The organism is Streptomyces sp. NPDC007872 (genome assembly GCF_042868165.1).
Lineage (GTDB): Bacteria > Actinomycetota > Actinomycetes > Streptomycetales > Streptomycetaceae > Streptomyces.
Map to the genome: position 1 here is coordinate 449771 of NZ_JBIAEA010000005.1, position 56392 is coordinate 506162.

54 protein-coding genes and 1 pseudogene (2 of these 55 cut by a window edge) are annotated in these 56392 nt (G+C 71.9%); 35 read left to right on the top strand and 20 right to left on the bottom strand.

All coding sequences use genetic code 11. The features are described from left to right. From ACFYNX_RS20680 to ACFYNX_RS20720, 9 genes are all read left to right on the top strand, one after another. Positions 1–411, top strand: partial view of an MFS transporter gene (locus ACFYNX_RS20680; RefSeq protein ID WP_388663091.1) — the end only. Its footprint begins 1218 nt before the window's first position; only the last 411 of its 1629 coding nucleotides appear in the window; its start codon lies off the left edge, out of view; it ends in the stop codon at positions 409–411. Positions 412–425: 14 nt separating this feature from the next. After that, positions 426–839 (top strand): DUF3151 domain-containing protein, encoded by a 414-nt coding sequence (locus ACFYNX_RS20685; RefSeq protein ID WP_365539464.1) that lies wholly within the window; start codon positions 426–428, stop codon positions 837–839. Positions 840–1093: 254 nt separating this feature from the next. Then, complete coding sequence (locus ACFYNX_RS20690; RefSeq protein WP_388663093.1) at positions 1094–2098, top strand: DUF3152 domain-containing protein; 1005 nt, start codon at positions 1094–1096, stop codon at positions 2096–2098. Positions 2099–2219: 121 nt separating this feature from the next. Continuing rightward, positions 2220–3137 (top strand): tryptophan 2,3-dioxygenase, encoded by a 918-nt coding sequence (locus ACFYNX_RS20695; protein ID WP_388663095.1) that lies wholly within the window; start codon positions 2220–2222, stop codon positions 3135–3137. Further along, on the top strand, positions 3130–4407 hold the full coding sequence (kynU, locus tag ACFYNX_RS20700; protein WP_388663097.1) for a kynureninase: 1278 nt from the start codon (positions 3130–3132) through the stop codon (positions 4405–4407). The genes ACFYNX_RS20695 and kynU overlap by 8 nt, the downstream gene beginning before the upstream one ends. A 121-nt stretch (positions 4408–4528) precedes the next feature. Beyond that, on the top strand, positions 4529–5395 hold the full coding sequence (locus ACFYNX_RS20705; protein WP_388663099.1) for an alpha/beta hydrolase: 867 nt from the start codon (positions 4529–4531) through the stop codon (positions 5393–5395). 96 nt (positions 5396–5491) lie between these two features. Beyond that, the gene (locus ACFYNX_RS20710; protein WP_388663101.1) at positions 5492–6853 is read left to right on the top strand and encodes a sensor histidine kinase; all 1362 of its coding nucleotides are present in this window, start codon (positions 5492–5494) and stop codon (positions 6851–6853) included. Beyond that, positions 6850–7512 carry a response regulator transcription factor gene (locus ACFYNX_RS20715; protein WP_121829805.1) on the top strand — a complete coding sequence of 221 codons (663 nt, stop codon included), beginning with the start codon at positions 6850–6852 and terminating at the stop codon, positions 7510–7512. Before ACFYNX_RS20710 ends, ACFYNX_RS20715 begins: the two co-directional genes overlap by 4 nt. A 9-nt stretch (positions 7513–7521) precedes the next feature. Continuing rightward, positions 7522–8712 carry a cytochrome P450 gene (locus tag ACFYNX_RS20720; protein ID WP_388663103.1) on the top strand — a complete coding sequence of 397 codons (1191 nt, stop codon included), beginning with the start codon at positions 7522–7524 and terminating at the stop codon, positions 8710–8712. Between the two features lie 32 nt (positions 8713–8744). Here the strand turns inward: ACFYNX_RS20720 and ACFYNX_RS20725 are convergent, their stop codons facing one another. Further along, complete coding sequence (locus tag ACFYNX_RS20725; RefSeq protein ID WP_388663105.1) at positions 8745–10553, bottom strand: hypothetical protein; 1809 nt, start codon at positions 10551–10553, stop codon at positions 8745–8747. Positions 10554–10641: 88 nt separating this feature from the next. Beyond that, positions 10642–11439, bottom strand: coding sequence for a diacylglycerol kinase (locus ACFYNX_RS20730; RefSeq protein ID WP_388663107.1), 798 nt, complete (start codon positions 11437–11439; stop codon positions 10642–10644). A 143-nt stretch (positions 11440–11582) separates the two neighbouring features. Here ACFYNX_RS20730 and ACFYNX_RS20735 point away from each other — a divergent pair, with 143 nt between their 5' ends. From ACFYNX_RS20735 to ACFYNX_RS20750, 4 genes are all read left to right on the top strand, one after another. Continuing rightward, positions 11583–12866 carry an adenylosuccinate synthase gene (locus ACFYNX_RS20735; RefSeq protein ID WP_125661442.1) on the top strand — a complete coding sequence of 428 codons (1284 nt, stop codon included), beginning with the start codon at positions 11583–11585 and terminating at the stop codon, positions 12864–12866. A 482-nt stretch (positions 12867–13348) separates the two neighbouring features. After that, on the top strand, positions 13349–14290 hold the full coding sequence (locus ACFYNX_RS20740) for an NADP-dependent oxidoreductase (protein ID WP_388663109.1): 942 nt from the start codon (positions 13349–13351) through the stop codon (positions 14288–14290). Between the two features lie 34 nt (positions 14291–14324). Beyond that, entirely contained in the window at positions 14325–14957 is a 633-nt protein-coding gene (locus ACFYNX_RS20745) for an AAA family ATPase (protein WP_388663111.1), read from the top strand. A gap of 134 nt (positions 14958–15091) precedes the next feature. Then, on the top strand, positions 15092–15982 hold the full coding sequence (locus tag ACFYNX_RS20750) for a glycoside hydrolase family 19 protein (protein ID WP_125661454.1): 891 nt from the start codon (positions 15092–15094) through the stop codon (positions 15980–15982). 3 nt (positions 15983–15985) lie between these two features. Here the strand turns inward: ACFYNX_RS20750 and ACFYNX_RS20755 are convergent, their stop codons facing one another. Both ACFYNX_RS20755 and ACFYNX_RS20760 read right to left on the bottom strand, forming a co-directional pair. After that, positions 15986–16165, bottom strand: a complete 180-nt coding sequence (locus tag ACFYNX_RS20755; RefSeq protein ID WP_388663113.1) for a DUF397 domain-containing protein — start codon at positions 16163–16165, stop codon at positions 15986–15988. Next, a complete protein-coding gene (locus ACFYNX_RS20760; RefSeq protein ID WP_388663115.1) occupies positions 16162–16530 on the bottom strand; it encodes a Scr1 family TA system antitoxin-like transcriptional regulator in 369 nt (122 codons plus the stop codon). Before ACFYNX_RS20760 ends, ACFYNX_RS20755 begins: the two co-directional genes overlap by 4 nt. 105 nt (positions 16531–16635) lie before the next feature. Here ACFYNX_RS20760 and ACFYNX_RS20765 point away from each other — a divergent pair, with 105 nt between their 5' ends. Together ACFYNX_RS20765 and ACFYNX_RS20770 are read left to right on the top strand one after the other, a co-directional pair. Next, positions 16636–16908, top strand: a complete 273-nt coding sequence (locus tag ACFYNX_RS20765) for a hypothetical protein (RefSeq protein ID WP_388663441.1) — start codon at positions 16636–16638, stop codon at positions 16906–16908. Positions 16909–16936: 28 nt separating this feature from the next. Further along, entirely contained in the window at positions 16937–17320 is a 384-nt protein-coding gene (locus tag ACFYNX_RS20770) for a VOC family protein (RefSeq protein ID WP_388663117.1), read from the top strand. On the opposite strand, the gene ACFYNX_RS20775 is transcribed toward ACFYNX_RS20770, so the two are convergent. Together ACFYNX_RS20775 and ACFYNX_RS20780 are read right to left on the bottom strand one after the other, a co-directional pair. Further along, complete coding sequence (locus ACFYNX_RS20775) at positions 17317–17778, bottom strand: MarR family winged helix-turn-helix transcriptional regulator (protein ID WP_388663119.1); 462 nt, start codon at positions 17776–17778, stop codon at positions 17317–17319. The two genes, ACFYNX_RS20770 and ACFYNX_RS20775, sit on opposite strands and share 4 nt — an antisense overlap. Continuing rightward, a complete protein-coding gene (locus ACFYNX_RS20780) occupies positions 17775–18380 on the bottom strand; it encodes a DJ-1/PfpI family protein (protein ID WP_388663121.1) in 606 nt (201 codons plus the stop codon). The genes ACFYNX_RS20775 and ACFYNX_RS20780 overlap by 4 nt, the downstream gene beginning before the upstream one ends. 133 nt (positions 18381–18513) lie before the next feature. Here ACFYNX_RS20780 and ACFYNX_RS20785 point away from each other — a divergent pair, with 133 nt between their 5' ends. The 3 genes from ACFYNX_RS20785 to ACFYNX_RS20795 all read left to right on the top strand — a co-directional run bounded on the left by ACFYNX_RS20785 (position 18514) and on the right by ACFYNX_RS20795 (position 21502). Then, positions 18514–19875: an aspartate aminotransferase family protein gene (locus tag ACFYNX_RS20785; protein WP_388663123.1), complete on the top strand. Its 1362-nt coding sequence runs from the start codon at positions 18514–18516 to the stop codon at positions 19873–19875. Positions 19876–19955: 80 nt separating this feature from the next. Further along, entirely contained in the window at positions 19956–20669 is a 714-nt protein-coding gene (locus ACFYNX_RS20790; protein WP_365539411.1) for a GntR family transcriptional regulator, read from the top strand. Between the two features lie 179 nt (positions 20670–20848). Beyond that, on the top strand, positions 20849–21502 hold the full coding sequence (locus tag ACFYNX_RS20795; RefSeq protein ID WP_365539408.1) for a hypothetical protein: 654 nt from the start codon (positions 20849–20851) through the stop codon (positions 21500–21502). Between the two features lie 31 nt (positions 21503–21533). Here the strand turns inward: ACFYNX_RS20795 and ACFYNX_RS20800 are convergent, their stop codons facing one another. Next, positions 21534–22307, bottom strand: a complete 774-nt coding sequence (locus ACFYNX_RS20800; RefSeq protein ID WP_388663126.1) for an SLATT domain-containing protein — start codon at positions 22305–22307, stop codon at positions 21534–21536. Between the two features lie 300 nt (positions 22308–22607). Here ACFYNX_RS20800 and ACFYNX_RS20805 point away from each other — a divergent pair, with 300 nt between their 5' ends. From ACFYNX_RS20805 to ACFYNX_RS20830, 6 genes are all read left to right on the top strand, one after another. Continuing rightward, positions 22608–22943, top strand: a complete 336-nt coding sequence (locus ACFYNX_RS20805) for a YbaB/EbfC family nucleoid-associated protein (RefSeq protein ID WP_365539404.1) — start codon at positions 22608–22610, stop codon at positions 22941–22943. A 92-nt stretch (positions 22944–23035) separates the two neighbouring features. Continuing rightward, positions 23036–23635 (top strand): recombination mediator RecR, encoded by a 600-nt coding sequence (gene recR / locus ACFYNX_RS20810; protein ID WP_365539402.1) that lies wholly within the window; start codon positions 23036–23038, stop codon positions 23633–23635. Positions 23636–23676: 41 nt separating this feature from the next. Then, positions 23677–24339 carry a DUF5063 domain-containing protein gene (locus ACFYNX_RS20815; RefSeq protein WP_125667959.1) on the top strand — a complete coding sequence of 221 codons (663 nt, stop codon included), beginning with the start codon at positions 23677–23679 and terminating at the stop codon, positions 24337–24339. A 193-nt stretch (positions 24340–24532) separates the two neighbouring features. After that, entirely contained in the window at positions 24533–25804 is a 1272-nt protein-coding gene (locus ACFYNX_RS20820; RefSeq protein ID WP_388663128.1) for an aspartate kinase, read from the top strand. Between the two features lie 361 nt (positions 25805–26165). Continuing rightward, a complete protein-coding gene (locus ACFYNX_RS20825; RefSeq protein WP_388663130.1) occupies positions 26166–26894 on the top strand; it encodes a SigE family RNA polymerase sigma factor in 729 nt (242 codons plus the stop codon). Next, complete coding sequence (locus ACFYNX_RS20830) at positions 26891–28483, top strand: hypothetical protein (RefSeq protein ID WP_388663132.1); 1593 nt, start codon at positions 26891–26893, stop codon at positions 28481–28483. Before ACFYNX_RS20825 ends, ACFYNX_RS20830 begins: the two co-directional genes overlap by 4 nt. Positions 28484–28518: 35 nt before the next feature. Here ACFYNX_RS20830 and ACFYNX_RS20835 read toward each other — a convergent pair whose 3' ends face one another. Together ACFYNX_RS20835 and ACFYNX_RS20840 are read right to left on the bottom strand one after the other, a co-directional pair. After that, positions 28519–29259, bottom strand: a complete 741-nt coding sequence (locus tag ACFYNX_RS20835; protein ID WP_388663134.1) for an SURF1 family protein — start codon at positions 29257–29259, stop codon at positions 28519–28521. A 112-nt stretch (positions 29260–29371) separates the two neighbouring features. Further along, positions 29372–31204, bottom strand: coding sequence for a prolyl oligopeptidase family serine peptidase (locus ACFYNX_RS20840; protein WP_388663136.1), 1833 nt, complete (start codon positions 31202–31204; stop codon positions 29372–29374). Between the two features lie 121 nt (positions 31205–31325). Here ACFYNX_RS20840 and ACFYNX_RS20845 point away from each other — a divergent pair, with 121 nt between their 5' ends. The 3 genes from ACFYNX_RS20845 to ACFYNX_RS20855 all read left to right on the top strand — a co-directional run bounded on the left by ACFYNX_RS20845 (position 31326) and on the right by ACFYNX_RS20855 (position 35491). Next, on the top strand, positions 31326–33068 hold the full coding sequence (locus tag ACFYNX_RS20845; protein ID WP_388663138.1) for a recombinase family protein: 1743 nt from the start codon (positions 31326–31328) through the stop codon (positions 33066–33068). 301 nt (positions 33069–33369) lie between these two features. Beyond that, entirely contained in the window at positions 33370–33732 is a 363-nt protein-coding gene (locus ACFYNX_RS20850) for a hypothetical protein (protein ID WP_388663140.1), read from the top strand. Positions 33733–34657: 925 nt separating this feature from the next. Continuing rightward, the gene (locus ACFYNX_RS20855; protein ID WP_388663142.1) at positions 34658–35491 is read left to right on the top strand and encodes a recombinase family protein; all 834 of its coding nucleotides are present in this window, start codon (positions 34658–34660) and stop codon (positions 35489–35491) included. A gap of 130 nt (positions 35492–35621) precedes the next feature. On the opposite strand, the gene ACFYNX_RS20860 is transcribed toward ACFYNX_RS20855, so the two are convergent. The 5 genes and pseudogenes from ACFYNX_RS20860 to ACFYNX_RS20880 all read right to left on the bottom strand — a co-directional run. Next, positions 35622–35843, bottom strand: coding sequence for a hypothetical protein (locus ACFYNX_RS20860; RefSeq protein ID WP_388663144.1), 222 nt, complete (start codon positions 35841–35843; stop codon positions 35622–35624). Between the two features lie 493 nt (positions 35844–36336). Next, on the bottom strand, positions 36337–37185 hold the full coding sequence (locus tag ACFYNX_RS20865) for a Scr1 family TA system antitoxin-like transcriptional regulator (RefSeq protein WP_388663146.1): 849 nt from the start codon (positions 37183–37185) through the stop codon (positions 36337–36339). After that, a complete protein-coding gene (locus tag ACFYNX_RS20870) occupies positions 37175–37696 on the bottom strand; it encodes a DUF6879 family protein (protein WP_388663147.1) in 522 nt (173 codons plus the stop codon). Before ACFYNX_RS20870 ends, ACFYNX_RS20865 begins: the two co-directional genes overlap by 11 nt. Beyond that, positions 37680–37886 carry a hypothetical protein gene (locus tag ACFYNX_RS20875; RefSeq protein WP_388663149.1) on the bottom strand — a complete coding sequence of 69 codons (207 nt, stop codon included), beginning with the start codon at positions 37884–37886 and terminating at the stop codon, positions 37680–37682. Before ACFYNX_RS20875 ends, ACFYNX_RS20870 begins: the two co-directional genes overlap by 17 nt. Before the next feature lie 183 nt (positions 37887–38069). Beyond that, positions 38070–38375, bottom strand: a pseudogene (locus ACFYNX_RS20880) (TolB family protein); the annotation flags it as partial. A 71-nt stretch (positions 38376–38446) separates the two neighbouring features. On the opposite strand from ACFYNX_RS20880, the gene ACFYNX_RS20885 reads away from it, so the two are divergent. Beyond that, positions 38447–39277, top strand: coding sequence for a class I SAM-dependent methyltransferase (locus ACFYNX_RS20885; protein WP_388663151.1), 831 nt, complete (start codon positions 38447–38449; stop codon positions 39275–39277). 25 nt (positions 39278–39302) lie between these two features. Here ACFYNX_RS20885 and ACFYNX_RS20890 read toward each other — a convergent pair whose 3' ends face one another. Beyond that, positions 39303–40337, bottom strand: coding sequence for an Lrp/AsnC family transcriptional regulator (locus tag ACFYNX_RS20890; RefSeq protein ID WP_365539378.1), 1035 nt, complete (start codon positions 40335–40337; stop codon positions 39303–39305). Positions 40338–40741: 404 nt separating this feature from the next. Here ACFYNX_RS20890 and ACFYNX_RS20895 point away from each other — a divergent pair, with 404 nt between their 5' ends. Next, complete coding sequence (locus ACFYNX_RS20895) at positions 40742–42085, top strand: tetratricopeptide repeat protein (RefSeq protein WP_388663153.1); 1344 nt, start codon at positions 40742–40744, stop codon at positions 42083–42085. A gap of 127 nt (positions 42086–42212) precedes the next feature. Here ACFYNX_RS20895 and ACFYNX_RS20900 read toward each other — a convergent pair whose 3' ends face one another. Further along, positions 42213–44084 (bottom strand): alkyl/aryl-sulfatase, encoded by a 1872-nt coding sequence (locus ACFYNX_RS20900; RefSeq protein ID WP_388663155.1) that lies wholly within the window; start codon positions 44082–44084, stop codon positions 42213–42215. Positions 44085–44247: 163 nt separating this feature from the next. On the opposite strand from ACFYNX_RS20900, the gene ACFYNX_RS20905 reads away from it, so the two are divergent. Then, positions 44248–44529: a hypothetical protein gene (locus tag ACFYNX_RS20905; RefSeq protein ID WP_365539369.1), complete on the top strand. Its 282-nt coding sequence runs from the start codon at positions 44248–44250 to the stop codon at positions 44527–44529. 20 nt (positions 44530–44549) lie between these two features. On the opposite strand, the gene ACFYNX_RS20910 is transcribed toward ACFYNX_RS20905, so the two are convergent. After that, entirely contained in the window at positions 44550–45575 is a 1026-nt protein-coding gene (locus tag ACFYNX_RS20910; protein WP_388663157.1) for a serine/threonine-protein kinase, read from the bottom strand. A 250-nt stretch (positions 45576–45825) separates the two neighbouring features. On the opposite strand from ACFYNX_RS20910, the gene ACFYNX_RS20915 reads away from it, so the two are divergent. Both ACFYNX_RS20915 and ACFYNX_RS20920 read left to right on the top strand, forming a co-directional pair. Continuing rightward, on the top strand, positions 45826–46704 hold the full coding sequence (locus ACFYNX_RS20915) for a glycosyltransferase family 2 protein (RefSeq protein WP_388663159.1): 879 nt from the start codon (positions 45826–45828) through the stop codon (positions 46702–46704). Between the two features lie 980 nt (positions 46705–47684). Next, entirely contained in the window at positions 47685–48326 is a 642-nt protein-coding gene (locus tag ACFYNX_RS20920) for a hypothetical protein (protein ID WP_388663161.1), read from the top strand. 2077 nt (positions 48327–50403) lie between these two features. Here the strand turns inward: ACFYNX_RS20920 and ACFYNX_RS20925 are convergent. The 3 genes from ACFYNX_RS20925 to ACFYNX_RS20935 form a co-directional block, all read right to left on the bottom strand. Then, positions 50404–51435 (bottom strand): helix-turn-helix domain-containing protein, encoded by a 1032-nt coding sequence (locus ACFYNX_RS20925; protein WP_388663163.1) that lies wholly within the window; start codon positions 51433–51435, stop codon positions 50404–50406. Positions 51436–51441: 6 nt separating this feature from the next. After that, complete coding sequence (locus tag ACFYNX_RS20930; protein ID WP_388663165.1) at positions 51442–52053, bottom strand: hypothetical protein; 612 nt, start codon at positions 52051–52053, stop codon at positions 51442–51444. A gap of 96 nt (positions 52054–52149) precedes the next feature. Continuing rightward, positions 52150–53490, bottom strand: a complete 1341-nt coding sequence (locus tag ACFYNX_RS20935; RefSeq protein ID WP_388663167.1) for a transcriptional regulator — start codon at positions 53488–53490, stop codon at positions 52150–52152. A gap of 178 nt (positions 53491–53668) precedes the next feature. Here ACFYNX_RS20935 and ACFYNX_RS20940 point away from each other — a divergent pair, with 178 nt between their 5' ends. The 3 genes in view from ACFYNX_RS20940 to ACFYNX_RS20950 are tightly spaced (each overlapping or abutting the next) and all read left to right on the top strand, a layout consistent with a single transcriptional unit that may run on beyond the window. After that, on the top strand, positions 53669–54880 hold the full coding sequence (locus ACFYNX_RS20940) for a hypothetical protein (protein WP_388663169.1): 1212 nt from the start codon (positions 53669–53671) through the stop codon (positions 54878–54880). Next, on the top strand, positions 54877–55785 hold the full coding sequence (locus tag ACFYNX_RS20945) for an NAD(P)-binding domain-containing protein (protein ID WP_388663171.1): 909 nt from the start codon (positions 54877–54879) through the stop codon (positions 55783–55785). The genes ACFYNX_RS20940 and ACFYNX_RS20945 overlap by 4 nt, the downstream gene beginning before the upstream one ends. Further along, on the top strand, positions 55782–56392 hold the 5' portion of the coding sequence (locus ACFYNX_RS20950; protein ID WP_388663173.1) for a hypothetical protein. It continues 523 nt past the right edge of the window; the window shows 611 of its 1134 coding nt (coding positions 1–611); it begins with the start codon at positions 55782–55784; its stop codon lies beyond the right edge, outside the window. The genes ACFYNX_RS20945 and ACFYNX_RS20950 overlap by 4 nt, the downstream gene beginning before the upstream one ends.

The following is a 56392-nucleotide window of genomic DNA, read 5'->3' on the forward strand; positions in this document are numbered from 1 at the left end:
GCCGCGCTGCCGATGCTGGCCGGGATGGGCCCGGAGGCGTACCGCTCGGCGGCCGAGTTCGGGGAGACCTTCCGGCGCGCGATGCCGATGTGCGCGGGGGTGCTGGTGGCGGGCGCGGTCCTGGCCTGGACGACGATGCGGGGGGCGGGAGCGGGGGCGGGGGCCGAGGCCGGTGGGGGCGCGGGTGCGGGTTCCGGGACCGGGGCGGAGGGCGGTGCGGAGGCCGGTGTGGAGGGCGAGGCCGGGGCCGGGGCCGACGGGTCCACCGGAGCGGGTGCGGGCTCCGGTGCGGAGGCCCGTTGCCATCCGGAGTGCCGGGTGCACTGCGGGGTGCAGGCCCCGCCCCTCGACCCGGGCGGCCGGGGCGCCACCCGGCACCGGCCCGGGGGCGGTCCGGGGGCCCCGCACTGAGGCAGACTGGGCCCATGGCCATCCACGAGAACCTGCTTGGGGGACCCGCCCCCACCCACCTGCCCGACGAACCGGGGCCGCGCGAGCTGCTCGCGAGCGGCACGGATCCGGCGGAGGTCGCCGCGAAGTACCCGACCTCCTCGCTCGCCTGGGCGCGCCTCGCCGACGACGCCTTCGAGGGCGGCCGGGTCGTCGAGTCGTACGCCTACGCCCGCACCGGCTACCACCGGGGCCTGGACGCCCTGCGCCGCAGCGGCTGGAAGGGCCACGGCCCGGTCCCGTGGGAGCACGAGCCGAACCGCGGCTTCCTGCGCGCGCTGCACGCCCTGGCCCGGGCGGCCGGCGAGATCGGCGAGAAGGAGGAGTACGAGCGCTGCACGGCCTTCCTGCGCGACTCCTCGGAGACGGCGGCGGAGACGCTCGGCTGACACCGGCACCGGCGGATCCCCGGGGCGGCGACCGACGAACGGCCGCCGCCCCACCGCTTCTTCGGAACTCCACGCCTTTCCGGAACCGCACGCTTCTTCGAAATCCCACGCCTTTCCGGAACCGCCCCCGCGCTTTTCGGGTCTGTTCGAACGAGCCCGGTACGATCCCCGGGACCACAGCACCGACGAGCGCCGGTACCGAGGCCCCACTTCCTCTTCCCCCCACACCGGCCGGAGCAGGGGAGAAGTCTCTCGTGGGCAAACGTGCCGCACCCGCAGGACGGCGACGGGCGCAGAGCCCCCGACGGGGCGGGGGCGGGCGCGGTCCCGTACGCCGGCTCGCCCTCCCCGCCCTGCTCCTGGCGTCCCTCGCGCTCGGCGGCGGCGCGGCCCTCGCCCACTTCAACGGCGGCGTGACCGACGGCCGGGCCGCCCCGGCCCTGCCCGTGCCCGGCCCCGGGGCCGTGGGCACGGACCCGGCGACCGCCCCGCCCGCCCCCCGGTCCGCCACGGCGGAACCGGCCGCGCCGCCGACGCGGGCGTCGACGCCGGACCGGACGCCCGCGCCCGCGCCGACCCCCACGCCGACCCCCGCACCGACGCCGACGCCGACGCCGACGGCGAGGCCGGAAGCGTCGGCGAAGCCGGGACCGGAGCCCGGGGCCGGTCCGGACGCGCCCGTCGTGCCGAAGTCCGGCCCCGGGACCTTCACCACCGCGCGGGCCTCCGGCGCCCCCACCGGCGAGAGCGGCGACCTGCGCCGCTACCGGGTCCAGGTCGAGGACGGCATCGACCTCCGGGCGGACGGGACGGCCGCCGAGATCCAGCGGATCCTGGCCCATCCGCGCGGTTGGGCCGCCCACGGCCGGGGCCGCTTCCAGTTGGTCTCCGAGGACGAGTCCGCCGACTTCGTCATCCGGATCGCCACCCCCGACACGGCGGACGCGCTCTGCCTGCGCGAGGGCCTGGACACCGGCGGCGAGCTGAACTGCGAGACCACCGAGGGCGTCGTCGTGAACCTCCGGCGGTGGATGCTCGGCTCGCCGACCTTCACGGGGGAGCCCGCCGAGTACCGCCACCTGATCATCAACCACGAGGTCGGGCACGAGATCGGCATCAGGGAACACATGGCCTGCCCGGGGCCCGGGAAGCCCGCGCCCGCGATGATGCAGCAGATCAAGGGTCTGGACGGCTGCGTTTCGAACGCTTATCCGTACGGCGAAGACGGGAGCTACATCACGGGGCCGATCGTGCCATGATGCCGTTGGGACGGCGTGCGACGGAGCGCGCCTCCCGAGGGGACCGGAGCTCCCGTGCCGCACGAGGTGCCGCACGGTGCGAGCGGACCGCTACCCGGTAGAACGTACCGAGGAGACAGAGATGTCCACCTTCCCGGGTTCTCCCGATGCCTCCGGGGTCTCTCCCGACCCCGACACCTCCGGAGCCCCTTCCGCGGCTTCCGGCGGCTCCGGCGCCGACGCGGCCGCCGACGCCCCGAACCTCGACTTCGCGGGTACGACGCCGTACGAGGACTACGTCCAGGCGGACGTCCTCACCCACCTCCAGCACCTCCGCTCGGACGACCCCGGCGAGATGGTCTTCCTGGTCACCACCCAGGTCATGGAGCTGTGGTTCACGGTGATCGTCCACGAGTGGGAGACCGCCAGCCGCGCCCTGCGCGAGGACCGGATCCCCGTCGCCATGGACGCGCTCAAGCGCTCCGTGCGCGAGCTGGAGGCCCTGAACCACTCCTGGCACCCGCTCGCCCAGCTCACCCCCGCCCAGTTCAACTCCTACCGGGGCTCGCTCGGCGAGGGCTCCGGCTTCCAGTCCGCGATGTACCGGCGGATGGAGTTCCTGCTCGGCGAGAAGTCCGCGTCCATGCTCGTCCCGCACCGGGGCGCGCCCCGCGTCCACGCCGAGCTGGAGAAGGCGCTCCACGAGCCGAGCCTGTACGACGAGGTCCTCGGCCTGCTCGCCCGGCGCGGCCTGCCCGTCCCGGCCGCCGTCCTGGGCCGCGACCTCGCGAAGCGGTACGAGCCCTCGCCCGAGGTCGAGGCGGTCTGGGCCGGGATCTACGCGGACCCCGACCAGAACGGCGAGCTGGTCCGGCTCGGCGAGGCCCTGAGCGACGTGGCCGAGCTGGTCTGGCGCTGGCGCAACGACCACCTGGTGGCGACCCGGCGCGCGATGGGCGCCAAGACCGGCACCGGCGGTTCGGCCGGCGTGGCCTGGCTGGAGAAGCGGGCCCAGAAGAACGTGTTCCCCGAGCTCTGGACGGCCCGCAGCCATGTCTGATCTCCTCAAGGGCCGTCTCAAGGACCAGCTCAAGGACCGCCTCAAGAGCCGTCGCGAGGACCACCTCGAAACCCGGGCCCGGGACCTCGACGCGGCCGACGGACTGGCCGGGCACCGCGAGAGGTTCGCCCTCGACGCGGACACCGTCTACCTCGACGGCAACTCGCTCGGCGCGCTGCCCGCCCACGTCCCCGCCCGCATGGCCGACGTCATCACCCGCGAGTGGGGCGAGCTGCGCATCCGCTCCTGGGACGAGTCCGGCTGGTGGACCGCGCCCGAGCGGATCGGCGAGCGCATCGCGCCGATCGTCGGCGCCGGTCCCGGGCAGGTCGTGGTCGGCGACTCGACCAGCGTGAACGTCTTCAAGGCGGTCGTCGCCGCCGCCCGTCTGGCGGGCGACGGACGCGACGAGATCCTGGTGGACGCCACGACCTTTCCCACGGACGGGTACATCGCGCAGTCGGCCGCACGGATGACGGGTCACCGGATCGTGCCCCTCGACCCGGCCGCGATGGCGGAGGCGGCGGGCCCGCGCACGGCCGCCGCGCTCGTCAACCACGTGGACTACCGCAGCGGCCGGCTCCACGACCTGCCGGGCCTCACGGCCGCCCTGCACGCGGCGGGCGCGCTCGCCGTCTGGGACCTGTGCCACAGCGCGGGCGCCCTGCCCGTCGGCCTGGACGCGCACGGGGTCGACCTGGCCGTCGGCTGCACGTACAAGTACCTGAACGGCGGCCCCGGTTCGCCCGCCTACCTGTACGTCGCCGAACGCCACCAGGCCGCCTTCGACTCGCCGCTGCCCGGCTGGAACTCGCACGCCGACCCGTTCGCCATGACCCCCGGGTACGAGGCGGCCGCGGGCGCCGTGCGGGGCCGGGTCGGCACCCCCGACATCCTCTCCCTGCTGGCGCTCGAAGCGGCGCTCGACGTGTGGGACGGGGTCGCGATCGAGGACGTGCGGGCCAAGTCCCTCGCCCTGACGGACTTCTTCCTGGAGTGCGTGGCGGCGTACGCCCCCGGGGGCCGGGTCGCGTCGGTCACGCCGGAGGCGCACGGCGAGCGCGGCAGCCAGGTCGCGCTGCGCTGCGCCGAGGCCCCGGCGGTGATGGCCGAGCTGATCCGGCGCGGGGTCGTGGGCGACCTGCGCCGCCCGGACGTGCTGCGCTTCGGCTTCACGCCGCTGTACGTCGGGTTCGCGGACGCGGAGCGCGCGGCACGGGTCCTGGCGGAGGTCCTCGCGGACGTACCGGCCGGCGCTCCCGCCGCGTAGGGGGCGCGGCTTCCGGCCGGTCGCACGGTCCGATGATCACCTGATCCGCGGGGCTCCGGTCCTGGTACCGTCCCCGCAGGTCAGGCCAATTCGGCCCCGTACCCGAGAGGTTGGAACAGCCATGGATCCCGCCGCGCGCGACGCCGCCGAAGAGGCGTCGGCCTTCTCGCACCCGGCCGTCGCCCCGGACGCCACCGCGGCGTACGGCGACCACCCCGACCAGGTGGTCGACTTCTACGCCCCGCGCGACGGGCGCGACCGGGCCCCGCTGGTCGTCGCCCTGCACGGCGGCGCCTGGCGGGCCCCGTACGACCGGGCGCACCTGTCGCCGTTCGCGGACTTCCTGGCCCGGCGCGGCTTCGCCGTCGCCAGCGTCGAGTACCGGCGCGGCGGCGGCCCGCCCCGCCAAGGCGGCGCGGCCCCGGTCGCCGGGCGCTGGCCCGAGACCTTCGACGACGTGGCCGCCGCCCTGGACGTCCTGCCGGAGCTGGCCGCCGTACACCTGCCGCAGGCGGACACGGGCCGGACCGTGCTCACCGGGCACTCGGCCGGCGGGCACCTGGCCCTGTGGGCCGCCGCCCGGCACGTCCTGCCCGCGGGATCCCCCTGGCGGCTGCCCGAGCCGCCGCCGCTGCGCGGGGTCGTCGCCCTCGCCCCGATCGCCCACTTCGCGCGGGCGGTCGAGCTGGGGGTGTGCGGCGGCGCGGTCACCGAGCTGCTCGGCGGGCCGGAGGCGTACGGGGAGCGGGCGGCCTGCGCCGACCCGGCCGTCCTCCTCCCGACCGGGATCGCGACCACCGTCGTGCAGGGCCGCGAGGACGTGGTCGTGCCGTACGCGGTGGCCGACGCGTACGCGGAGGCGGCGGCGAAGGCGGGCGAGACGGTCGGCCTGACCCTCCTGGAGGAGACCGGCCACTTCCCGCCGGTCGACCCGGCGACGGACGCGTGCGCGGTGGTGGCGGAGGAGATCGCCCAGCTCGCCTGGTGACGGAGCCCGGGGCCCTTCGTAGTACTCAGGACGGACGGGGAAGGATCCGTACGGAGCGGGACGACCCGCCCCGGCGGCCCCCGTACCGTAATCGGCGTGACTCAGACACAGACCCCCGGGACGAGCCGGGCCCCCGAGTTCCACCTGGTGCAGGCCGTCCTCGGCGGGCTGCGCCGGGAGCTCTTCGACGACGCCCTGGCCTACCGGCCGCTGGCGCCCGTGGAGGTGACCAGCCGGCTGGCGCGCTTCCTGCCGGAGCGGATACGGGCGCGCGCGGGGTTCTTCCCGCACGCGGTCGTGGTCTTCATGGCCTTCGTCGTCTTCGCCATGGGGTACGAGCGCGTCGACACCGGCTTCGGCCCGCTGGCGTTCCTGTTCGCCTGCGCGCCGGCCGCGATCGTGCTGCTCACCCTGGTCCGGCCGGTCCTGGCCTTCTGGGCCTCGCTGGCCGCGGCCCCCTTCATCGGGTACCTCGTCGGCTACGAGGTCGGCTGGCCCTGGTCGAACACGACCTTCTTCGCCCATCTGGCGGTCCTCGCCGTGGCCGCCGCCCGCACCCGGCCCCGCGCCGCGATGTGGATGTGGCTGGTGACGGCGGGCTACTCCCTCTTCCTGCCCGCCCTCTTCCGCATGGGCGGCGACTCCGAGTACGTCGCCATGCCCTTCGTCTCGGCGCTCGTCCTGCTCACCGTCACCGTCTTCCAGATCCGCCGCCAGGCCGACCGCGCGGTCACCGCCCAGCAGACGGTCACCGCGCAGGAGCGGTCGAAGCGGACGCTCCTCGAAGAGCGCACGACCATCGCCCGCGAGCTGCACGACGTCGTCGCCCACCACATGTCGGTGGTCGCCATCCAGGCGGAGGCCGCCCCGTACCGGGTCGAGAACCCGCCGCCGGAGCTGGAGCAGGCCTTCCTCACCATCCGGGAGAACGCGGTCGCGGCCCTGACCGAGCTGCGCCGGATCCTCGGGGTCGTCCGGGCCGAGGACTACGAGGCGCCCGACGCCCCGCAGCCGACCCTGGCCGACCTGGACGTGCTGGTCGCCAACGTGCGCGAGGCCGGTCTCGACGTGGAGAAGACGGTGACCGGCGCGGTGCGCGAGCTGCCGCAGGGCGTGGAGCTGTCCGCGTACCGGATCGTCCAGGAGGCCCTGTCGAACGTGCTGCGGCACGCGCCGGGCGCCGCGGCGAAGGTCGAGGTGTCGTACGTCCTCGGCGGCCTGGGCCTGCGCATCGCCAACGGCCCGGCGCGCGGCTTGGTGAAGCCCGCCCGCCACCCGGCCACCACCCCTCAAGGAGGGCTTCGCCCGCCCCCGACGATGGGCGCGGGGCACGGGATCACGGGCATGCGGGAGCGTGTGACGATGCTGGGGGGCGAGATGACGGCCGGGGCGACCGAGGACGGTGGCTACGAGGTGGCGGCCTTCGTCCCCGTGAGCCGTGAGGAGGCCGTGTCGTGATCCGGGTGCTGATCGTCGACGACCAGATGATGGTCCGGGAGGGCTTCTCGGTGCTGCTCGGCGCGATGCCGGACATCGAGGTCGTCGGGGAGGCGGTCAACGGCCGGGAGGCGATCGCCCAGGTCGCGGCCCTGCGCCCGGACGTGGTCCTGATGGACATCCGGATGCCGGAGCTGAACGGCATCGAGGCCACACGGGAGATCGTGGCGGCCGACGCGGACGCGAAGGTGCTGGTCCTGACCACGTTCGACCTGGACGAGTACGTGTACCAGGCGCTGCGGGCCGGGGCCTCCGGCTTCCTGCTCAAGGACGCCTCGGCCCGGCAGCTCGCGGACGGGGTCCGGGTCGTCGCGGCGGGCGAGGCGCTGCTCGCGCCGACGGTCACCAAGCGGCTGATCACCGAGTTCGCGAAGGCGCCGGGGGCCTCCCCGCGCCCGCCGGCGATGGCGCAGATCGGGGAGCTGACCGAGCGCGAGACGGAGGTCCTGGTGCTGATCGCGCAGGGCCTGTCGAATGCGGAGATCGCGGACCACCTGGTCGTCGCCGAGTCCACGATCAAGACGCACGTGAGCCGGATCCTGGTGAAGCTGGGGCTGCGGGACCGGACGCAGGCGGCGGTGTTCGCGTACGAGGCGGGGCTGGTGCGGGTCGGCGGCTAGCGTCGGCCCATGGACACCACCACGTACGCCCCCTGGTCCCCGGAGTTCGTGGCGGACCCCCACCCCGCCTACGCCGCACTGCGGGCGGCGGGCCGGGTCCACTGGCACGAGCCGACCCGCCAGTGGCTGGTCCCGCACCACGAGGACGTCTCGGCCCTCCTCCGGGACCGGCGCCTGGGGCGCACGTACACGCACCGCTTCACGCACGAGGAGTTCGGCCGGGAGGCCCCGGACCCGGCGCACGAGCCCTTCCACACCCTGAACGACCACGGGCTCCTGGACCTGGAGGGCGCGGACCACGCCCGCATCCGCCGCCTGGTGTCGAAGGCGTTCACGCCGAGGACGGTGGAGAACCTGGCCCCGACGGTACGGCGCCTGGCCGCCGGCCTGGTCGGGGACCTGCTGGCGGCGGGCGGCGGCGACCTCCAGGCGCTGGTGGCGGAGCCGCTGCCGGTCGCGGTGATCGCGGAGATGCTGGGGATCCCGGAGGAGGACGAGGGGCGGGACCGGCTGCGGCCGTGGTCGGCGGCGATCTGCGGGATGTTCGAGCTGAACCCGTCGGAGGAGACGGCGGGGCGGGCGGTGAAGGCGTCGGTCGAGTTCTCGGACTACCTGCGCGAACTGATCGCCAGGCGCCGCAAGGCTCCGGGGGCGGACCTGATCTCGGCCCTCCTCGCCGTCCCGGAGCTGACGGAACAGGAGATGATCTCGACCTGCGTCCTGCTCCTGAACGCGGGCCACGAGGCGACGGTGAACACCACGGTCAACGGCTGGCGGATCCTCCTCCAGGAGGGCGTCCGCCCGCGCCCCGAGAACCTGTCCACAACTGTGGAAGAACTCCTGCGCTACGACACCCCGCTCCAGATGTTCGAGCGCTGGGTCCTCGACGACGTCGAGATCGACGGCCTGACCGTCCCCCGCGGCTCGGAGGTGGCCCTCCTCCTCGGCTCGGCCAACCGGGACCCCTCCCGCTTCGGCCCCACGGCCGACACCCTCGACCTCACCCGCGCCGACAACCCCCACGTCACCTTCGGCGCGGGCATCCACTACTGCCTGGGCGCCCCCCTGGCCCGCCTGGAACTGACGACCCTCTTCGCCGAACTCCTGCACCGGGCCCCGGGCCTGCGCCTGGTCTCGGAGCCGGTGCGGAAGCCGGGGTACGTGATCAGGGGGTTCGAGGAGTTGGTGGTGGAGGTGTGAGGGCCGGCCCGTCCGGCGAGGCCTTCCGGCCGTTACGGGAGCGTCTGCGGGTCGGGCAGCGGCGGCGGCGCGAGCCGGGTCAGGAGGGACGTGGCCTCCGTCGTGCCCGTCTCCCGGTACGGGCCCGCCGGCCACAGGGGGCGGTCGTCGATCCACGCCACGACGACGGGCTGTCCGTCGTCCGTGCGGTCCAGCCAGCCGCGCAGTTCGGCCGTTCCGGTGGGGGACGGCGGGAGGCCGAGGCGGGGCTTCTTCTGCGGGCCGGGCGGCACCAGGGGCAGGACCGCCTCCGGCAGGTCCTCCGGGCCGCCGTGGGCCGGGAAGAGCACGAGCACGGGGGCGTCGTCGCGCGGGTCGTGCAGCAGCGCGTACCGGCGGACGACGGGTACGGGGGCGGTCGCCGCCCTGGCCAGGAGCCGGGCGGCCCCGGCCCCGCCCGTCAGGAACCGGAAGGTCCAGAGGGCCAGGAGGAGCAGGGAGACGCCGCCCAGTCCGAGGAGGGAGACGCGCTCGAACCCCTCCAGGGGCAGCAGCAGGAGTCCGCCCGCGAACGCGCAGCAACCGGTCGTGACCAGCACCTCGCTCAGACCGGAGATCCGCCGCAGGCCCCGCACCCGCCACCACGGCACCGACCGCACGTCCGCCTCCGGGCCGCGGACGCCCGGCGCGGGCTGCCGTCCGGCCAGGGCGGCCAGTCGTTCGTACGTCGGGGCGGGCGCGGTCCCGACGGGCGTCGCGGCGGCCGGGACCCGGACCGGGCCGCCCCGTCCCCGCCGCCGCAGGCTCACGCCGCCGCCGACCAGCCCCACGAGGAGACCGAGGGCGCCGCCCGTCGCGAGGGCGGCGGTCACGTCCTGGGCCGGGGAGCCGTGCGGTTCGTCGTCGACCCAGCCGTAGAGCTCGCCCTTCCAGGGGCCGTACGACACGACGAAGGCCGTCTCCCACTTCGCGAGCAGCGGGTCGCGGTCGGGGTCGCACCGGAACGGGCCGGTGTGCTCCCGCCCGTCCCACGGGTCCTTCCAGCGGACCACGCACTCGCCGCCGGGCTCCTCGCTCAGCACGGTCAGGTCGATCTGCGGGTCGTCGACCGACGCGAGGCCCCAGGGGACGGCGGGGGCGAGGACCAGGACCGAGGCCAGGACCAGCCAGCGCCAGCGGCCCGGGCGGCGGGGCTTCGCCGGGGGAGCGGTCCCCGCCGAGTCCGACTGCGGACCGGTGGCCGGCTGCGGACCGGCGGCCGGCTCTGGACCGGCGGTCGACTGCGGATCCGCGGCCGGTCGCGGACCGGACGGGGCCACGGCGGTGGGCAGACCCCGCTCCTCCGCCCGCCCCACGACCCGGCGCCGCGCGCCCCCGCCCCGTACCGGCTTCGCCCAGAACAGCTCCCCGCCGTGGGGGCGGGTGAGCACCCCGCCCGTGCGCGGGTCGCCGCACCACCACAGCACGCCGTCCGGACCCGGCCGGGCCGCGTCCTGGCGCCACCGCACGGCCACGACGGTGAGCGGCCACAGCGCGCCGGTCGCCGGGGAGGAGAGGACGACCGCCGGGGAGTGCAGACGGCGGGCGACCGGCACGGCGGCGTGCGCCGACCACTCCCCGGCGGCCAGGACGACCCGCATCCTGCGGGCGGTCACCAGGGCCCCGGCGCCGACGCAGGCGAACACGACGCCGAGGCAGACGGCCCAGGCGACCACGTCACCGGTCCACGCGGGCCCCGGCAGGATCCCGACGACCACGCCCCCGACGAGCGCGACGACGCTCCCGGCCAGTGTCCGCCCGGCCCGCTCCCGGTACCGGTCCAGCGCCTCGGCGGTCCCCGCCGTGTCCAGCGCGCGCACCATCACAACCCCCGTCGTGTCCCTGTCCCCCGTCCCCGCACGGAGGTTAACCGTCCGCCCGTACGGGACTCCCTCCGCGTCCCCGGAACCGTCACGCCCTCGGCAGCCTCAGCCCCCACGCCCCCTCCCGCACCGTCCACGTCCGCCGCCGCACCGGCCCCGTCAGGCGGCCGTCCGCGCGGTAGCGGAAGTCCGGGCCCGAGACGGTGAGGGTGTGGGCGGTCGCGCGGCGCGGCGGGGACGACGGGGGGTGGACGGTCACCTCGGCCGCGCCGGCGACCGAGCGGGCCGTCAGGGCCTCCAGGGGGACGTCCACGTCCGCGAGCAGCACGCCGTCCGCCTCCACCCGCAGGGGGTGCGTGCGGACCGCGAGGGCCGTCGGGGCCGGGCGGACCAGGGTCCGGACCAGGGAACGACAGGTGCCCCAGACCGACGGGGCCGCCGACGCCGGGGCGGGGACGGCCGGGACCAGGAGCTCCCCGAGGACGACGCCGTCGCTGTCGTCCACCAGGAGGTCCAGGCGGCGCACCGCCCCGTCCAGGGCCGCCCGCGCCGCCGCCGGCGTGGAACGCGGCACGCCGAGCGCGTGGGCCACCTCCACCGCCTCCGGGACCCCGATCGGCACCAGGGAGAGGGCCCCCTCCGCCAGCTCCCGCTCGCGGTGCAGCAGGGTCACCGCGCGCAGCAGGGCGTGGTCGTCCCCGAGCAGCACGGGGCGCCGGGAGCCGCGCCTGGCCAGGGCCCGGGAGAATTCCTCCGGCCCGTCCGGCAGGCAGATCTTCGCCTCCGCGCCGGCGGACAGGACATCCTTCGCGATCCGTACGGACTCGCCGTCGCTTCGGCGGGCGACCGGGTCGACGATGACCAGGAGCTGGTCGTGATCCGACACCTCGGTCCTTCCTCGGGTAGCATCTTTGTGCAAGAGCCCCTTGCGCTATTGCGCCAGGGGCTTCGTCTATTCCGGGGCACACCGGTGAGGCGGCGTACGCCCCCTGACCTTGGACATGCCCCACCCGGAAGGGGTGTACGCCTGTGCCCGCACTTGTGCTGCTCGGTGCTCAGTGGGGTGACGAGGGCAAGGGAAAGGCCACCGACCTGCTCGGTGGATCCGTTGACTATGTGGTGCGCTACCAGGGCGGCAACAACGCCGGCCACACGGTCGTCGTCGGCGACCAGAAGTACGCGCTGCATCTTCTCCCTTCCGGAATCCTCTCGCCGGGGTGCACCCCGGTGATCGGAAACGGTGTCGTCGTCGACCCGGCGGTCCTGCTCTCCGAGCTGAGCGGACTGAACGAGCGAGGCGTCGACACGTCGAAGCTCCTGATCAGCGGCAACGCCCACCTGATCACCCCGTACAACGTCACCCTCGACAAGGTGACGGAACGGTTCCTCGGCAAGCGCAAGATCGGCACCACGGGCCGGGGCATCGGCCCGACCTACGCCGACAAGATCAACCGCGTCGGCATCCGGGTCCAGGACCTGTACGACGAGTCGATCCTCACCCAGAAGGTCGAAGCGGCCCTGGAGGGGAAGAACCAGCTCCTCGCCAAGCTGTACAACCGGCGGGCCATCGAGGCCGAGCAGATCGTCGAGGAGATGCTCCAGTACGCGGAGCAGATCAAGCCGTTCGTCGCCGACACCACCCTGATCCTCAACAACGCGCTGGACGAGGACAAGGTCGTGCTCTTCGAGGGCGGCCAGGGCACCCTGCTCGACGTCGACCACGGCACGTACCCCTTCGTCACCTCCTCGAACCCGACCGCCGGCGGCGCCTGCACCGGCACCGGCGTGGGCCCGACGAAGATCTCCCGGGTCATCGGCATCCTCAAGGCGTACACGACCCGCGTCGGCGCCGGCCCGTTCCCGACCGAGCTCTTCGACCAGGACGGCGAGGACCTGCGCCGCATCGGCGGCGAGCGCGGCGTCACCACCGGCCGCGACCGCCGCTGCGGCTGGTTCGACGCGGTCATCGCCCGCTACGCCACCCGCGTCAACGGCCTGACCGACTTCTTCCTCACCAAGCTCGACGTGCTCACCGGCTGGGAGCAGATCCCGGTCTGCGTCGCGTACGAGATCGACGGCAAGCGCGTCGAGGAGCTGCCCTACTCGCAGACCGACTTCCACCACGCGAAGCCGGTCTACGAGATGCTGCCGGGCTGGTCCGAGGACATCACCAAGGCCAAGACCTTCGATGACCTGCCGAAGAACGCGCAGGCGTACGTGAAGGCCCTGGAGGAGATGTCGGGCGCCCCGATCTCCGCGATCGGCGTCGGCCCCGGCCGCACCGAGACGATCGAGATCAACTCGTTCCTGTAACCACAGGGGTACGTGAGAGGGCCCGCCCTCCCCGGTTCGCCGGGGCGGCGGGCCCTTTCCGTCTGCGCTCGCGCGCGGTTCGCCGTAGCCGATGGCCCCGGGGAGGCGGGCGACGGTCTCCAGGGCCTGTTCGGCGGAGTCGGGTTCGCGGCGGGTGACCCTCGCCCGGGGGGCGTCGCGGTGCTGGCAGTCGAGGGAGGAGGTGCCCGGCTCGTTCTCGCCGGGGACCCGGCGCCGGAAGACCTCCCTGGTGCCGGAGCCGGCGTTCCGGCTCACCAGCCGGATCGGCCCTTCACCAGGAGTTCTCCCTTCCGCAAGCCGGGCCACGAACCGGGCCGCAAGCCGGACCGCCAGCCGCGCCCCGGCCGGGCCATCAGCGGTTGCCGGGGGTGGGGAGCCTCTGTGTAATGGCCACGAGGGGGCTTCCGTACGAGGAGTACACGAGCAGTGCCGAGTGGTACCGAGCAGTGCAGGAGCACCCCATGCGCGTCGTCGAAGTGATCTCCTACGGCGGACCCGAGGTCCTCAGGATCGCCAACCGTCCCGAGCCGGAGGCCGGTGACGTCCCGGGCCGGGTGCGCGTGCGGCTCAAGGCCGCCGCCGTGCACCAGGCGGACCTGAGGATCCGCTCCGGGCGGTGGGCCGCCTTCCTGGGCGAGCTGGCCCCGCCCTTCGTCCTCGGCTTCGACTTCGCGGGCGTGCTCCTGGACGCCGCGCCCGGCCTCCCCGAGGGGACCCGGGTGGCCGGCTTCATCCCCTGGGTGACGGAGGGGACGGGCGAGGGCTCGTACGCCGAGGTGATCCGGGCCGACCCCGAGTGGCTGGCGCCGATCCCCGAGGACATGGAGTTCACCACGGCCGCCTCGGTGCCGCTCTCCGCCCTCGCGGCCTACCAGGCCGTCGACCTCCTGGACCTTCCCGAGGGCTCCCCGGTCCTGGTCAGCGGAGCCGGCGGGGTGGTGGGCCGCTTCGCCGTCCAGCACGCGGCGGCCGCGGGGTACCGGGTGGTCGTCCTCGCCGAGGAGGACGACCGGCACGAGCTGCTCCGGCTCGGGGCCGAGGAGCTGGTTCCGCGCGGTGACCCGGCGGACGTCGTCGCCAAGGTGCGCGCCCACGTCCCCGAGGGGGTCGCGGCGGTCCTGGACGCGGCGCTCATCGGCGCCCCGCTGCTGCCCGCCCTCAGGGACGGCGGGACCTTCGTCTCGGCCTCTGGGGAGCAACTGCCGGACCGGGTCCGGGACATCGACGTCACCGCGATCCGGCCCCGCCCGGACGCCGCCCGCCTGAAGGCGATCCTGGACGGCGTCGCCGCCCGCGAACTGACCACCCGGACGGCGGACATCGTCCCCCTGGCCTCCGCCGCCGAGGCCCACCGCCGCGCGGAGGCGGGGCACCGGCCGGGGCGGATCGTGCTGCTGATCTGACGCCCGGCTCCCCTGCGGCTCCTGGACTCCGGGAATGCTGATCTGGATCAACGGGCCGTTCGGCGGGGGCAAGACGCAGACCGCGTACGAGCTGCGCAGGCGGCTGCCGGGGAGCGTCGTCTGCGACCCCGAGCACGTCGGCTTCGGCCTGCACCGCATGACGCCCCCGGGGCTCCGGGGCGACTTCCAGGACCTCCCGGCCTGGCGGCAGGGGGTGTACGAGGTCCTGGACCTGGCCCTGCGCCGACACCCGGGCGTGGTGATCGCGCCGATGACGGTCGTGGAGCCCCGGTACTTCGACGAGACGGTCGGACGCCTGCGCGCGGCCGGTCACGACGTGCGGCACTTCGCGCTCCTCGCCGAGCGCGCGACGGTCCTGCGCCGCCTGCGCGAGCGCGGCTTCGGGCACGCGGCGCGGGTCCTCGGCGGGAAGGACGCCCCGCTCCGGCGGGAAAGCTTCGCCGTCTCGAAGCTCGACCTGTGCCTGGACCGCCTGCGGGGCGAGGAGTTCGCCGAGCACGTCCGCACCGACCGCCTCACGGTCCCGCGGGTCGCGGACCGCATCGCCGCCTCGGCCGGGCTGACCCTCGCCCCCGACACCGACGGCCCCCTCCGGGCACGGCTGCGCCGAGCGGCGGTCGGGGCCCGGCACCTCCGCTTCGACTGAACGCGCATAGAGGACGGGGCGTTCGTTCTCCGGACCACTGTCACGATTTCTGGTCTAGACCTTGACAGGTCCAGACCAATCACGCTTCGCTGGCCCTTCCCGATCCCGGATCCCCCCACCCGGAAGGACGAGCGATGCTCCGTAAGCTGCTCACCCTGTTCGCCGCGCTCTGTACGGCCGTCGGTGTCGCCGTACTGGTTCCCGCGACTTCCGCAGGGGCGGCCCCCGCCTGCGTGACGGCGTGGAACTCCTCCACGGTCTACACCGGCGGCAAGACCGCCTCGTACAACGGTCACAACTGGTACGCGAAGTGGTGGACGCAGAACGAGCGCCCCGGCTCCTCGGACGTCTGGCGCGACGAGGGCGCCTGCGGCACCGGCGGCGGCGGTGACGGCGGCCAGAACAACGGCTTCGTCGTCTCCGAGGCCCAGTTCAACCAGATGTTCCCGAGCCGGAACCCGTTCTACACGTACGCGGGCCTGGTCAACGCCCTCAAGTCGTACCCGGCCTTCGCCACCACCGGCAGCGACACCGTGAAGAAGCAGGAGGCCGCGGCCTTCCTCGCCAACGTCTCCCACGAGACCGCCGGGCTCTACTACATCGTCGAGCAGAACACGGCCAACTACCCCCACTACTGCGACTCCGGCCAGCCCTACGGCTGCCCCGCCGGCCAGGCCGCGTACTACGGCCGCGGGCCGATCCAGCTCTCCTGGAACTTCAACTACAAGGCCGCCGGCGACGCCCTCGGCATCGACCTCCTGAACAACCCCTGGCGCGTCGAGCAGGACCCGGCCGTCGCCATGTCCACCGGCCTCTGGTACTGGAACACCCAGAACGGTCCCGGCACGATGACCGGCCACAACGCCATGGTCAACGGCGCGGGCTTCGGCCAGACCATCCGCTCCATCAACGGCTCGCTGGAGTGCGACGGGAAGAACCCGGCCCAGGTGCAGAGCCGGGTCTCCAAGTACCAGCAGTTCACCCAGATCCTGGGCGTCCCGACCGGCGCGAACCTGTACTGCTAGCGGTCAGCTCCGCCACGCGACGAACGCGGACCAGGCGGCGGGCTCCACGGCGAACGTGGGCCCGCCGTCGTGCTGCTTGGAGTCGCGGAGGTGGACGGCGTGGTCGCAGGCGGCGACCTCGACGCAGTTGCCGCCGCCGCTGTCGCTGTAGCTGGACTTGAACCACCGCAGGGTGTCGTTCATCTCCGTACTCCCGCCGACTCCTCGACGACGCCCAGCGACCTGCGCGGATCCAGGGCCTGTGCCCGGATCTTCGCATACCGCTGCCGATGCGTACTCACCTTCGTCCGGTCGGTGATCAGCAGGCTCTCCCCCTGGATCTCCAGGAAGGTCACGCGGTCGTGAGCCGGGGTCTCCACGATGTTCAGCTCACCTCGTGCGCCCGCGTACCCCCCTCCCGGTCCGGCGTCCGTCGGCAGCACCTGGAGGTTCACGTTCCTCCTTCGTGCGCACTCCGCCAAGTACTCCAACTGCTCCCGCATGACCTCTGCGTTCCCGAAGGGCCGCTTCAGCACCGACTCGTCGAGGACGAGCTCGATCTCGCACACCGGCTTCCGGCCCGCGGAACTGCTCCGGCAGTTTCTCCAGACGTACGAGCTCCCGCAGCTCCTCGAAGATGCCCGTCCCGTTGCTCAGCGCCTGTTCGAGCTGCGTTGACGCAGGTCGACGGAGTGCCGACGCACCGTCAGCAGTCGTGGAAAACGCTGGCGTCGGCGCGGGAACATGTCTCCGTGATGGAAGAGAATCGGGAAGTGAATGTGGACTGGATTCCAGTTTCCGAATTCCAGCTTCGTGAGGCGGGCGTACAATTCGACGCCGTTCGAGTGGACGGTGAGGGCGGGCGTCGGCTGGCCGACCGGTTCGTGCACCCGCTGCTCCTGCGAAGTGCCGTCGCGGAGCTGTTCGCCTGCCGGAACGACCGGTGAAGCGGTCGTCGGTGCTTGTATGGCGCGCATGAGAAACGGAGACGACGCCCCGGCCCGCTTCAAGGACCTCGCGATCGACGCGGTCGACCACCAGGCGCTGGCCGACTGGTGGTGCCGGGCGATCGGTTACGCGCGCAGTCCCATGGCCGACGGGAGCACGCGCCCGCGGGAGTGGCCGGTCCCCCTCGTGGACGGAGCGGGGGCCGGGCCGCTCATCTGGGTCAACCCGGTGACGGAGGAGAAGGCGGTCAAGAACCGCGTGCACCTCGACGTGTGGGGGGACCCTGACCGGCTCGTGGCCGTGGGAGCGACTGTGATCAGGGCGCGCGACCACGAGATCGACTGGTGGGTGATGGCCGATCCGGAGGGGAACGAGTTCTGCGTCTTCCCCGAACCGGACGCGACCGCCTAGGAGTCGCGCCCCGCCCTCTCCACCGCGTCGAGCGCCGCCGACAGCCGCTCCAGGACCCGTACGGTCTCGTCGAACGCCTCCTGTCCGCCCAGCTCCCGCAGGAGCAGCGCGGCGAGTTCCGCGTGGCCCGGGTCGATGCGGCGGACCGCCGCCCGGCCCGCGTCGGTGGGGGCGAGGAGCTTGGCACGGCGGTGGGCCGGGTTCGGCTCGTAGGACGCCAGGCCCTCCCGTACGAGGAGGTCGGCCACCCGCTGGACGCTCTGGCGGGTGATGCCCATGACGCGGGCGATCCCGGCGACCGGCAGGGGTTCGGGGAGGACGGCCCCGAGGACCTGCCACCAGGCGGCGGTCAGGCCCGCCGGCTCGGCCAGCTTCTCCGAGACGGCGAGGAACTGGCCGTTCAGGCGGAAGACGCCCAGGGCCGTGCGGGACAGGGCGTCCTGCTGCGCGCGGCTCATCCGTTCAGTTCGGCGAAGGCCGCCGGGTCCGAGTCGTGGAAGAGGCGGAACCAGGCGTCCCGCTTCCCCTCGTACGCCCCGAGGCGGGCGAAGACCTCGCGGGCGAAGGCGACCGGCTCGGTCGGGCCCGCCGTGATGAGGTCGCCGTCCCGCACCGCGTCGGCGTCGACGTAGTGCTCGGCGCCCTTGTAACCGGTGGCCGCCAGGTAGAAGGGGGCCGCGCTGGTGTGGCGGCGGTCGTCGAGGAGGCCCTCGCGGGCCAGGCCCGCCGTGGCGCCGCAGATCGCGGCGACCGGGACCCCGGCGTCGAGGAAGGCGCGGGCCTTCGCGGCGAACGGGGCCAGCTCGTCGCCCTCGTCGTACTTCTCGGCCCCCGGCAGGATCAGCAGCGCGCTGTCCTCGGGGCGCAGGTCGTCGAGCGCGAGGTCGGGGACGATCCGGATCCCGGCGATCGTGGTGACGGGCTCGCCGGCGACCGGGCCGACGGTCCTGATCGTGTGTCCCGCGCGGGCGAGCCAGGCCGTGGCGTGGCCGGTCTCCCAGTCCGCGAGGGTGTCGTAGACGGCGAGGTGGACGGTGGTGGTGCCGCTCTCGTGTGCCATGACAGTAGGCTGTCATTCCGACAGGATACTGTCAATGGTGAGGGTCGGGGAAACAACGTGTCGCGTCCCTCCCGGTCTCGGTGGACAAGATGGCCATGGCCCTTCCCACCTGCGGTTCCTTACCCTCGGCCCCATGACCCCTCACGCCGCACCCGATCCGCAGGCCGGCGCCGCCGTCAAGGCCGCCGACCGCGCCCACGTGTTCCACTCCTGGTCCGCCCAGGGCCTGATCGACCCGCTCGCCGTCGCCGGCGCCGAGGGTTCGTACTTCTGGGACTACGACGGGAACCGCTACCTCGACTTCACCAGCGGACTCGTCTACACCAACATCGGCTACCAGCACCCCAGGGTCGTCGCCGCGATCCAGGAGCAGGCCGGGAAGCTCGCCACCTTCGCGCCCGCCTTCGCCGTGGACGTCCGCTCCGAGGCCGCACGCCTCATCGCCGAGCGCACCCCGGGCGACCTGGACAAGATCTTCTTCACCAACGGCGGCGCCGAGGCCGTCGAGAACGCCGTCCGCATGGCCCGTCTGCACACGGGCCGCACGAAGGTGCTCTCCGCCTACCGCTCGTACCACGGCGCCACCTCCACCGCGATCAACCTGACCGGCGACCCGCGCCGCTGGGCCTCCGACAACGGCTCCGCGGGCGTCGTGCGCTTCTGGGCGCCCTTCCTCTACCGCTCGCCCTTCTACGCCACCACCGAGGCGGAGGAGTGCGCGCGGGCCCTCCAGCACCTGGAGGACACGATCGCCTTCGAGGGCCCGGCGACCATCGCCGCGATCATCCTGGAGACGATCCCCGGCACCGCCGGGATCATGACCCCGCCGCCCGGCTACCTCGCCGGAGTCCGCGAGATCTGCGACACGTACGGCATCGTCTTCGTCCTGGACGAGGTCATGGCCGGCTTCGGCCGCACCGGCACGTGGTTCGCCGCCGAGCACCACGACGTCGTGCCCGACCTGATGACCTTCGCCAAGGGCGTGAACTCCGGCTACGTGCCGCTCGGCGGCGTCGCCATCAACGCCGAGATCGCCGCCACCTTCGACAAGCGCCCCTACCCCGGCGGCCTGACCTACTCCGGACACCCGCTGGCCTGCGCCGCCGCCGTCGCCACCATCCGGGTGATGGAGGACGAGAAGGTCGTCGAACACGCCGCGCACATCGGCGAGACCGTCCTCGGCCCCGGCCTGCGCGAGCTGGCCGAGCGCCACCCGTCGGTCGGCGAGGTCCGCGGCCTCGGCGTCTTCTGGGCGCTCGACCTGGTCAGGAACAAGGAGACGCGCGAGCCGCTCGTCCCGTACAACGCGGCCGGCGAGGCCAACGCGCCCATGGCCGCCTTCGCCGGCGCCGCGAAGAAGAACGGCCTGTGGCCCTTCGTGAACATGAACCGCACCCACGCCGTGCCCGCCTGCAACGTCTCCGAGGCGGAGGCCAAGGAGGGCCTCGCGGCCCTGGACGCGGCCCTCTCGGTGGCCGACGAGCACACCGTCTGACCACGGCCCGAACGCGTACCGGAGAGGTTCCCTCCGTCTGGACTAGGGTGTCCGGAGCCGGACGGAGGGGACCCACCACCATGCCCGCGAGCGGAGGAGTCACCCGCAACACCCTGCGACAGCAGATCGCGGACGCGCTGCGTGACGAGGTGCTCGCGGGCCGTCTCAAGGCCGGGCGGGAGTTCACCGTCAAGCAGATCGCCGAGCAGTACGGCGTCTCGGCCACGCCCGTCCGCGAGGCCCTCGTGGACCTCTGCGCGCAGGGGCTCCTCGACTCCGACCAGCACCGCGGCTTCCGCGTCCACCAGTACTCCGTGGACGACTACCGGCGGATGGTCGAGGCCCGGACGCTCGTCGTCGAGGGCCTCTTCCGCCGCCGCACCACCGCCCTCCCGCCCCGGCCCCCGGCCCCCGAGCCCGGCATCGGGGTCGCGCTCGTCTCCGTGCGCCGCCGGGGCGAGGCCGCCGCGCGCGCGGCCCGTGCCGGGGACCTGGACGTCCTCATCGGCTACGACATCCGCTACTGGCGCGAGCTGGGGCGCCTGATCGCCGCCAACGACCACCTCGCCGACTTCCTGCACCGCCTCCGTGTCCAGGCCTGGGCCTTCTCCGTCCCCCACCTGCGCTCCGAGCGGGACCTCCTGGGGTGGCTGTGGAGCGGGCACGTGGACCTGGTCGACGCGGTCACCCGCGGCGACGCGGAGGCGGCCGTGACGGTCGTACGGGAGTACAACGCGCACGCGCTGGAGTGGGCGGACCGGCTGGAGCACCTGGAGCGCCGGGGCGGGGCCTGAGCGGCGGGGCGGTTCTCGGGCGCCGGGGCGGGGCCTGAGCGGCGGGGCCCGGGCGTCGTCACGGGCGGGGGCCGGCGGGTTGAGGGAGCGCCTCCGGGGGCAGGTCCTCAGCGGGTGGGCGTGGTCGGACGATCCGACTACCCTGGCCGTCCCTGCAACTGACGGAGAGCGAGCCTCCCTTGGCCTGTGACCTGTGGCTGGTCCCCCTCGTCGACGTGCTGTGCCACAGCCCCGACAACCCCTTCGCCGAAGAGATCGCCGCCTACGACGCCGTCCTCACCGCCTCGGGCCTGCCGACCGTGCCCGTCTACGCGTACATGCCGGGGCTCTCCGGCGACGTCGCCCCGGTCGCCGGCTTCGACTACGAGGCCCTGCACTTCCTGCGCCGCGCCTACCTGCTCCAGGTGCACGGGCTGCCGGTCGAGCCGGTCGGCGAGCTCGGCGGGGACTACGAACAGCTCCTGGAGATGTTCGAGACGACCGCCCAGCAGTCGCACCTGGTGTGGCACTACGACCACGCGGGCGCGTACGTGCCGGTCGACTTCCCGGTGCCGCTCGCCAGCGACGAGCTCCTGGAGGGCGGCGGGCCGCTCGGCTCCTCGCACGGGCTGCTGCGGGAGCTCCAGTTCGTGGCGCCCTCGATCGGCATCGACCCGGCGAACCCGCCGGCCGCCCCGCTGCCCCCGGAACGGCCGACCTCCCTGGAGGAGCCGGCCGTCGGCCCCGGCCCGCACGACCAGGGGCCCTTCGCCCGGGAGCGCCACGTGTGGCTGGGGCTGCACGCGGCGGCGACCCGGAGCCTGGCCCAGGGCTCGATGATCATCCTGAGCTGATCCTTCGAGGGACCGGGCCCCCGGAGAGGCCTCAGCGGGTCTCCGGGGGCCGCTGGCGCGGCATGTTCGGGCGGGTGCCCGGCGGCAGCGGGAAGCGGCCGCCGGGCGGCTGGACGCCCTCGGGCCGGGACGGCGCCACGCCGACCGACTGGAGCGCCAGCGGCGCGGGACCCGAGCGGAACTCGACCATCCAGTCGGCGGTCTCCGCCCGTACCAGCTCCGTCACGTCCTCCGAGAAGCGGCGCAGCACGCCCAGACAGCGCTCGGCCGCCTCGCTGGCGGTGCCCTCCGTGGGCCCCAGGACCTCCCGGACGCTCTCCGAGGCCCAGTCGAACTGGAGCGCCTGGAGGCGCCGCTGCACCGCCTGGGCCGTCGCCACGTCCCTTATCCAGCCCGACGTCACCCCGAAGTACCGGTCGCAGGCCAGACAGGCGGCGCCGAGCAGCAGCGACAGGTAGCCCCAGCCGGCCGTGCCCGCCGCGACCCCGGTCAGGTCGAGCAGCGGCAGCGCGGCGCCCGCGATCACCCCGACGGCGGTGCCGATCCGCAGGAGGCGGGCGGCGCGGCGCTTCCAGACCCGGTCGGAGAGGTACCACTCGGCGGTGCGCAGCGCGTTCGCCTCCACCCAGCGGTACAGCTCGTCGAGCCGCTCGGCCGGCTCGCCCCAGTCCCCCAGGGGGAAGGCCCTGCCGGTCAGGTCGCGGCCGGACGGGGCACGGCCGGCCGGACCGGGACGACCGGTCTGTTCGGGGTGGACGTCTCCCCCGGGGTGCCCCGGCGGCTGCATCTCCGGCTGCTGGCTCACCGGGGGACTCCTCTGTTCGGCCCAGCGCCTCTGTTCCGCTCGGCGCTCGTGTCGCTCGTGTCCTTCTGTGACGTGCGGTGCACGTGGTGCCTGCCCTTCCTACCGCCGAATGGAGGGCGACGGGCACGGAATCCCGGGATTTCCGCCCGCAAGTGGGTGTTGATCAGGTAGAGGAGTCCGCGGTTTCTCACCCGAAAGAGTGGTGGAGGCAGGGCGGGCGGGGACCACGTAGGCTCGGCGTACCGACCGGACATAGGGACCGGACGGACCGACCAGACGCACCGACCCTCAGGAGTGACCGTGATTCCCGGTGGTGGCCAGCCCAACATGCAGCAGCTTCTCCAGCAGGCCCAGAAGATGCAGCAGGACCTCGCCCGCGCACAGGAGGAGCTCGCGGCGACCGAGGTCGACGGACAGGCGGGCGGCGGCCTGGTCAGGGCGACCGTGACCGGCTCCGGCGAGCTGCGCGGCCTGGTGATCGACCCCAAGGCGGTCGACCCGGAGGACACCGAGACGCTGGCCGACCTGATCGTCGCCGCCGTGCAGGCCGCCAACGACAACGCGCAGCAGCTCCAGCAGGCCAAGCTGGGCCCGCTGGCCCAGGGCATGGGCGGCCTGCCGGGCCTCGGCCTCTGAGGCCCTGGCCACGGCACCGTTCCCGCGGGGCTTCTAAGGCCCGGCCCCAGCCACTACCGTAAGAATCAAGCACCCCCGAGAAGGGCGTTCCGTTGTACGAAGGCGTGGTTCAGGACCTCATCGACGAACTGGGCAGGCTGCCCGGCGTCGGTCCCAAGAGCGCGCAGCGGATCGCCTTCCACATCCTCCAGGCGGAGCCGACGGACGTCCGGCGGCTGGCGCACGCGCTCCTGGAGGTCAAGGAGAAGGTCAGGTTCTGCGCGGTCTGCGGCAACGTGGCACAGCAGGAGCAGTGCAACATCTGCCGGGACCCGCGCCGGGACCTGTCCGTCATCTGCGTGGTCGAGGAGCCCAAGGACGTCGTGGCGATCGAGCGGACGCGGGAGTTCCGCGGCCGCTACCACGTCCTCGGCGGCGCGATCAGCCCCATCGAGGGCGTCGGCCCGGACGACCTGCGCATCCGCGAGCTGCTCGCGCGGCTCGCGGACGGGGCGGTCACCGAGCTGATCCTCGCGACCGACCCGAACCTGGAGGGCGAGGCCACCGCGACGTACCTGGCGCGGATGATCAAGCCCATGGGCCTGCGGGTCACCCGGCTCGCGAGCGGCCTCCCGGTCGGCGGCGACCTGGAGTACGCGGACGAGGTGACCCTGGGCCGCGCCTTCGAGGGCCGGAGGCTGCTGGATGTATGACGACCCAGCCCACGCGTGGGTGCTCCGAGGAAGGCAGCTCGATGTCTGACCCCACACTGCACTCCGTCACGCAGGACCCGGACGACTTCGCGGTCCAGATCGCCGACTCCATCGAGAGCTTCATCGTCGCGACCACCGAGGTGGCCAAGGGCGACGAGCCGGGCAGCACGGTCCCCTTCCTGCTCCTGGAGGTCTCCCAGCTCCTCCTGGCGGGCGGACGGCTCGGCGCCCACGAGGACATCCTCCCGGACGAGCGGTACGAGACGGACACCGGTCCGGAGCCGGACGCGGACGACCTGCGCGAGCGGTTCGCCGCCCTCCTGGAGCCGGTCGACGTCTTCTCGGAGGTCTTCGACCCGTACGAGCCCCGCAAGGCCCCGGTCCCGGCCCGGATCTCCGACAACCTGGCCGACATCGTCGCCGACCTGAGCCACGGCCTGGCCCACTACCGGGCGGGCCGGACCAGCGAGGCCCTGTGGTGGTGGCAGTTCTCGTACTTCTCCAACTGGGGCCCGACCGCCTCGGCCACCCTCCGCGCCCTCCAGTCCCTCGTCGCCCACGTCCGCCTCGACCAGCCGCTCGCGGCCCTGGACGGCCTCGACACCGACGAGGACCTGGGCGAGGACGACCTCGCGGAGGAGGCGGGCCGGGTGATGCTCCAGGAGATCGCGGGACCGCTGGGGCTGCGGTCGCTGAAGAGCTGAAGGGCCGGCGGGCCGGCGGGCCGGCGGGCCGGCGGGCCGGCGGGCCGGAGGACTTTTCGGGGTGTTCCGGTCCGGTGATCACCTGCTGAGCAGCCCGTCTCACCATGCGATACCTCGTAGGCGTTTTCGAGTCCCTCGTTAGACTGAGCCGATCGCAGCGCCGGCTGCGGCACAGACTGAGCGAGGAGCGCACGTGGGCCTTGTCGTGCAGAAGTACGGAGGCTCCTCCGTTGCCGATGCCGAAGGCATCAAGCGCGTCGCCAAGCGGATCGTGGATGCCAAGAGGAACGGCCACCAGGTGGTCGTCGTGGTTTCCGCGATGGGCGACACGACGGACGAGCTGATCGATCTCGCCGGACAGGTATCCCCGATTCCTTCCGGCCGCGAATTCGACATGCTGCTGACCGCCGGGGAGCGGATCTCCATGGCCCTGCTGGCCATGGCGATCAAGAACCTGGGCCACGAGGCCCAGTCGTTCACGGGCAGCCAGGCCGGTGTCATCACCGACTCGGTCCACAACAAGGCGCGCATCATCGATGTCACGCCGGGCCGGATCCGCACCGCCCTCGACGAGGGCAACATCGCCATCGTCGCGGGCTTCCAGGGCGTGTCCCAGGACAAGAAGGACATCACCACGCTCGGCCGCGGCGGCTCGGACACGACCGCCGTCGCGCTGGCCGCCGCGCTCGACGCCGAGGTCTGCGAGATCTACACCGACGTCGACGGCGTGTTCACCGCCGACCCGCGCGTGGTGAAGAAGGCGAAGAAGATCGAGTGGATCTCCTTCGAGGACATGCTGGAGCTCGCCGCCTCCGGCTCCAAGGTGCTGCTGCACCGCTGCGTCGAGTACGCGCGCCGTTACAACATCCCGATCCACGTCCGGTCGTCCTTCTCGGGACTCCAGGGCACGTGGGTCAGCAACGAACCGACAGGGGACTCCAAGGTGGAGCAGGCCATCATCTCGGGTGTCGCCCACGACACCTCCGAGGCGAAGATCACCGTCGTCGGCGTGCCGGACAAGCCGGGCGAGGCCGCGGCCATCTTCCGCGCCGTCGCGGACGCCGAGATCAACATCGACATGATCGTCCAGAACGTGTCCGCCGCCTCCACCGGCCTCACGGACATCTCCTTCACCCTCCCCAAGGCCGAGGGCCGCAAGGCCATCGACGCCCTGGAGAAGGCGAAGGGCGCGATCGGCTTTGACTCGCTGCGCTACGACGACCAGATCGGCAAGATCTCGCTGGTCGGCGCCGGCATGAAGACCAACCCGGGCGTCACCGCGGACTTCTTCCGGGCCCTCTCCGACGCGGGCGTGAACATCGAGCTGATCTCGACCTCCGAGATCCGCATCTCGGTCGTCACCCGCGCCGACGACGTCAACGAGGCCGTGCGCGCCGTCCACAGCGCCTTCGGCCTGGACAGCGACTCGGACGAGGCCGTGGTCTACGGGGGCACCGGGCGCTGACCCCGCCCGGGCCCCCGGCCCGGTTCTATCCGCGACTCCCCCCGCGCGGCGGCTCCGGCCGTCCGCCCGGGGGGAGTCGTGTGTCATGGATTTGTGTGATCTGTGAACGACCTGTGAGCAAAAAGGCGTCAGATATCCCTTGAACTGCGACGATGTCCTGGACGACGATGCACTTCCCCCTTGCTGCAACCAGTAGTTGGGTGGGGCGCGTCTCCGTGGACACTCATGGGCGCGTGGCGTCGGGCGCGCTGTGAAAGCGGGGCATCGGGGGAGAACGGTTACGCATGAGGACGAACAACCCGCCGTCGAAAACGACGGCGAGCGCGTACAACCCTGCCGGGGGTAGGCGTGTCCAACAGGCGTGGCAGAGGTACTCGACATCGCGACCATCGCCCCGCTGCGCGGCGCGGGCACGGCGTTGCTCCCCGTACGGAGCGGCGTCGCCGTCCCCGTGCGCGGTCCCGTCGTCGCCCCCTTCCGGCGGCCGCGGGCCCACGGCGGGATGCCGGTGATCGCCCCCGTGCCCACCGATTCCCGGCCCCCCCGGGTGAAAGGCATTCCGTCGCCCCGCACGAGCGGCGAGGGCGCCCCGGCCGTCGGCACCACCGTCGACCACCTGACCGAGACCTACCGCGCCCACTACCGGTCGCTCCTCGGACTCGCCGCGCTGCTCCTCGACGACACGGCCTCCTGCGAGGACGTGGTCCAGGAGGCGTTCATCCGCGTCCACTCGGCCCGCAAGCGGGTCCGTGAGCCGGAGAAGACGCTCGCCTACCTGCGCCAGACCGTCGTGAACCTCTCCCGGTCCGCGCTGCGCCGCCGCATCCTCGGCCTCAAGCTGCTCTCGAAGCCGATGCCGGACATGGCCAGCGCGGAGGAGGGGGCGTACGACCGGTTGGAGCGCGAGGACCTGATCAAGGCGATGCGCGGGCTCCAGCGGCGCCAGCGCGAGGTCCTCGTCCTGCGGTACTTCGCGGACATGACCGAGGTCCAGGTCGCCGAGACGCTGGGGATATCCCTGGGCTCGGTGAAGGCGTACGGCTCGCGGGGCATGGCGGCCCTGCGCGTCGCGATGGGAGCGACGTCGTGAGCGGGACGCGCGGAGAGAGGGGCAGGACCCCCGAGGAGCGGGCCTCCGCGGAGGAGGCGGTGACCTCCGAGGGCCGCGAGACCACCGAGACCGGCACGCCGGCCGACGACCGCACCGAGGACCACGGGGAGTCCGGGGAGTCCGGGGACTCCGGAGAGCCCGAGGAACGCGCCGGGGACGCCGAGGTCGGCGGGGACGCCGAGGAGCGCGGCGCGTTCGGGGAGTCCGGCGGGGCCGGGGTGCGCGGGGCCGATGCCGGGGACGGCGGAGAGCCCGGGGTACGCGGGGCGAACGCCGAGGACCACGAGGAGACCGGGGAGCCCGAGGGACGCGGGGGAGACGGGGAGCACGGGGAGCACGGGGCGGAGCCCCGGAGTGACGGGGAGACCGGGGGCGGCGGGGAGGCCGGAGGCCGTAAGGTCGCCGGGGGCCCCGGAGCCCGAGTCCGAGACGAACGTGACGATCTGAGTGGACAGCGCATGGTGAACATCGAGTCCGGGCCCGGCGAGGGCGACGGGGACGAGGAGCTGGCGCTGCGGCGGATGCTCCACGGCGCCGTGGAGGGACTGGAGCCCTCCCTCGGCTCGCTGGAGCACCTGCGCCGCGCCGTGCCCGCCCGCCGCGCCCGCAAGCGGCAGGCCGTCGTGGGCGCCGCGGCCGCCGCGGTCCTCATCGGAACGGCCGTGCCGGCCTTCGTGCACGTCGCCTCCTCGGAGGGCACCACCACCGCCAGCCCCGTCAACGTCGGCCACGGCGAGGAGGCCCAGGGCGGCACCGGCGCCGAGACCGGCGTCGAGGGCGGCCAGAGCGCCGAGCCCTCCGCGAGCAGCGTCTCCCCGAGCGGGGACGGCGGGCAGGGCGCGGCCGACGGCTCCTCCGGCAAGCCGGAGCGGCCCGGCGACGAGGCCTCCGGCGCGCTCCCGGGGGACGGACCGGAAGCCGTCGGCGTCGCCCGCTGCACGTCCGGCCAGCTCGGCTCCGGCGGCGCGCAGTCCGGCGGACCCGACGCCGAGGGCAAGGTGTACGGCAGCTTCCGCGTCGTCAACGTCTCCGGCACCCCCTGCGTCGTGGAGGGCGCCGGCGTCGTCGGCCTCGCGGCGCGGGGAGCGGCCGACCCCGGACGCATCTCGGTGGTCCGGCACAGCTCCGGCGACGCGGGCGGCGGACTGCCCGACCCCTCGGAGGAGGCCTCCCGGCTCCTCCTGAGGCCGAGCGGCTCCTACGAGGTGAAGTTCGTCTGGGTGCCGAGCGAGCCCTGCCCGACGACCGGCGGCACGCCCACCCCGACGCCGACCACCCCCGTCGAACCGCCGACCACGCCGCCCCCGACGACCGCCCCGACCGAGCCGACGGTCGCCCCCGACCCCAGCACGAATCCGGACTCCGGCGGCACCGGCGGCAGCCCGGAGCCGGGACCGGCGCCCGACGGCGGCGCGGTGGCCCAGTTGCTCCTGGCGGACGGCGAACCGGCGGACGGCAGCGTCGTGGTCAGCCACACCGCGGAGGGCGGCGGTCCCTCGCTGTCGACCGTCGTCCCCGGCGCCTGCTCCGGCACGGTCTACCGCACCGGCCTCCTCGGCGCTTCCTGAGGACCTCCCGAGCCCTCCCGGGGCCCGTCGGGCCCCTACAGGCCCAGCGCCGCGTCCCGGGAGGCCTCCGCGTCGCGGCGCACCAGCCGGAACCACATGAAGAGCACGAAGCCGGCGAAGACGAACCACTCCGCCGTGTAGCCGAGGTTCTGGAACGCCTTCGCGTCCAGACCCGTGCCCGCGGCGGCCGCCGCCGGGACCGGCGTGAGCCCGGCGGGGGAGTCCACGAGGGTGATCCAGGCGTCGTAGACGTCGTCCGTCACCACGTTCACCAGGGACGCGGCGCTGATCATGCCGAGCTGCCCCTCGGGCAGCCCGCCCGCCGTGTTCACGCCCTTCGACCCCTGGTTCTCCGAGGCCTGGAGCGCGCCCACCACCGTGACCTCGCCGGACGGCGGGGCGGGCACCCGCCCGCCCTCGGGGAGCCAGCCCCGGACCACCGGCAGGGACCGGCCGCCGTCCGTCCGCAGCATCGTCAGGACGTACGACCCGGTCCGGCCGTCCAGCTCGCGGCCCGGCACGAGGAACTGCTCCCCGAACCGGCCGCGCGCCTCGGCCGGGCGGCCCGAGGTCTCCTTGTCCACCGGGAGCAGCGCGTCCAGCGGCTCGGCCTTCGCCGCGCTCGGGGCGGGCCGCTCCTCCGCCTCCTGGTGGGAGTCGACGCGGTCCTCGAACTTGCCCAGTTGCCAGGTCCCCATGAAGACGCAGAACGGGATCGCCAGGAGGACGAAGAGGTTGATCCCCCACCAGCGGGGAGTGTTCAGGAACCGGTACACGCCCCCCACGGTACGCAAGTCCGCCCGGCCCCCCGTCGCCCGGGTGCCCGACCGGGACCTGACCGGCGGATCGGAGCCCGGGGCCTGTCCGGCCCGATCGGCAAGACACCCCCTAGACCGGCCGGGTCCCCAGGTGCTTCGCGGCGAACGCCAGGTCCAGGGCGACCTGCTTGATCCGCTCCTCCACCACCAGGGAGCCGTGGCCCGCGTCGTACCGGTACACCTCGTGGACCGCGCCCCGGGCCGCGAGCCGGTCGACGTAGTTGTCGATCTGGCGGATCGGGCAGCGCGGGTCGTTGACGCCGGCCGAGATGTGCACCGGGGCCTTCACCGCGTCCACGTACGTCAGCGGCGACGAGGCCGCGTACCGCTCGGGCACCTCCTCCGGGGAGCCGCCCAGGAGCGTGCGGTCCAGCGCCTTCAGGGCCTCCATCTCGTCCTCGTACGCCGTCACGTAGTCCGCGACCGGCACCGCCGCGAGGCCGACCGCCCAGGCGTCCGGCCGGGTGCCGAGGCCGAGGAGGGTCAGGTAGCCGCCCCACGAGCCGCCGGAGAGGACGAGCCGCTCCGGGTCCGCGAGCCCGCTCGTCACCGCCCACTCCCGGACCGCCTCGATGTCCTCCAGCTCGATCAGGCCGACCCGGTGCTTCAGCGCGTCCGTCCACTCCCGGCCGTATCCCGTCGAGCCCCGGTAGTTGACCCGCACCACCGCGTACCCGTGGTCCAGCCAGGCCGCCGGGCCCGACGCGAAGGCGTCGCTGTCGTGCCAGGCCGGACCGCCGTGCACCTCGAAGACCGTCGGGAACGGGCCCTCGCCCTCCGCCGGGCGCTGCACGAGCGCGTGGACCCTGCCGCCGGGGCCCTCCACCCACACGTCCTCCACCGGCAGCGACGGCGGCGCCTTCGGGCCGGGCGGGTCGAGGACGACCCCGCCGTCCGTGGAGCGCACCACCGGCGGCTCGGCGGCCGAGGACCACAGGTACTCCACGCTGCCGTCCGGCCGGGCCGTCGCGCTCGACACCGAACCGGCCGGGGTCTCCACCCGCACCAGGGCGCCGGTGGCGATCTCGTACCGCCACAGCTCGCTGCGGGCCTCGAAGCCGTGCACGATCAGCAGGCCCGAGCCGTCCGGGTACCACTCCGCCGACACGTCGCCCGGCAGGTCGAGCCGCAGGTCGGTCTCGGCGCCCGTCGCCACGTCCCAGAGCATCGGCTCCCAGCGCCCGCGCCGCTGGTGGCCGACGAGCAGCCGGGTGTCCCCGGCGGCCGGGGCGAAGCCCAGGACCGTGAGGCCCAGCTCCTCCGTGCCGCCCTTGGTGTCGTCGAGCTCCGCGACCGCGCTCCCGTCCGAGGCGCGCAGGACCCGCAGGGCCGAGTGCATCGCGTCCCCGTGCTCGGTGTGCTCGACCGCGACCAGCGAGCCGTCGTACGACAGGTCGCCGACCCCGGCCGACTCCCGGTGCCGGTAGATCTCCACCGGGGCGCCGGCCCCGGGCCGTACGAGGTGGACCGTCGAGCCCTCCTCGTCCGTGGAGCGGCCCACCACGACCGTGCCCTCGCGGCCGATGGCGAGCCCCGCCGGGTAGGAGGGGGCCAGGTCCGGCACGGCCGGCTCGTCCGCGCCGCCCGCGAACGGCTGCCGCATCCACACCCCGAACTCGTCCCCGTAGGACGGCAAGTCTGGAACGGAGGAGCTACGGCCGTCATCGAACCACCAGATCCACTCACCGTCAGGTGAGAGGGCCCCGTCCGTGGTGCCGTCCGGCCGGTTGGTGACCTGCCGCTGTTCGCCGGTCTTCCGGTCCCACGCGTAGATCTCGTACGTGCCGGTCGTGTTCGACACGAACAGGCTGCGGTCGGGGGCGTCCTCTGCCCAGTCGGGCAGCGAGACGCGAGGTGCTCGGAACCGCTTCTCCCAGTCGGGCATGGCTGCATCAGTCGTCATGCCCCCATTCAACCTGATGACGCGACCAGCCAAGAACGGGATTCGGAAACGCCAACCGCCGTGTTCTTTCCCGCATTTTGATCGCTAGGTCGCAAGCAGAGAACGGGCTAGAATCCAAGTAATGCCTGAAAATATTCGTGTAGTCGGCTGCGGCCGGCAGTCGGTCACCCGTACAGAAGACGAGAACTCCCTTTCCGTCAGCGCTCAGAAGCGCGACCTTCAATACTGGGCGGATACGCCCGGCCAGAACCGCATCGTTGTCGGGTGGGCACTGGACACGAACACCTCCGGAACGACGAACCCTTTCACTCGACCGCAGCTCGGTCCGTGGATAACCGAGCGCATGGATGAATGGGACGTGCTGGCGTTCCCGCGTATCGACCGGATATCCCGTAAGGTCCGTTACTTCTCCGAACTCCTTGACTGGGTCGAGGACAACAACAAGCACATCGTTACTGTTGACGGAAGCCTGAACACGCAGGCTGCCGGTGGTAGCGCGGTCGCCAAAGTGCTCTCCGTCCTGGCGGAGGAAGAACACCGCAAGATCCAGAAGAACGTCACCAACGGAATCAAGACCCTGCGGGAGCTGGGACGCTTCACCGGCGGTCCACAGCCTTTCGGCTACCGCTCCATCGACTCCGGAGACGAACACCGAATCCTCACGCCCGACCCCGTATACGCGGAGCTGCTCCGAGAGATAGCCGGGCGGGTGCGCAACGGGGATTCCACCTACGCGATAGCCGACGACTTCAACCGGCGTGGCATCATGACGTGGTCGGATCACCTCCGCTCCCTCAAGGGAAAGCCGGTGAAGGGGATCGTCTGGAAAGCCGCCACCGTTGCCCGCGTCATCCAGAATCCCGTCTGTGTTGGCTACCAGACGCATAACGGTGAGGTCTGGGAGACCGAAGAAGGTGAACCCAGCGTCATCGCCGACACTCCCATCCTGAAGCTGGGGGAGTGGGAGTCTGCGACGAAGGCGCTTACCGCTCGCACGCGGCTGAAGAAGGTAAGGCGCAGGGACACCGCTTGTCTGCTGACGGGCATTGCCATCTGCGGTGGATGCGGTACCGCGATGAACTGCCACCACACAACCAAGACCCTGAAGAACGGGGAGACCCGTACGTACAAGGACTACCGGTGTTCTGCGAAGAACCGGTCCGTCCGCTGTGAGGCACTGGCGACGATCAAGGAATCCGAACTCGAAGGGATCTTCACGGACGCGCTCATGGACTCGATCGGCCACGCGCCCGAGATGGTGAAGATGGTCGACGAGGGAGAGGACCACACCCCGGAACTGGAGCAGAAGCGCCAGCGCCTGAACCGACTGGAGAGCGACTACGCCGAGGGCAAGTACGACACCCCGGCGAAGGAGTCTTCCTACTGGCGGACTCTGGAGAACCTCACGAAGAAGATCGCCGAACTGGAGTCCCGGCCCATCCGCCCGCGCACGGTCACGTTCCAGCAGACCGGCCGGAGGTGGGCCGACAAGTGGACGGCGATGGGGACGCAGGACCGACGGGAGTTCCTGAGTGAGCGGAACGTGCGGGTCATCGTCTGGCGGGACCCGATGCCGGGTGTGAAGCGCGGCGTGGTCGTGCACTTCGGCAACCTGAAGGAGTTCGCCGTAGCGGGCGGGGTCGACGGGGCGGAACTCTCCGACTGGGGCGAGATGGGGTGGAACGTGCCGGAGCACTGGATGGACCCGGTGGCACTGCGTGACGAAGCAGAGCGGGACACCGTCACGGAGGTGTTCGGTTCGACGGAGCTTCCCGTGATCCTCATCAAGGTGCGGGACAAGACGCGCGAGATCTTCCCCGACGCGGTCTCGGGCTACGTGTCCACGCTGCACACCGCCGCGTGACCGCAGGCGGTCGCTGAGCGGCCTTGCAACCCCCGGTCCGGGTTCCTCCTGGGCCGGGGGTTCTTCGTGCTTCCAGGCGGCTCAGGGCTGCACTCCGCCCGCCTGTACGATGCCTGGCAGGTCGCCGCCGTCACTCCCGACCGCAAGAGACCGAGTCCGGGCCGCAAGCCTGGGCGACCACCTGTGAAGCGCCGTGCTCACCGCACGGCCACCCCCGCGAAGAAAGGGAGGCACATGTCCCGCCGTCCGGCGGGGGTCACCGGCGCACCCGTGTGCGTCGCACAGGAAGGAGTCACAGTCTGTGGCTATCAGCTTCGGTCACGACCGCCCGTGGGGCGGCGTCTCCCAGCATGAGTACCGGCGTATGGCTCAGCACCCCGGCCACCCGCTCGCCTACCGCGTGCACTTCGCCGCCATCGGATGGGCGGACAGGCATGGACACGCGGCCTTCGAACCGGGTCGCCTCGCGGCGCTGCTCGGCAAGAACGGCAACCGTCTCTCCGACCAGAGCACGCGCAACGCGATAGGGCGAGCCAAGGATCTACACCTCGTTTCGCCCCGCTCCGGGGCGGCATGCCTGGTGCTTCCCTCTCACCTGTTCCAGAAGGCCAAGGGCGCTCCCGTTCCATGCCGCGTTCACCAGGACCGCACGCCCTGCGTGTAGTCGGAGCACGTCCGGCGTGTGCCGTTACCCGCACTGAGCTGCGGAAATGTCCGCGTCCTCTCTTCTCTATTTGGAGTAAGCCCAGTGCGGCCCCCTCCGGGGCCGACAGAGTGAAGACACTTCGGCCATCGGCAAGAGCAAGCCGGGGCGCGGCAGCGCCCCACCTGCGCAAGTCGCAGCGGCGGAAGAGTCACCAGGGAGGGGCGGCTCCGCCGCCACAGAGTGAAGACGCTTGGACAGCGCGGCCCCGCAGGGGCCGCCATCGGGAAGACCAGAAAGCCACTCAGGTGGGGCGCTGCCGCGCCCCCAATGAGCGAAGCCACATGGCGAGGCGCTTCCTGCTGGGGGCCGCTACGCGGCCACAGGGCGAAGACCCCTACGCCAAGCCTCGAAAGGCTTCACTCTTGTGCAGGCTCCCGCCGCCGGCTGGAGCCTCACCGCTGCCCTGGCCTGCGAGTTTCCTCTAGCATTTCTCCTCGCCGTCGCCCTGGCGGCCCTTGGAACCGTGGCAGATTCTGAGCTGCTAAGACACGGCGGTCAGGCGTACGTGCTCAGGGGGTCACACCCCACCCCTTCGCCGTCGCTCCTCTGCCCGCCGACGCGTCCGCCTCCCCCGTCAGCGAACGGCTGTGCGCCACGCTGAGCGCCCGGCAGCTCGTGAGCCTGCCAGCGGTCCAGCGTCCGGCAACAGGTCACGAGGCAGACGCACAGCGTCCCCGCGTGGCCAGCATGGTCAGGCTCCAACCGGGCGCGGCAGCGCACACCAGGAGGGCAGGCAGGGTGTCGCGTAAACGGTCGGTTGTGCGACAGTGTGCCGCGCTTCGGCGCATGTCCGATTCGCCCCTGGCTCGCTGTCGCGTAACCCGTCGCAAAAGATCTCCCCTTCGCCTGGCTTTCGCGACACGTATGTGCGACAGTCCCGATCATGACCACGAACACCCCAGCCGATCAGGTCGAGCGTCACGGCTGCCCCAAGTGCCAGGCCCCCGCAGGAAGCCCTTGCCGTACCGGCGCGGGCAAGGTGGCAGCCAGCTACCACACGGGACGCTTCGCCCTCGTGCCCGCCTTGAAGGCGGAACTCACCGTGAAGACCCCGGCCGACCGCAACCCCGGCAAGCGATGGACGCAGGGCGCACCCGTTCCCCAGATGCCCGACGCCGTACCGGGCGCAGCGATCCGGCTCGGGTACGCCCGCACCTCGACCGCCAGTCAGGAACTCCAGTCTCAGTTGGATGCCCTGGCCCGCGCGCAGTGCACCCGCGTGTTCTCCGAGAAGATCAGTAGCCGGGTGAAGGAGCGGCCGGAGCTGGAGAAGGCCCTCACCCTGGCGCGGGAGATCAAGCAGGCCGCCCCCGGGCAGCCGGTCATCCTGACCGTGCTGGAGATGAAGCGTCTTGCCCGCAGCGCAGCCGAGCTGATGACTCTGTCGTCCACCCTCCAGGCGGACGGCATCCAGCTCGAACTTCTCTCCGGTCCCCTCCAGGGGGTGTACGACCCGAACGGGGCAGGAGCCATCGTCTTCGCCGTTCTCGCCGTCAGTGCGGAGGTGGAGCGGGAAGGCATCCGGGAGAAGACGATGGAGGGGCTCGAAGCTGCGGCCCGCAAGGGCAACGTGGGCGGACGGCCGTCCGTCATGGACGACGACAAGCTAGCCGTGGCCCGTGCCCGGCACGCCAAGGGTGAGAGCGTCACAGCCATCGCCAAGGGCCTGGGAGTCCACCGGGCCACCCTGTACAGGCATCTGGGAGAGAGCGCCTGAGACAGGCGCACAGCCGTTCTGACAAGCCCCTGGCGTACGCGTCGGGGGCATCGTCATGTTCAGCCCCCGGCACGGGCCTGCCCCTACCGCCTCGCGCCGCCGCGCTCACGGGAGGGGCGGGAGCTTGTATCTACTCGGCGCGCACCACCATCGCGAACGAGGTGCGCAGCCGACGGAACCCCTTGTGGTTACTCCGGCCCGTGTGACTCATGCACTCCACGTCCACGGCCGCACTGTCCGGCGACGGCTGCGCCGACCACTTGCAGTGCAGGCACTCGGCCTCGAACGTCACGTCCGTATCCGGGTGCTCCGCGATCCGATGCCGCACGTACCGCAGGACGGAACGGGTCACTGCGCGCCCTCCCGGGCCCTCATCGCCTCCGCCATCTGCTGGGCGACATCCGCCCGCACCATGCCCACATGTACGTAAGCCGTGCCCCTGTGGGTGACGACCGGCCGAAACGCCCCCCAGGCGCTCTCTGAGACGCCGAGAGAGGCAAGGGCCGCCCGTAACGCCTCGGTCGCCTGAACGGCCGTGCTGCGGCCGCCTCGCCACGTCCGCATGTCCATCACTCGGCACCATGCTCTTCCCGCAGGTGCGTCCGGAGAGCGACGTTCGCGTCGGACACCTTCGAGTAGTCCCCGACCGACCGTGCGTTGGTTCGAGTCACCGCGATGTCGAGGCATTCGCCGCAACATGCCGAAGGGTCCGGCTCCCCGACCGGAGCCGTCAGGTGTACCGGTCCCGCCATTGTCGTCTTGGGCCTACTCATCCTGTACAGCCTCCCGACCGAATGTCCTGAGCGAGCAGCCAGTTTCATCCGACCGGCGGGAGAGATCCACTTCTATTGGTGTTGTCGGGTAAAGATCATGGCCCACTCGCTGAGGAGCGACCGGCAATCATCCCCGAAGACGGCATGGGATTCGTACCGTTCGAAGTCCTCCCGGTACGCGCTTACATCCCTGTGGTCTCGGAGGATCAAAGCGCCCGTGTGCGTCTCGACTTGGACCAGCCGCCGGCCATAGATCGTGAAGACGCTGAGCGGGGTTTCCACCACAGGCCCGACAATCCCAAGGGGGATCACACCGAGCCGTACGTTCGGAAGGCGGGACACCGACGCCAGGCGGTCGAGCTGCATAGCCATCGCCAAGGGTGATGCCAGCGGCCAACGCGCCGCCTGTTCCGTGAGAAGGAATGTGAAGACCTTCGACGTGTCCATGAGAATCTGCTGGCGCTCCAGCTTCTTGGTGACCGTCTTGGACATGTCGCCGGAGTTGCGCGAGAGACTGGACCGCACATACTCAGGCGTCGCCAAGAGGCCCGTAATCATGGTCGGCAGGAAGAACCGGAACTCTGAGGTTAGGGCTTCCAGCCGGGCCAACTCGTTCTGCTTCTTGTCCAGCCCCCGGCGCAGCGAACCCCAGTCGTCCTGCCACTCCGTGTTGGCAGAACGGGCGAGGGCGAGTATCTCCGTCGCGACAGGACCGACCGCCCCGAGCGCCCCCAGAATCAGCTCGACGTCGACGAGAGTCGGCGTGAGCTTTCCGCTCTCGATATTGCTGACTTTCGTCTGCGACATGTTGCAGCGCCGAGCGAGCGCGGTCTGCGTGAGACCGGCTCGCTTGCGCTCACCGCGTAGTGCTTCCGCTAGGTCCGACCTGGACTGACCCAGCGATTCAGGATCAAAGGTCAAGGCCCTTCACGTACTCCTCGAAGGGAACCGACTCGGTCAGGGCGATCCGCTGGTATTCGAGGAAGGGGCTCACGTCCCCTTCGTGGATCTCCCGGTTGATCTGCGTTCCGTCCGGTCCGTAGTTCATGAGCACCACTTCCGAGCGGTCGAACATCCAGAAGTCCTGGACTCCCTCCAAGGGATTGGCGCGGTCCGTGACATCCAGAATGCGGATGTCCTCACCGGCCCATGCGTGCGGCTGGTAGTACATGAACTCATAGCGCAGGTAGTCCGACAGGGGGCGGGTCACGATGTGAACGCGGCCCTTGCTCCTTCCCTCCCGCCGCACCCGCTTCAGGTCGTCGGTGTACTCGTTCGAGTAGGCGTGAGGGTCGATGCGTTCCCCGGCGAGGAATGCCGCGATCTCCTCGGCCTCCTGCGGGACGCGGTATTCCGGCAGAGTCTCCAGCCGCCATGCCTCGCGCTGGAAGGTCTCGAACCGGGCCGCCCACTCGTCACCATCCAAGAGCACGGAAAGCCTCCCTCAGCGTCTCCTCCGGGATCTCCACGAGTCCTTCCCCGGTGGGGGCGTCGAACGCGTGGGACACGTCGCCCTGCACGACGAACGAGCCGGACGCCGTGCGGTAGACGTTCGGGCAGTCGTTTTTGTTGCACTCGCCGTTCCCATTGCCGGTCAGCCGGGTCAGTTCCTCACGAGCCATGGTGAAACCCCCTGTCCCGCGCCCCCTCGTGGGGCGGCTCCACGACCGTACGGAGCAGGCGTCACCGCCGTCTATGCGGTCACGCCAATATTGGCGTTGTCGCATAAAGAAGCCCCTCGGGAGGGACCGGAGGGGCGGGAGTCAGCGGACGAGCAGGGCGGCGGATGCCCGGTAGGACTGGACAGGCGTTCTCCAGTAGGGGCAAGATCCGTCGCCGTCGGTGTCCGCGAACCACCAGACCCACTCGCCGTCCGGGGACAGCGTCCCGTCCGTCGTGCCGTTCGGCCGGTCCGTGACCTGCCGCTGCTCCCCGGTCGCCCGGTCCCACGCGTACAGCTCGTACGTCCCCGTCGCGTTGGACACGAACAGCGAGCGGTCCGGTGCCTCCTCGGCCCACTCGGGCAGGGAGACGCGGGGCGCGCGGAAGCGCTGCTCCCAGACGGGCGCGTCGGGGCTCGCGGAACTCTCGGCGTTCTTGCTCTCAGTCATGGCACCCATCATGCTCCGGGCGGCGGACAACCGGGTCGCGTCCTCCGCAGCCTGTGGATAACCTCGCCGACATGTACTCTCCGACCCCCGAGGACTGGCGCGAGGCCAACCGGGCGCGCTGGGACGAGCGCGTCCCGATCCACGCGGCCGGCTCCTTCTACGACCTCGACGCCTTCCGCGCGGGCAAGGACGCCCTGCGGGACTTCGAGCTCGCGGAGGTCGGGGACGTCACCGGGCGGACCCTGCTCCACCTCCAGTGCCACATCGGCCTGGACACCCTCTCCTGGGCCCGGCGGGGCGCCGCCCACGTCGTCGGCCTGGACTTCTCCGAGCCGGCCGTCGAGACCGCCCGCGCGCTCGCCGCCGACCTGGGCCTCACGCAGGACCGGGCCGCCTTCGTCGCCGCCGACGTGTACGACGCGGCCGAGGCCGTCCCCGACAGCTCGTACGACGTCGTCTACACCGGCGGCGGGGCGCTGTGCTGGCTGCCCGACGTCGAGCGCTGGGCGGAGACCGCCGCCTCGCTCGTCGCCCCCGGCGGCTTCCTCTACCTGGCCGAGTTCCACCCGCTGACCGACTCGCTCGACGACGAGACCGGCAGCCGGATCGTGCACGACTACTTCGTCCGCGAGCCGTGGGTGGACACCACCCCGGGCACGTACGCCGACCTCGACGCCACCACCGTCCACAACCGCAGCGTGGAGTGGGTGCACCCGGTCGGCGAGGTCGTCACGGCGCTCGCGCGGGCGGGTCTGCGGATCGACTTCCTGCGCGAGCACGACGTCTCGCTCTTCCCCCGCTACGGCACCCTCCAGCGGCACGAGGACGGCTACTACCGCTTCCCGGCGGACCGCCCCCGCGTCCCCCTGATGTACTCGCTCAAGGCGTCCCGCCCGGCCTGAGCCGCCAGGACCGGGCCGCCCGGCCTCAGGCCGTGTCCCTCGGGCGCACGTGGTGCGTCCGGCGGCCGTCCGGGCCGAGGACCTGCGCCCCGATCTTGTGGGTGCGCAGCGACAGCGAGGTGCCCGTGATCCGCAGCGCCGGCGCGGCCCGGACGAGCACCGCCGTCACCTCGTGCAGCTCGTCGACGGTACGGAGCCACATCGCGAGCGCCAGGTTGTGCGGTCCGGTGACCGAGGTGACGAGCCGCGTCTGGCGCAGCCGGCCGAGCGCGGCGACCGTCTCCGGCACCTCGACGGGCGGGATGTCCGCCGCCACCAGCGCCCACACCGGGCGCCCGGAGAAGCGCGGCGCGGGCAGACAGTGGTGGTGGAACGCGTTGGCCGCCGTCAGGACGTCCAGCCTGCGCCGCACCGTCGACTCGCTCGTACCGCACTGCCGGGCGAGCTCGGCGGCGCTGCGGCGGGCGTCCCCCGCCAGCTCCGCGACGATCCGCCGGTCCAGGTCGGTGACGTACGGGTACGCGCGCGCGGGGGGCCGGCCCTGCTGCTTCCCGCCCGTCAGCTCCGTGAGGAGCTGGACCTGCCCGGGGGTGAGCTGGTCGATCCGCGACCGGTACGGGCGGTTGTGCAGCCGCGTGACGACCTGCGCGCGGCACCGAACCACCCCGGGCAGGCGCCGCACCCGCCCGGCGAGGTAGCCGTCGAGGGCGTAGAGGTCGGGGGAGGCGACGAGCAGCACCAGGTCGGCGTCGCCGGTCACCTGGTGGACGCCGAGGGTGCAGGAGTCCTCCGAGAGCTCGCCCGCGGTCGCCTCGATGTCCCCGGCGGCGCACTCCAGCTCCACCCACGCGTACAGGGTGGCCTCCTTGCCGCGCCGGGCGGCGAGCAGGGAACTCCAGGCGTAGCCCTTGCCGCTGAGGTGCTCCCAGCGCCGGGCGAGGGTGTCGGGGCTCGCCTCCAGGACGGCCGAGAGCTGGGTCCAACTGGCGCGCGGAGCCATCTGCAGTGCGTGGATCAGCGCCAGATCCGCCTCTCCCAGGACGGATTCCCCGGTATCCATGTGCCTCCTTGGCCGATCCCCGGAAAACCCCTCCCATGGGTTCCGGGGCGCCCCAGGATGTGCACCGGGGCACGTGCATTCAATCCCCTGACGGTGGCCTCCGCCATGACGTCGGGCACAAGGCGCGGACACGGCGGTCCGTGGCGTCCCCACGCGCGCGCGTAAGCAGGACGAGCAGGAAGGGCGGGATGACGAGGCACCTGCGGGGGAGCGGACGTCCGTCCGGTCGTCCGGCCGGAGCACCGGCCGTCGGCACGACCGGACACGTCCGGAGCATCGGGACCGGAGGGAGCGCCGGGGGGACCGGGAGCGGCGGGGCCACCGGGCGCCTCGGGAGCGCCGGGGGCGCCGGGGTCGTCGGGTCCGGGTCTCCCCCGGAGACCGAGCTGCTGTGGGGCGAACCGGTGACCGCCGGTCAACTCGCCGCCGCCGAGGGCGGGTACGACCGCTGCGACCCGGAGGAACGGCTCCTGTGGGAGCGGCTCTCCGTCTTCGAGGGCACCTTCGGCCGGGACGCCGTCCGCGAGGTGTGCGCCTCCGGCACGCTCCCCCCGGCCCGGATCCCGGCGGTCCTCGACCGGCTCGCCCCCCTCGCGCTCCTGCCCGTCGACGACCTCTTCGACGGCGAGGAGGACGCGGCCCGCTACTGGATGCCGCACCCCGTGCGCGCGGTGGGCGCCCGCAGGCTCACCGAACGCGGCGACCGCCGGTCCGTCGTCCTGCGCCACCGCAGGTGGTGCGCCCGGCTCGCCCGGCGGGCCGCCGACCGGTGGCAGAGCGGCCGACAGCTCGACGCCCGCGACCTCGCGCTGCGGGAACTCCCCGACCTGGCCGCCGCCATGGACCCCACGAACGCGCCGCTGTCCCCGAGCGCCGAGGCCGGCACGTCCGTCGAGATCACGGTCTCCCTGTGGTTCCTGTGGGTGGCCTGCGGCCGGGTCGCCGAGGGCCGGGCCCGGCTGCGGCACGCCCTCGCCCTGCACCCCGGGCCGCCGCCGGCCCGCGCCCTGTGGCTCGCCGCCCACCTGGAGCTGGAGTCGGGCCGCCCCGAGGACGCCGACCCTCTCCTCGTCCGGGCCTGGGCGGCGGCCGTACGGGACGGCGACGACCGGTGCCTGGGCCTGCTCGCCCAGTTGCGCGGCTCCACCGCCCTCCACCAGGGGCGCACGCGCGCGGCGGCGGCCGAGTTCCGGGAGGCGCTGGCCCTGACGGAGGAGCCCCCGGACTTCGGCCCCGGCCGCGAGATGGGCTGGGCCGGGCTCGCCCTCGCCCTCGCCCGCACCGATCCGGAGGCCGCGCAGGAGGCCCTGGACCGGCTGCCGCTCGAACGGACGGGACGGCGGGCCTGGGCGGGCCGGGACCTGTGGGCCGACGCCTGGGCGCACCACGCGCGTGCCGAGCTCCTCGCCTGGGACGGGGAGCGGGGGAGGGCCGTCGACCACGCCCGGCGGGCGCTCCGCGGCCATCTGGCGCTCGGCTCGGCGGCGGGCGCGTCCTGCGCGGCCGAACTCCTCGCGGAGCTGCGGATCATGACCGGCAGGCCCGTCTCCGCCGCCCACCTCCTGGGCGCCGTGGACGTGCTGCGGTCCTCCGTCTTCGGCGAGGCGTACCGCCCGGCGGCCTCCAGCGCGACGGCACGGCGGCGCAGCGAGCGGGCCCTGCGGGAGGCGCTCGGCGCGGAGGAACTGCGCCGGACGTGCGAAGAGGGCACCCGCCTGGGCCTGTTCGCCCTCTCGGAGGAGCCCTAGGGGGTGCCCGGCGGATCATGGCCGGGACCGCGACCCCGATCCGCCGGACAGACCCTAGGGGCCTGCCCGAGACCTCTCCGGGTCTTCTCAGGGGTTTCCGGCGTCTTCCCGGGGCCCCGTCGGGTAGTTACGGGGTGACGATCGGGAACAGCGGATCGGGCTTCGTCACGTACGAGAGGAGGCGGGCGAACAGGGCGGGGTCGCCCTTCACCCCGACCCCGAGCTCCCCGGGCCCCTGCCCGGCGAGCAGGCCGAGGAGCTGCTGCTTGGACAGGGTCAGGGTGAGCCCGGCGGGCGTCCGGGGCTCGGCGACCGCCCGGTGGGTGAGGGCGCCGTTGTGCAGGGTGAGCCGCCGCCGCTCGCCCACGGGGTCGTCCGTCAGGACCAGGTCGACGGTCAGGTCGTCGTCCCAGGCGCGCGGCCCGTCGATCGCGACGGCGATCGAGTCGATCAGCATGGGGACGGTGAGGGCCGCCGCCATCTCCGGGTTGGTCGTGTCGATCACCTCGCCCCCCGCCCCCTCCCGGAGCTCCTGCGCCGAGGTGAGGTAGAAGTTCCGCCAGGGGCCGTTCTCGGCGCCGTGCCCCAGTCGCTCGTACACCCCGGCGAGGACCTCCTTGGCCTCCTCGTGCACCGCGCTCGCCGGCCGCTCCTCGCCGACGGGGACCTCCGGCGCGGTGGCGAAGACCAGGTGGTTCAGGAGGGTCGCGGCGAACCGCAGGTCGCCCTCGTCCGCGTACGCGCGCGCCTTGGCGAGGGTCTCGGCGGGCCCGCCCGCCACCGCCACGTACCGCTTGGCGAGCTCGACCGGCGGGTGCTCCCACAGGTGGGCCACGTTGCCGTCGAACCAGCCCAGGTAGCGCTGGTAGACCGCCTTCGCGTTGTGGCTCAGGGAGCCGTAGTACCCGCGCGCGTGCCAGGCGCGGGCGAGCGCCGGCGGCAGCTCGATCGTCTCGGCGATCTCCGGCGCGGTGAGGCCCTCATTGAGCAGCCGCAGCGTCTGGTCGTGCAGGTACGCGTAGAGGTCGCGCTGCTCGGTCAGGAACCGCACCACCTCGTCGTGGCCCCAGGTCGGCCAGTGGTGGGAGGCGAAGGCGACGTCGTACCGCCCGTGGAAGTACTCGATCGCCTCGTCGAGGTACGCGGCCCAGATCCGGGCGTCCCGGACGACCGCCCCGCGCGGGGTCAGGACGTTGTGCATGTTGTGCGTGGCGTTCTCGGCCAGGCACAGGGCGCGGAGGTCGGGGAAGAGGAAGTTCATCTCGGCCGGGGCCTCGGTGCCCGGCGTGAGCTGGAAGACGATCCGCACGCCGTCGACCGTCTCCTCCTGGCCGGTCTCCGTGACGTCCACGGTCGGCGGGATCAGGCTGATGGTGCCGACGGACGTGGTCTGCCCGAGCCCGGTGCCGATCTGGGCGTCCGGCGCCTTCGGCAGGTTCGCGCCGTACATGTAGCCCGCCCGGCGGGTCATGGCGTTGCCCGCGTACACGTTCTTGCTGACGGCGTGCTCCAGGAAGCCGGCCGGGGCGAGGACCGGCACGCCCTCCTCGGCGCCGGGGGGCAGGACGCCCCGGGCGCCGCCGAAGTGGTCGCCGTGCGAGTGGGTGTAGACCAGGCCGGTGACGGGGCGGTCGCCGCGGTGCTCCCGGTAGAGCGCGAGGGCCGCGGCGGCGGTCTCCGTGGAGATGAGCGGGTCGATGACGACGACCCCGCGCTCGCCCTCCACGAGCGTCATGTTCGACAGGTCGAGGCCCCGCACCTGGTAGATCCCCTCGGTGACCTCGTAGAGCCCCTGCCGGGCGCAGAGCCGCGACTGGCGCCAGAGGCCGGGGTGCGCGGTGTCGGGGCAGTCCGCCTCCAGGAAGCGGTAGGCGTCGCCGTCCCAGACCGTCCACCCCCCGGCGTCCGTGACCGAGCCGGGGACGAGGGCGGCGAGGAAGCCCCGGTCGGCGTTCTCGAAGTCGGTGGTGTCCTCGAACGGGGGGAGGGTGTCGCTCATGGGCGGGGTGCTCCGTTCGGCGCGGACGGGTGCGTGGACGCGGATGCGTGCGTGGACGCGTACCGGATCCATCTGACCACCGGACCCCGGGGCCCGCACGCCGGGCCGGGGGAGGGGCGGAAGGTCCGCGGCGTACCTACCCTGGTGGGTACGGAGGTGACCCATGAGACGACGGCACCACTTCCACATCGACCACCTCGGGCACTCGGTCTCCGTGACCGTGGAGACGGGGCACTCGGCGGTCGTCGACGTCCTCGTCGACGGCAAGGAGACCGCCCGGGTCGGGATCGGCCACGAGCGGCAGGTCGCCCTCCCGGTCGCGCTGCCGACCGACCCGCCGACGACGGTGACCGTACGGGTGGCCGCCGGCCCCGGCGTACCGCGCTGCCTGCTGATTCCGGGGGACGAGGGGGACCCGCTGGTGATGGCGCCGAGGGCGTACTGACGTGCTCCGGGGAGGGGGGCTCAGGAGAGCCAGACCATGCCGATGATCAGGAAGACCACGAAGGCGATGCCACCGGCCACGGCGGCCGTCTTGCGCGGGCGGCGCCGGGACAGCTCGGCGAGTCCACCGGTGGCGGCCGGGCGCTCGCGGCGCCGGGAGGCGGGCGCGACGGCGGGTCTGGTCATCGGCGGCGGGGTGGGCGCGGGCACGTGCCGGGGCAGGGGCGCGGGGCGGTGCGGCGCGGGAGCGGCGGGGGCCTGGTGGTAGGAGCGCCAGGCGCCGGAGGAGAACCAGTCGGCGATGGCCTGGGCCGGGGGACGCTGCTCCGGCTGCTTCGCGAGCAGGCTCAGCAGGTACGACTCGAACTCGGACGGCAGCGCGACCCCGAGGTGCGCGGGCGGCGTCGGCGGGGTGTCGATGTGCTGGTACAGCAGGGCGGTCGCGGTGTCCGCGCGGAACGGGGGTCTCCCGGTCAGCAGTTGGTAGAGCACGCAGCCCAGGGAGTACACGTCGGAGGCGGGCGAGGCGGGCTGTCCGAGGGCCCGCTCGGGCGCCAGGTAGAGCCCGGTGCCCACGATCTGACCGGTCGTCGTGAGCGCGGCGGAGGGGTCGTCGACGAAGCGGGCGATGCCGAAGTCGGCGAGCTTCACGGTCCCTTCGGCGTCGATGAGCAGGTTTCCCGGCTTGATGTCCCGGTGCACCACGCCCTGCCGGTGCGCGGCCGCGAGCCCGGCGGCGGCGTGCGCGGCGACCACGGCGACCCGCTCGGGCGGAAGGACCAGGGGGTCGGAGGGGCTTCCGGCGAGGCTGTCGCCCTCGACCAGCTCCATGACGAGGAACAGCTTCCCGTCCCACGTGCCGAAGTCGAAGACGCCCACCACGTGCGGGTGGCTCAGCCGGGCGGCGGTCTGCGCCTCCAGGCGGAACCGGTCGCCGGCGGAGGGATCGGCCGCGTTCGCCAGCATCAGCTTCACGGCCACCGCCCGGCCGAGGACCTCGTCGGTGGCCTGCCACACCTCGCCCATGCCGCCCCGGCCGATACACACGTGAAGCCGATATCGGTCCGCGACCAGCACCTGGAGACCACCCTTTCGAAGATCGATCAACCTGACGGAAGGGAACCAGCGTAGAGCCGCGCGGCCGCGCTCCTCGCCGCGCTCCCCCTCCGAACGCCCTCGCGGTGCACGACGCCCTTGGTGCGGATGAACGGAAGGTGTCGGTGTACGGCTAGCATCGCGCCCGGAAAGGCCTTCGGGGCCTGAAGGGGCCTTTGGCCGGTGAGGAACGGAGCGGACCGTGGCGCGACCGCGCGTGGGTGTGGCGGTACTGACGATGGGCACGCGCCCGACCGAACTGCGGGCGCTGCTCGACGCGGTGGCGGACCAGGACGAGCGGGCCGCCCGGATCGTGGTCGTCGGCAACGGCACGGGCTCGCTCCCGGAGCTGCCCGAGGGCGTGACCGGGGTCGAACTCCCGGAGAACCGGGGGGTGACGGGCGGCCGGAACGTCGCGCTCGACACGCTCCGCTCGTTCGGCGACGTGGACGTGGTGGTGGACCTCGACGACGACGGCCTCCTCGTCGACCGGGACGTCTTCCGCCGCCTCGCGGACCTGTACGAGGGGGACCCGGCGCTCGGCGTCGTCTCGTTCCGGATCGCGGACGAGACCGGCGAGACCCAGCGGCGCCACGTGCCCCGCCTCGGGGCGAAGGACCCCCTGCGCGGCGGCGAGGTGACGACCTTCCTCGGCGGCGGCCACGGCCTGTCGATGCGGATGCTCGACGAGATCGGCGGCTGGCCGGAGGAGTTCTTCTTCACCCACGAGGAGACGGACCTCGCCTGGCGGGCCCTCGACGCGGGCTGGAAGGTCGTCTACGCGCCGGAGCTCCTCCTCCAGCACCCGAAGACCAGCCCGGCCCGGCACGCCGTCTACCACCGCATGACCGCCCGCAACCGCGTCTGGCTGGCCAAGCGCAACCTCCCGGCCCTCCTCGTCCCCGTCTACCTCGCCGTCTGGACCCTCCTCACCCTGGCCCGCACCCGCTCCCTCCCGGGCCTCGGCGCCTGGCTCGCCGGCTTCGCCGAGGGCGTCCGCCGCCCGGCGGGCCCCCGCGCTCCGATCCGCTGGTCGACGGTCCTGCGCATGACACGGCTGGGGCGGCCGCCGGTGATCTAGCGGGCCCGGCCGCGGTGCCTTTCGGCGCCGCGGCCCCCGCCTGGGAACACCAACAGGTCGGGCCCGGTACTGATCTCTCAGTACCGGGCCCGACCTGTTGTTTCGGCTGTCGGGGTGGCGGGATTTGAACCCACGACCTCTTCGTCCCGAATGAGGTCCGGCGAAGATCGTCATCAGCTTTGATGATGTTTTCCCTGTTCAGAGCGTTGGTGTGGATAGGAGCGGGGCGGTCTCGCGGGGGTTCGGGGAACGAATCGGCTCCCCAACGGCTCCCAGGTGATACGTCCTACTCTCCAAGGCTCGCAGGGGGCGGGGACACGGGAGTGGGGAGCCAGACGTCGGAAGGCCGGAAGCCTCAGCACGTTCTTCGGTGGTGTGGTGCAGATCACTCAAGGTTCCGGGGTGGGGATTGCCGGTTCGGGGCGTTGCGGCGCCCGAGAGAGGACAGGCTCGCCCATCATCTACCGGAGGCACCACCCATGACGCCGGAAGCTCTCGAAAAACCGCAGGCATTGGAAGCGGCGGCACCGCCTGTAACCGTCCCACCCCGCCAGGCTGACGTGTCAGAGACGGAAGGAGCTGAGGACCTCGACACCCTTTACGCGCGGTATGGCCTAGTCAGGCGGTGGCGGGTACTTCCTGAGCCGAAGCCCGTACCTGTTGATCCACAGTCCACTCGCGGCCTCCCTGTATTGGGTGAGGGCGACCTCATCGCGTACGGGGGTGATGGGGGAGTCCGCGACAGCTCCTACTTCTATTTCGGCAACGAAAGGGACGGTGGACGACTGCTGGTAGGACGCTTGTTCCTGGACTCCCCTCGACTCGAACCTTGGGAGATCGTGCGGACCTGGACAGAGGGGGAGGTCGACCGCCCATGGAGTGGAGCGGCCATCGCCGCGAAGCCCAGCTCCCCGGAGGCTCAGGCAGAGGCCCGTGAGGCCAGGCTCGCGGCACGTGCCGTGGAAGCACGGAACGAGGCGGTGCTCGGCAACACCGAGCTCATCGAGAAGTTCATGGCCGTCGACCTCGGCATGTGGCGGGGAGCTCGCTGGCAGGAACCGGTGACCACGGCTCTCCTTGGCGACTGGGCGAGCACCCTGTACACGCACGGCACCATCCGCCGGGGGGCTCTCTCCCGGCTGATGCGTGAGGTGAGGGAGATCCACCGACAGCTCACGCCACTGTGGCGTCGACGCTGCGCCGGAGAGCGGCTGCTCAGCCTTGATGTCCCCGTTCTGGAGAATGGGCTGACTCTCGCCGACCTCGTCGCAGGGGGGCCCGACCCGGCCGACATCCTTACGGGGATGCTGCCTGATGATCCGCATGTGCTCGCCGTGCTGGAGCAGATGTTCCCGATCGAGAGAGCCGTCGCGCTCGCCTGGTCCCGTTCGGGGACGTCGAGTTGGACCGAGGCAGCCGCCATGGTGTTGGCCCTCACCTCGCAGGCGTACGTGCAGGGTGACGCTGAGGCTCTGGGTGAGCGAGTACGCCGCAAACTCAAGCGGCTCGGTCGCCGCGCGCGTCACAGTCGGGACGGTGATGAGATGTCCCGTTTCCGAGCGGCCCAGTCGCCTGCTGTCGGTCGAGCCGATGACCGCACAGCGGAAGCGCGGGAGGTGTGAATGCCTGACACATTGACTCTCGCCCTGATCGCCATGGTCGGCTGCTTCGTCGTGCGCGAATCTCGGCGCGACGAACGACTAGGCGCTGCGCTCTTGGTCGGTGTTGCCGTTGTGGCACTGATGCTGACGCTGTACGGGGGCAGGTCCTGACTGACAGCGCTCGGCTGAAGCCCACTTGACGGCCGGCGCAAAGCCGACAGGGGCCTGACCCGCGATGTGGGTCAGGCCCCTGTCCTGGTGTTTCAGCTGCCGGGGTGGCGGGATTTGGACCCACAACCTCTACGTCCCGAACGAGGTCCGGGCAAGATTGGGACCTGTCAGTTTGAATTTTCCGCAGGTCAGGGCGTTGGACTCGGTGGGTTTCGCGTGGTTTCGGGAGGGCGTGGGGAACGAGTTTGCTCCCCGATGGCTCCCACGTGATGCGCCGAAGGTGGCCCCTCTTTCCTGCCGTGAACCTCAGCCGATCGGACGGAGGGGTGGCAGGAGTGCCAGGCTGGTCGCTCAGTGACTCCGTGCTGTTTGCAGACTGACACTTAGTTCGTGCCACAAGGGCGCGACGTCAGCCTCAGCCCCGGACTCGCCCCCGCTGAGCTGATCGGTGACCTTTGCCTCGTTCCGCTCTAGCAGGAAGATTCAGTCGGCCCGTCTCACCGGATCTCCCAACCTTGCGGCGGCTCTCGGTCACCTGCCAACGTAGACGCCGGTGCTCAAGGACGGCTTTCCACAGCTCCAGGCGATGGCGAGAATCCTTCGGAAGCATGAAGCGGAGGAGACCGAGGACAACGGCAGCCGCCAGCACGGGTACGGACCCCAGATGGTCGATGAGGAACGGCATGGATCAGCCCTTCCCGTCGCACAGGTCGAGCGAGGCGGTGCCCAGGACCACCCGATAGGTGTCACCGTGGCGGGTAAATCTTGCGCCCTTGATCCCGGCCTCCTGGTGCGTCAGGGCCAGAGCCAGGTCGCGGGGTTCGGGATAGCCGGTCCAGCGGAGCTTTCATGAGCCGCCGGCACCCCAAGGCCGACGTACGGGACCGTGCCGAATCACTTCCGGTTCCTTCCGCCGTTCGACTCCGGGGTGCTCCAGAGGGTCCCAGGACAGACTGGTCGCCCAGTGGCCACGTCGGTCAACCAGGTTGTAGCGGGAAACGAGACCTGCCAGCAGAGTGGTCGCTTCTCCCGAAATCGGGGGGACCGCTGCCAGTGTGCGTCGCTCGTGCGCGGTGAGGTCGTCGTCCAGCGTGAGATAGGGATGCCGGGGTACGTGGCTGCGCCTGTTGCCGCGTTGGCATCCGGCCGGGTCACCGGTGATGGTCAGCAGTGCACCAGTGGGCAGATGACGCAGACAGACGGAGCGTTGTCCGTGGCATGTGTAGGTGACCTCATGCCGTAGCCCAGGGACGCCGCGTGTGTCGGCCCCCACAGTGGCCATCAGCCGGGTGGCCACGTTCTCCGGGGCGCGCTCTGCCACCATTACCAACTGGTCCATGCGGGGTGACATCACTGGGTCATACGAGGCGACAACCGAATAGTTCCACCTAGCCGTTGGGCCGGTATACACATTGCCGTTGAAAAGTGCTAGCGCTAGTAGGGCCCGGAAGGCGCGCTGGTCGTCCGAGCAGTGGTCTAGGCCCAAACCGCGCGTGTCGCTGCTGATCGCGGACCGGGCGGCGGCTTTGCTCTCCCCGGTGTACTGGGCGCGGAGGGGAATCCGTTCCTCGGGCGCCATGGTGTGGACGGGCAATCCACCCAACTCGCGCGCGGCGATCAACCGTGCCTCTTGGAAAAGGATGGAGTTTCCGGACTCGCGTCGGATACGGCGTCCGAGTGTGGTGATATCTCTGTCGAGCGACATGACTGGCTCCCAGCGGGCGCGCCTCAGTGCTCCCGCCCACTGCGCCCCATAGGAGGAACGACAGTTTTCAATCACGCGCGCCCGACGGCACTTTGCGCCCTCAACCCTGGGTAGCTGCGGGAGTGACCCAAGTCCGACGTAACGGCGAGCGTGGTCGCCTGACCGAAGCATAGCGCCTTATCGATCGCGGCCCTGGTGTCGTGTGTGATGTCGCTCTGCGGATCAGACCGCGTGGAGAGTCAAGGTGCTTCCGTACTCGGACCGGAACTCACGGAGCTGCAGTCCGACCACGGTGGCCAGCTCCCTGTCCGAGTACCCGTGATCCAATCGGTGCGTCTCCAGGATGTTGGTCAGGATGCTCGGTTCTTCGCGGTCAGGTTCCGCGGGCTCGTTCCGGCGGTAACCGTGCTGCGTCAACTGGACCTGCAGACTCTTGTACTTGTTCTCATCGATGCGTTCCAGGCGCTTCGCGGTTTGGATCACTGCGGCCATGGACGCCTTCCAGTGTTGCTTGAGCTGGATCGCTCGCTGGAGCGTGAGGCCGGACAGGTGAGGTCCGATGAGGGAACCGGGCATCAGGAATTCGGAGGCGAAGGTGTCTGCTTCCCGTTCGCCATTGTCGCTCGGCAGCTGGTGCATGACGAGGTGTCCCAGCTCGTGAAGGACGGTGAACCGTTCCCGTGCCGGTGGCATGCCTTCGTTGAGGATGATCACGGGCAGGCTATTGGGTGTCCTGACGCTGAGACCGAAGATCTTTGGGGATTCCAGGTCCCGTCGTACGACGACGATGCCGGCTCTCTCGACGGTTCGGATGACGTCGTGTACCGGCCCATCGGGCAGCAGCCAGCTCGCTCGGACCTTTGCTGCGGCCTGTTCCGGAGTGTGCTCGTCTGCGTCGAGGACGGGCAGCCGGTATATCGGCTCGATGTCCACACTGGCTTCGAGCCGGCGGAGCTGCATGAGCAGCAGATTGACCTCGGCTTCGATCCGCTGGAGCGCGGTCTTGCCAAGGCCGGACTGCTTGCGGTGGTAGAAGCCTGATGGGCCTAGGCCCACGGGTTCATCCGGCCAGTCCAGGAGGTCTCTGGGGTAGCCGAGGGCTTCCGCCACCGCTTGCACACGTTCGGGAGTCAGGGTTCCGATGCCGTTCTCCGCCTTGGACAGGGCGGCCTGTGAGATGCCTGCGAGTCCAGCCAACTTGGACTGGGACAAGCCACGAGACTCCCGCGCGAGTTGCAGAAGGCGCGGGTTCATGGGTGGCTACCTCTCTTCGGTACCGGTCTGATCTGGGATTTCACGCCGCTTGGGCCGGACGATCGTATCCCGCTGCGGAGCCGACGGCATGGGCGCGACGGGGGCCGTGACACCAGTCTCATCGAGACCAAGATCCAATTCCAGGACCCACAGTTGGTCATCGTCGAGACTGCATGTGATGGCCATCCGCTCCAGGCCCAGCCCCTCCTTGTCGGGCAGATAGCCAGCGACCAGATGGGTCAGGGCCTCCAAGCCAGGCAGGACCTGGTTGGCGTACTCGCGTCGCTGCTGAGTCGGTACACCGCTCGTGCGCAGCTTGCGGTCCCTGAACTTCTTGAACCGCAGGACGATCTTCCCATCGAACGTAAGGAGGAGGAAGCCGCGGCTGTCCCCGACCTTGACGTCGTCGTAACCGTCGAATGCGTTGACCGCCTCGTAGCGAATGAAGTCGTACACGAGGTTGGCCCGCGAGCGGGCGCTGATCACGATGCCGAGTTCGCTGTCCTGCTTCAGCAGGGTGAGCCACCTGCGCCATCCGAGTTCGATGCAGCCAGCGATCTTGGGGAGATGTGGCGACAGGGTCGACTCGGCCTCTACTGCGTTGAGAGGTTCCGTCACAAGGAGATCTTGGCGGACTTAAGTATCCCGTGTCAATTATTCATCGAACTATTCCCCGAGTGGGTCTCGACGCTACTCGGGAGCGTGTCTGGTCCATCAGGACGAAGGGGGCAGAGCGCGGAGGCGTTCCCGGAACTCCCGCACGGCAGGCTCCGTGGCGTGAGGTTCGAGGTAGTGACTGAACTTCGTCAGGCGGACCTGCGCTCGGTCGGACCGGACGCTGCTCTCCAGCAGTTCCAGGCCAACGGCAGCAGCGGCCAAAGCGCCGTCCAGATCCCTGGCGGCCAGTCGTGCCGTGGCGAGGCGTCCGGAACGTACCGCCTGATCACGCGGGACTGCTCGGTCCACTGCGACTGAGAGGGCGTGGGTCGCTCGTTCCGGAAACCCGGCCCGGAGCATGATCTTGCCCTCGGTGGACTTGAGCTGGGCCTCGCCGTACCAGCCGAGCCAGCCGGGGCGGTCGCCTTCTCGGTGGGTGCCCCACAGGTCGTAGGCGCGGTTGAGGGACTTACCCGCTGCCTCGTGGCGGGTGTCGCGGGAGAGGGCCTCGGCCTGGTGGAGGTGGAGGTACGAGGCCGCTGCCGGTGGGAGGGCCGCAGGGGCGTTGCCGATGGCGGTCTCGATCAGCCTCACGCGGGCGGCGGTGTCGCCGGCGTCGGAGACGTGAATGCCCATCTCGGCGAGGATGAAGGCGCCGAAGCCGCTGTCCTGAGCGCTGTGGGCACTGCGGAGGGCGCCGACGTAGTAGCGCTGGCCGAGGGAGCGAAGGCCCTTGTCGTAGGCCATCCACCCGGCCAGGTAGGACACGCCGGCCGCCGTGGCGTAGAGGCGGTGTTCGACGGCATCGGTGTAGCGGCCGTGGTCGAGCAGGCCGGTGATCAGGGCGAGGTCGCTGGTCGCCTGGTCCAGCAGGCGGGCGCCGCCCATCTGGTCGTCGAGCACGCGCAGGGTCTCCACGCGCTGTTCGATGGTGGTCACCATGGCGTCGGTGACCCGGTCGCCGTCGAGTGCGGAGGCGAAAGCCTCGGGCGCGGCTGCCCAGTTGGCGGCTACGCCCGTCAGGGCCGCACCGGTGATGGAGAGAAAGGCCCGACGGTCCATGTGGCCGCTCCTGACCAGGTCGGTGAAGACCTTCACGGTGCCGGCCGGGGTCCAGGGTGCGACCAGGGCCGTCGACTCCCACGCCGGCAGCCATCGCGGCCAGGGCGCCGAGCGCACGTGGTCCTCGGGAACGCCCAGCAGGTCGGCGAGCACTCGCTGCGCGTCCGCGTCGGGGGCCTGGCCCTGCTCCCACTTCCAGATCGTCGTCCGGTTGGTGGCGAGGAGCACGCCCATTTCGGCGCCACGCTCGCACATCAGCCGGGCTAACTCGGCCTTGCCCCAGTACCGGTTCTCGCGCACGTAGGTCAGCGGGTGCAGCGTCGTCGGATCGGACATCCCAGCCTCCCCTCAGGTCGGTGGTCAGAGGCTACTCCCCGCGCGAGAAACGGGGGTTTCTCTCCTTGGAGGAACCCCCGGGAAACGTTCCGCGCTCTCGGCGCGCAGCCGTTCACTGTCAGAACACCGCTCGGAGCCGGACGACCGGCTCTCCTCGCCCTTCCGACCAGGAGGCCCCGTGGAAAAGCTGAGAACGCCGGCCCGCCCTGCAATGGGGCACCTGTTCCGTACGGCCGAGGACGTGGTGCCGCCGTCGCCGGACGAGGTGTTCGCGTACGCGGCCAGTCAGGTCGAGCGGGCAGCTTGCGGGCTGTGGCCCGGTGCTGAAGTGAGGCTCGGGCCGACGGTGCCGAGCGTCACCAGCTACGTGCGACGGGTGGAGGTGGACGGCCGACCGCTGTACGCGAAGCTGTCGGTCCTCGGCGTCTCGCTGGTGTCGCTGCTGCGGGGGTCCTGCGGCGACTGGGGCACCGTCTTGGACGCGCAGGCCGCGTACGTCGCCTCCCCTGGCTCCCTCCTGGAACGGGAAGCACGTCAGCTCGCGGTTCTCGCCGGACCTGCTGCCCTTCACGTGCCGACCGTCGCCGGTTACGAGGGCGGGGTGCTGTTCACCGAGCCGGTCCACGGCCCCACGCTGGCCGAGCTGTTGGCGCGGGCGCCGCATCGCACCGCTGTGCTGCTGGAGACGGTGATCGGCGAGATGGCGGTCGGCCTGCGGAGGCGGGGAGTCGCCGCGCGGGTCGGGCGGAGCGAGATCCGGGAACGGTCCATCACCGGCACCTTCCTGAGAAAGTTCAACGGCCTGTCGGGCAGTACCTGCCTGCGGCAGACCTGCCACGCGGAGGCGCTGGCGGCCGTCGTCGGGCGCCTGCACCAGGCCCGGCGCATCACGGCCTCGCCCGCGCGGGCGGTGGTGTTCGGCGACCTCAAGCCCGAGCACGTCGTCTTCCCCGACGGCGCTGAGCGACCCGCCTTCCTGGATCCCGGGCTGATGCGCGGCCGGCCCGCCGACGACGCGGCCAAGCTTGTCTCCCGGACGGTGCTGAACCTCGTCGCGCGTCCTCCCGGGACGGAAGGCGTACGAGCGCTGCTCGGGGGAGTGGCGGCGTACGCGGCCTCGGCGACGGTGGGCAGCGACCGGAGCGGGCGGGACGCCTGGCTGCGTCAGCTCACGCTCCTGTGGCTGATGGACACCGCGAACATCCTCACGACCTACCTGACCGCTCCCGCCGACCTGCCGCTCACCGCGCACGCCGCCGATGTGGTCAGGCGGGCGAGGGCGGTGTGCGACATGCTCGACCGGTCCACCGCGGCCGTGGTGTCGTACCGAGACGCGCGCGGCGTATGGCGCCTGTGTCTGGACAGCGCCGCGAAGACGGCTGCCTCATGACCACGATCGGGCTCATCGGCGCGGGAGCCGTCGGGCAGACCGTCGGCACGCTCCTCGTGACCGCCGGCTGGTGCGACGCGGTCGTGGTCGCCTCCGGCAGCGGTCGTACGGCGGCCTCCCTCGTCACCGATCTGGAGGACATGGCCCAGGTCACCGGCTCCCACGTCCGGGCGGTTCATGCCGCACCGGACGCGATGGGCGGCTGCGACGCGATCGTCGTCTGTCCCCGGGCCGCGTTCACCAACACGGCCACCAGCGACGTCCGCATGGCCGGGCTCGTGGCGAACGCCCCTCTGATCGCCGCGCTCGGGCGTCGGCTCTCCGGCTATCAGGGCGCGGTGGTCGTGGTGACGAATCCGGTCGACGTCATGACCCGGCTGTTCGCGGCCACGTCCGGCTGCGCCAGGGTGTTCGGAGTCGGCTCCAACACCGACAGCGCTCGCTACCGGCTCGCTCTCGCCCGGCTCTTGGACGTCCCGGTGGAGGCGGTCGCCGGGCACGTCATCGGCGAGCACGGCGACCACGCCGTGATCTGCGCGTCCTCCACCACTATCCGGGGCCGGTCCGTCGCCGTCCCCCTACGGGAGGTCCGCGCCGAGCTCGTCCACCGGCCCCGTCGCATCAACGGAGCTCTCGGCCGCACCCGTTCCGGCCCCGCTGGAGCCGTCCTCGCCGCGCTCGCGCACGCGCTCGGCCTAGTGGACGGGGTGATCGAACTGGCCGCTCCCTGGCGGGGCGACTGGTACGGAATCCCGCTGCGCTTCACTTCCGGCACACCGACCGTGTGCATGCCCCCGCTCGCCCCGGCGGAGTCCGTCCGGCTCCAGACCGCCGCCGCCAAGCTCCGCACCGCCTACGAACAGCCCGCCGTACGCACCGTCCTTCGAGGAGACACGTTCCGATGACCCCCCGTACCGCTGTCCGCACCGCCACTCGCATCGCCACGGCCGACGGTCAGGCCGTCACCGTCACCAGCCACTCGGCCGCCGTGACCGACTGGGCCACCCGCTACTTCGGCTCGTGGTGGAACGCGGCCCCCGCCGAGCCGCCGATCAGCGGCGCCCTGGTCTCTGCGGACGTCGACCCAGACGCGTACGAGGACATGGCCGCGGACGCCGATCTCGACCAGGACGCCGCCGAGGTCGACTACGCGGGCTCCCCCATGCTCCACACCCGTCACGCCGATGGCAGCGTCACCGCCGTACAGAGCGGAGAGCGCCTCGCCTACCGATGGAGTCCCTCCCTGCGCCGCCTGCGGATCGTCGGGGACGACGAGACGGCGGTGGCGACGGCCGCCGCCCGACTGGCCCGCGAGATCGTCCGCGGCATGCTCCTCGTCGAGGGATGGCAGATCCTCCATGCCTCCGCCGTCACCCGTGACGACGGCGCCACCCTGCTCGTCCTCGGCGACAAGGGCGCGGGCAAGACCACCACCGCGTTCCTCCTGGCGCGCGCCGGCTGGCGGCTCCTCGCCAACGACCGCGTCTTCGTCCGTCCGGAGCAGGGGTACGT

What these genes read in the sequence shown, in the direction of transcription:
- ACFYNX_RS20685 (WP_365539464.1), top strand. Translation starts at nt 426, where the DNA reads ATGGCCATCCACGAGAACCTGCTTGGGGGACCCGCCCCCACCCACCTG.
- ACFYNX_RS20695 (WP_388663095.1), top strand. Translation starts at nt 2,220, where the DNA reads ATGTCCACCTTCCCGGGTTCTCCCGATGCCTCCGGGGTCTCTCCCGAC.
- kynU (WP_388663097.1), top strand. Translation starts at nt 3,130, where the DNA reads ATGTCTGATCTCCTCAAGGGCCGTCTCAAGGACCAGCTCAAGGACCGC.
- ACFYNX_RS20705 (WP_388663099.1), top strand. Translation starts at nt 4,529, where the DNA reads ATGGATCCCGCCGCGCGCGACGCCGCCGAAGAGGCGTCGGCCTTCTCG.
- ACFYNX_RS20720 (WP_388663103.1), top strand. Translation starts at nt 7,522, where the DNA reads ATGGACACCACCACGTACGCCCCCTGGTCCCCGGAGTTCGTGGCGGAC.
- ACFYNX_RS20725 (WP_388663105.1), bottom strand. Translation starts at nt 10,553, where the DNA reads ATGGTGCGCGCGCTGGACACGGCGGGGACCGCCGAGGCGCTGGACCGG.
- ACFYNX_RS20740 (WP_388663109.1), top strand. Translation starts at nt 13,349, where the DNA reads ATGCGCGTCGTCGAAGTGATCTCCTACGGCGGACCCGAGGTCCTCAGG.
- ACFYNX_RS20745 (WP_388663111.1), top strand. Translation starts at nt 14,325, where the DNA reads ATGCTGATCTGGATCAACGGGCCGTTCGGCGGGGGCAAGACGCAGACC.
- ACFYNX_RS20750 (WP_125661454.1), top strand. Translation starts at nt 15,092, where the DNA reads ATGCTCCGTAAGCTGCTCACCCTGTTCGCCGCGCTCTGTACGGCCGTC.
- ACFYNX_RS20755 (WP_388663113.1), bottom strand. Translation starts at nt 16,165, where the DNA reads ATGAACGACACCCTGCGGTGGTTCAAGTCCAGCTACAGCGACAGCGGC.
- ACFYNX_RS20770 (WP_388663117.1), top strand. Translation starts at nt 16,937, where the DNA reads ATGAGAAACGGAGACGACGCCCCGGCCCGCTTCAAGGACCTCGCGATC.
- ACFYNX_RS20775 (WP_388663119.1), bottom strand. Translation starts at nt 17,778, where the DNA reads ATGAGCCGCGCGCAGCAGGACGCCCTGTCCCGCACGGCCCTGGGCGTC.
- ACFYNX_RS20780 (WP_388663121.1), bottom strand. Translation starts at nt 18,380, where the DNA reads ATGGCACACGAGAGCGGCACCACCACCGTCCACCTCGCCGTCTACGAC.
- ACFYNX_RS20785 (WP_388663123.1), top strand. Translation starts at nt 18,514, where the DNA reads ATGACCCCTCACGCCGCACCCGATCCGCAGGCCGGCGCCGCCGTCAAG.
- ACFYNX_RS20790 (WP_365539411.1), top strand. Translation starts at nt 19,956, where the DNA reads ATGCCCGCGAGCGGAGGAGTCACCCGCAACACCCTGCGACAGCAGATC.
- ACFYNX_RS20815 (WP_125667959.1), top strand. Translation starts at nt 23,677, where the DNA reads ATGTCTGACCCCACACTGCACTCCGTCACGCAGGACCCGGACGACTTC.
- ACFYNX_RS20840 (WP_388663136.1), bottom strand. Translation starts at nt 31,204, where the DNA reads ATGACGACTGATGCAGCCATGCCCGACTGGGAGAAGCGGTTCCGAGCA.
- ACFYNX_RS20845 (WP_388663138.1), top strand. Translation starts at nt 31,326, where the DNA reads ATGCCTGAAAATATTCGTGTAGTCGGCTGCGGCCGGCAGTCGGTCACC.
- ACFYNX_RS20855 (WP_388663142.1), top strand. Translation starts at nt 34,658, where the DNA reads ATGACCACGAACACCCCAGCCGATCAGGTCGAGCGTCACGGCTGCCCC.
- ACFYNX_RS20875 (WP_388663149.1), bottom strand. Translation starts at nt 37,886, where the DNA reads ATGGCTCGTGAGGAACTGACCCGGCTGACCGGCAATGGGAACGGCGAG.
- ACFYNX_RS20885 (WP_388663151.1), top strand. Translation starts at nt 38,447, where the DNA reads ATGTACTCTCCGACCCCCGAGGACTGGCGCGAGGCCAACCGGGCGCGC.
- ACFYNX_RS20890 (WP_365539378.1), bottom strand. Translation starts at nt 40,337, where the DNA reads ATGGATACCGGGGAATCCGTCCTGGGAGAGGCGGATCTGGCGCTGATC.
- ACFYNX_RS20900 (WP_388663155.1), bottom strand. Translation starts at nt 44,084, where the DNA reads ATGAGCGACACCCTCCCCCCGTTCGAGGACACCACCGACTTCGAGAAC.
- ACFYNX_RS20905 (WP_365539369.1), top strand. Translation starts at nt 44,248, where the DNA reads ATGAGACGACGGCACCACTTCCACATCGACCACCTCGGGCACTCGGTC.
- ACFYNX_RS20925 (WP_388663163.1), bottom strand. Translation starts at nt 51,435, where the DNA reads ATGAACCCGCGCCTTCTGCAACTCGCGCGGGAGTCTCGTGGCTTGTCC.
- ACFYNX_RS20935 (WP_388663167.1), bottom strand. Translation starts at nt 53,490, where the DNA reads ATGTCCGATCCGACGACGCTGCACCCGCTGACCTACGTGCGCGAGAAC.
- ACFYNX_RS20945 (WP_388663171.1), top strand. Translation starts at nt 54,877, where the DNA reads ATGACCACGATCGGGCTCATCGGCGCGGGAGCCGTCGGGCAGACCGTC.